33 protein-coding genes and 1 pseudogene (2 of these 34 running past the window's edge) are annotated in these 57,671 nt (G+C 67.6%); 19 read left to right on the top strand and 15 right to left on the bottom strand.

Going from position 1 to position 57,671, the window contains the following annotated elements; all coding sequences use genetic code 11:
* The 5 genes from M2351_RS26275 to M2351_RS26295 form a co-directional block, all read left to right on the top strand.
* Nucleotides 1-72, top strand: the end of a protein-coding gene (locus M2351_RS26275) for a DoxX family protein (RefSeq protein ID WP_264659001.1). 354 nt of this gene lie to the left of the window's left edge; 72 of the gene's 426 nt are visible here — the last part of the coding sequence; its start codon lies off the left edge, out of view; it ends in the stop codon at nucleotides 70-72.
* A 218-nt stretch (nucleotides 73-290) separates the two neighbouring features.
* Nucleotides 291-911 (top strand): NADPH-dependent FMN reductase, encoded by a 621-nt coding sequence (locus M2351_RS26280; RefSeq protein ID WP_264659002.1) that lies wholly within the window; start codon nucleotides 291-293, stop codon nucleotides 909-911.
* Between the two features lie 72 nt (nucleotides 912-983).
* A complete protein-coding gene (locus tag M2351_RS26285; RefSeq protein ID WP_264659003.1) occupies nucleotides 984-1,898 on the top strand; it encodes a pirin family protein in 915 nt (304 codons plus the stop codon).
* A gap of 110 nt (nucleotides 1,899-2,008) precedes the next feature.
* On the top strand, nucleotides 2,009-2,623 hold the full coding sequence (locus M2351_RS26290) for an NADPH-dependent F420 reductase (protein WP_264659004.1): 615 nt from the start codon (nucleotides 2,009-2,011) through the stop codon (nucleotides 2,621-2,623).
* Between the two features lie 173 nt (nucleotides 2,624-2,796).
* On the top strand, nucleotides 2,797-3,888 hold the full coding sequence (locus M2351_RS26295; RefSeq protein WP_264659005.1) for an alkene reductase: 1,092 nt from the start codon (nucleotides 2,797-2,799) through the stop codon (nucleotides 3,886-3,888).
* A gap of 54 nt (nucleotides 3,889-3,942) precedes the next feature.
* Here M2351_RS26295 and M2351_RS26300 read toward each other — a convergent pair whose 3' ends face one another.
* A complete protein-coding gene (locus tag M2351_RS26300) occupies nucleotides 3,943-4,479 on the bottom strand; it encodes a hypothetical protein (RefSeq protein ID WP_264659006.1) in 537 nt (178 codons plus the stop codon).
* Nucleotides 4,480-4,561: 82 nt separating this feature from the next.
* Here M2351_RS26300 and M2351_RS26305 point away from each other — a divergent pair, with 82 nt between their 5' ends.
* A complete protein-coding gene (locus M2351_RS26305) occupies nucleotides 4,562-5,254 on the top strand; it encodes an IS5 family transposase (RefSeq protein ID WP_264659007.1) in 693 nt (230 codons plus the stop codon).
* 61 nt (nucleotides 5,255-5,315) lie between these two features.
* On the opposite strand, the gene M2351_RS26310 is transcribed toward M2351_RS26305, so the two are convergent.
* The 3 genes from M2351_RS26310 to M2351_RS26320 all read right to left on the bottom strand — a co-directional run bounded on the left by M2351_RS26310 (nucleotide 5,316) and on the right by M2351_RS26320 (nucleotide 11,157).
* A complete protein-coding gene (locus M2351_RS26310; protein WP_264659008.1) occupies nucleotides 5,316-5,942 on the bottom strand; it encodes a LysE family translocator in 627 nt (208 codons plus the stop codon).
* Nucleotides 5,943-6,009: 67 nt separating this feature from the next.
* Nucleotides 6,010-6,792: a helix-turn-helix domain-containing protein gene (locus M2351_RS26315; RefSeq protein ID WP_264659009.1), complete on the bottom strand. Its 783-nt coding sequence runs from the start codon at nucleotides 6,790-6,792 to the stop codon at nucleotides 6,010-6,012.
* Nucleotides 6,793-6,897: 105 nt separating this feature from the next.
* The gene (locus tag M2351_RS26320; RefSeq protein WP_264659010.1) at nucleotides 6,898-11,157 is read right to left on the bottom strand and encodes a DEAD/DEAH box helicase; all 4,260 of its coding nucleotides are present in this window, start codon (nucleotides 11,155-11,157) and stop codon (nucleotides 6,898-6,900) included.
* 494 nt (nucleotides 11,158-11,651) lie between these two features.
* Between M2351_RS26320 and M2351_RS26325 the strand changes: the two genes are divergently transcribed.
* The gene (locus M2351_RS26325) at nucleotides 11,652-11,858 is read left to right on the top strand and encodes a hypothetical protein (RefSeq protein ID WP_264659011.1); all 207 of its coding nucleotides are present in this window, start codon (nucleotides 11,652-11,654) and stop codon (nucleotides 11,856-11,858) included.
* A gap of 16 nt (nucleotides 11,859-11,874) precedes the next feature.
* Nucleotides 11,875-12,315 (top strand): hypothetical protein, encoded by a 441-nt coding sequence (locus M2351_RS26330; protein WP_264659012.1) that lies wholly within the window; start codon nucleotides 11,875-11,877, stop codon nucleotides 12,313-12,315.
* A 924-nt stretch (nucleotides 12,316-13,239) separates the two neighbouring features.
* Here the strand turns inward: M2351_RS26330 and M2351_RS26335 are convergent.
* Nucleotides 13,240-13,530, bottom strand: a complete 291-nt coding sequence (locus tag M2351_RS26335; RefSeq protein WP_264659013.1) for a hypothetical protein — start codon at nucleotides 13,528-13,530, stop codon at nucleotides 13,240-13,242.
* Between the two features lie 863 nt (nucleotides 13,531-14,393).
* Here M2351_RS26335 and M2351_RS26340 point away from each other — a divergent pair.
* Together M2351_RS26340 and M2351_RS26345 are read left to right on the top strand one after the other, a co-directional pair.
* Complete coding sequence (locus M2351_RS26340; protein WP_264659014.1) at nucleotides 14,394-14,945, top strand: hypothetical protein; 552 nt, start codon at nucleotides 14,394-14,396, stop codon at nucleotides 14,943-14,945.
* 134 nt (nucleotides 14,946-15,079) lie between these two features.
* Nucleotides 15,080-15,694, top strand: a complete 615-nt coding sequence (locus tag M2351_RS26345) for a thermonuclease family protein (RefSeq protein WP_264659015.1) — start codon at nucleotides 15,080-15,082, stop codon at nucleotides 15,692-15,694.
* A gap of 294 nt (nucleotides 15,695-15,988) precedes the next feature.
* Here M2351_RS26345 and M2351_RS26350 read toward each other — a convergent pair whose 3' ends face one another.
* The 8 genes and pseudogenes from M2351_RS26350 to M2351_RS26385 all read right to left on the bottom strand — a co-directional run bounded on the left by M2351_RS26350 (nucleotide 15,989) and on the right by M2351_RS26385 (nucleotide 26,756).
* Nucleotides 15,989-17,923, bottom strand: a complete 1,935-nt coding sequence (locus M2351_RS26350) for a hypothetical protein (RefSeq protein WP_264659016.1) — start codon at nucleotides 17,921-17,923, stop codon at nucleotides 15,989-15,991.
* Between the two features lie 866 nt (nucleotides 17,924-18,789).
* A pseudogene (locus M2351_RS26355) lies at nucleotides 18,790-19,019 on the bottom strand (transposase); the annotation flags it as partial.
* 14 nt (nucleotides 19,020-19,033) lie between these two features.
* Entirely contained in the window at nucleotides 19,034-19,249 is a 216-nt protein-coding gene (locus M2351_RS26360; protein WP_264659017.1) for a hypothetical protein, read from the bottom strand.
* Nucleotides 19,250-19,675: 426 nt separating this feature from the next.
* The gene (locus M2351_RS26365) at nucleotides 19,676-20,734 is read right to left on the bottom strand and encodes an IS110 family RNA-guided transposase (RefSeq protein WP_264659018.1); all 1,059 of its coding nucleotides are present in this window, start codon (nucleotides 20,732-20,734) and stop codon (nucleotides 19,676-19,678) included.
* Nucleotides 20,735-20,923: 189 nt separating this feature from the next.
* Nucleotides 20,924-22,318: a hypothetical protein gene (locus M2351_RS26370; RefSeq protein WP_264659019.1), complete on the bottom strand. Its 1,395-nt coding sequence runs from the start codon at nucleotides 22,316-22,318 to the stop codon at nucleotides 20,924-20,926.
* Nucleotides 22,315-22,740 carry a hypothetical protein gene (locus M2351_RS26375; protein WP_264659020.1) on the bottom strand — a complete coding sequence of 142 codons (426 nt, stop codon included), beginning with the start codon at nucleotides 22,738-22,740 and terminating at the stop codon, nucleotides 22,315-22,317. Before M2351_RS26375 ends, M2351_RS26370 begins: the two co-directional genes overlap by 4 nt.
* The gene (locus M2351_RS26380; protein ID WP_264659021.1) at nucleotides 22,737-25,241 is read right to left on the bottom strand and encodes a hypothetical protein; all 2,505 of its coding nucleotides are present in this window, start codon (nucleotides 25,239-25,241) and stop codon (nucleotides 22,737-22,739) included. Before M2351_RS26380 ends, M2351_RS26375 begins: the two co-directional genes overlap by 4 nt.
* 1,194 nt (nucleotides 25,242-26,435) lie before the next feature.
* A complete protein-coding gene (locus tag M2351_RS26385) occupies nucleotides 26,436-26,756 on the bottom strand; it encodes a transposase (RefSeq protein WP_264659109.1) in 321 nt (106 codons plus the stop codon).
* 204 nt (nucleotides 26,757-26,960) lie between these two features.
* Here M2351_RS26385 and M2351_RS26390 point away from each other — a divergent pair, with 204 nt between their 5' ends.
* The 4 genes from M2351_RS26390 to M2351_RS26405 all read left to right on the top strand — a co-directional run bounded on the left by M2351_RS26390 (nucleotide 26,961) and on the right by M2351_RS26405 (nucleotide 29,931).
* Nucleotides 26,961-27,419, top strand: a complete 459-nt coding sequence (locus tag M2351_RS26390) for a hypothetical protein (protein ID WP_264659022.1) — start codon at nucleotides 26,961-26,963, stop codon at nucleotides 27,417-27,419.
* Nucleotides 27,420-27,680: 261 nt separating this feature from the next.
* Nucleotides 27,681-28,409 carry a zinc metallopeptidase gene (locus M2351_RS26395; protein ID WP_264659023.1) on the top strand — a complete coding sequence of 243 codons (729 nt, stop codon included), beginning with the start codon at nucleotides 27,681-27,683 and terminating at the stop codon, nucleotides 28,407-28,409.
* A 369-nt stretch (nucleotides 28,410-28,778) separates the two neighbouring features.
* Nucleotides 28,779-29,390, top strand: a complete 612-nt coding sequence (locus M2351_RS26400) for a ribbon-helix-helix domain-containing protein (RefSeq protein ID WP_264659024.1) — start codon at nucleotides 28,779-28,781, stop codon at nucleotides 29,388-29,390.
* Between the two features lie 13 nt (nucleotides 29,391-29,403).
* Nucleotides 29,404-29,931: a YgjV family protein gene (locus tag M2351_RS26405; protein WP_264659025.1), complete on the top strand. Its 528-nt coding sequence runs from the start codon at nucleotides 29,404-29,406 to the stop codon at nucleotides 29,929-29,931.
* Here the strand turns inward: M2351_RS26405 and M2351_RS26410 are convergent.
* The gene (locus M2351_RS26410) at nucleotides 29,913-31,145 is read right to left on the bottom strand and encodes a LysR substrate-binding domain-containing protein (protein WP_264659026.1); all 1,233 of its coding nucleotides are present in this window, start codon (nucleotides 31,143-31,145) and stop codon (nucleotides 29,913-29,915) included. The genes M2351_RS26405 and M2351_RS26410 overlap by 19 nt on opposite strands.
* Before the next feature lie 903 nt (nucleotides 31,146-32,048).
* On the opposite strand from M2351_RS26410, the gene M2351_RS26415 reads away from it, so the two are divergent.
* From M2351_RS26415 to M2351_RS26430, 4 genes are all read left to right on the top strand, one after another.
* Nucleotides 32,049-40,583: an LPD1 domain-containing protein gene (locus M2351_RS26415; RefSeq protein WP_264659027.1), complete on the top strand. Its 8,535-nt coding sequence runs from the start codon at nucleotides 32,049-32,051 to the stop codon at nucleotides 40,581-40,583.
* A gap of 663 nt (nucleotides 40,584-41,246) precedes the next feature.
* Nucleotides 41,247-42,065, top strand: a complete 819-nt coding sequence (locus M2351_RS26420; RefSeq protein WP_264659028.1) for a hypothetical protein — start codon at nucleotides 41,247-41,249, stop codon at nucleotides 42,063-42,065.
* Nucleotides 42,066-42,396: 331 nt separating this feature from the next.
* Complete coding sequence (locus tag M2351_RS26425; protein ID WP_264659029.1) at nucleotides 42,397-43,401, top strand: helix-turn-helix transcriptional regulator; 1,005 nt, start codon at nucleotides 42,397-42,399, stop codon at nucleotides 43,399-43,401.
* A gap of 101 nt (nucleotides 43,402-43,502) precedes the next feature.
* On the top strand, nucleotides 43,503-43,862 hold the full coding sequence (locus M2351_RS26430) for a hypothetical protein (protein ID WP_264659030.1): 360 nt from the start codon (nucleotides 43,503-43,505) through the stop codon (nucleotides 43,860-43,862).
* Nucleotides 43,863-44,097: 235 nt separating this feature from the next.
* On the opposite strand, the gene M2351_RS26435 is transcribed toward M2351_RS26430, so the two are convergent.
* Complete coding sequence (locus M2351_RS26435; protein ID WP_264659031.1) at nucleotides 44,098-44,520, bottom strand: hypothetical protein; 423 nt, start codon at nucleotides 44,518-44,520, stop codon at nucleotides 44,098-44,100.
* 623 nt (nucleotides 44,521-45,143) lie between these two features.
* Here M2351_RS26435 and M2351_RS26440 point away from each other — a divergent pair.
* On the top strand, nucleotides 45,144-57,671 hold the 5' portion of the coding sequence (locus M2351_RS26440) for a DEAD/DEAH box helicase family protein (protein ID WP_264659032.1). Its footprint extends 8,109 nt past the window's final position; 12,528 of the gene's 20,637 nt are visible here — the first part of the coding sequence; its start codon is at nucleotides 45,144-45,146; its stop codon lies off the right edge, out of view.

A 57,671-nucleotide genomic window follows, 5' to 3' on the forward strand; every position in this document is an offset into this window, starting at 1 on the left:
GGCGCATTCAGCCTGGACGAATATCTGAGCAATCGTCGCGCATATTCGGACCGGGTCGCCACCGCGCAATAACCGGTCCCCTCGCAACTGGCGCTTCAAGCCGGGCACACGGTTCCGTGTGCCCGGCTTTGCTGCATTTTTAGGCCTGCACAGCCGCCAAGTGTTCCTGAAAGTGCGACCCCGCAGAACGATCTGGCTGTCTAGTGATACCCCCGGGCCTGCGCCAAATTGGCTTCAGCAAGAACGAGATTGCCCCCGACATTCTCCCCAAACGAGCGAAGGAAAACCCGATGTCGACCGTCACCGCCAAGCCCAAGATCGCCCTCATTATCGGTTCAACGCGCGCAGCGCGCTTTGCCGACGTTCCCGCGCAGTGGATGCTCAAGCAGGCCCAGGCCCGCGATGACATGGAAGTCGAGCTGCTCGACCTGCGCGATTTCAACCTGCCCTTCTTCGACGAGGTTGCGTCGAGCGCCTGGGTGCCGAGCCAGAGCCCGGAAGCAGTTCGCTGGCAGCAGACGCTCGCTGGCTTCGACGGCTTCATCTTCGTCGTCGCCGAATACAACCACTCGCTCACCGCTTCGCTCAAGAATGCGCTGGATCATGCCTACAAAGAGTGGAGCCACAAGCCCTTCACGGCGATCGGCTATGGCGGTGTCGGCGCGGCCCGCGCCATCGAGCATTTGCGCCTGATCGGCATCGAGATGCACATGGTCTCGACCCATGCGGCCGTGCATATCGGCGGCAGCGACTTCTTCACGATCTTCCCGGCCGTCGTCAATCAGCCGATCGAGACAATCGAACAGAATTTGCTCCCATCCGCGACCACCGCACTCGACGAACTGGTCTGGTGGGCCAAGGCCACCATGGCCGCCCGCGCCGAGACGGCCGCCCGTACCGAAGCCGCCTGACCGCGCAATCCCGATCCCAACCGCAACATCATGACGGGGTGGCTGGCAACGGCTCCTCGAAGGAGAAAGCTCGTGTCCACCATCGACGTCACCCGCGATAGCAAAAGCAGCACCACCGCCACCACCGCCGGCCGCGATGTCATCTACCGCACCCGTGGTCGCGGTCATGGCGAGGTGTTCCGGCTCATGAGCCCCAGCGACCTGGGTGAACAGCTCAAGCCGTTCGTGTTCCTCGACAGCTTCGGCGGCGTGATGAGCGAATTTGCCGCCGCAGGCGGCATGCACCCTCATTCCGGCATCGGCACCGTCACCGTCTTCACCCGAGGCGACGTGCATTTCGACGATCCCGAGGCGGGCTCAGGCTATATCGGCTACGGCGGCGTTGAATGGATGCGCGCTGGTGGCGGTGTCTGGCACGGCAAGGAACTGTCTTCCGGCAAGTCCGAGCGCATCCATGGCTTCCAGCTCTGGTTGGCGCTGCCGGCCGAACTGGAGCTTGCTCCGGTCGACAGCCAGTATGTCGAGGCCTCCGACATGCACCAGGTCGGCCCTGCCTACGTCATCGTCGGGACGCATGGCGGCGTCACCAGCCCGGTCAGGGCTCCGGCCGGCGTGAACTATCTCCTCGTGACGCTCGCACCCGGTCAGCGCTGGGATTACACGCCCCCTGCCGGACATACTGTCGGTTGGCTTGCCCTCTCGAAGGGCAGCCTGTCCGGTCCTGCCAACGCCTCGAACGGCGAACTGCTCATCTTCTCGGAAGATGATGGCACGATCGCCCTTCAGGGCGGCCCCGAAGGGGCGACGTTCGTCCTCGGCTCGGCCATCCCGCATCCGCACGACCTGCACCTTGGCTACTATTCGGTCCACGCCACCGCGGAAGGGCTGGTGACGGGCGAGCGCAACATCGCGGCGCTTAAGGAGCAGCTTTTCTCGCTCGGGAATCGCCAGCGCGCGTCTGGTTCGACCCCGATCTATCGGGGCTGACCCCGACCTTGCGCCTGTAGCTAGGCTTCCCCCGTCCTAGCCACAACCGCAGCCAGGGTCCGTTTCGGTCCTGGCTGCCCCCTTCTTCCGAATGAATTTGGAGACCATACATGCCTTCCATAGGAATCATCGGCACCGGAATGATCGGCGGTGCCATCGCCCAGCGTCTCGGTGCCAAAGGTATCGCCGCGACCGTCGCTAACAGCCGCGGCCCGGCAACTCTCTCTGATCTCGTCGCCAAGGCGGGACCATCGATCACGGCGGGCACCCGCGAGGAAGCGGCCGCTAAGGACATCGTGTTCGTATCGGTGAACTGGCCCAAGCTGCAGGGCGCGCTCGCCGGGCTCGACTGGAACGGCCGTATCCTGATCGACACCAACAACAACATGCAAAAGCCGCCGCTGCCGCCGATCGATATCGCCGGGCGCGCTTCCACATCAATCGTTCAGGAATGGGCGCCTGGAGCGCGCGTGGTGAAGGCGTTCAACCATCATTTTTTCATGAATCTGGAGAAGTCCCCCGACGCCGATGGCGGGCGGCGCGTCCTCTTCTACGCCGGCGACGACGAGGCGGCGAAAGCCGAGGTTGCGAAGCTGATCGATCAGCTCGGCTTCTTCGGGCTCGACCTGGGCGATGTTGAACATGGCAGCCGCCTGTTCCAGTCCCCCGGCGGTCCGCTTATCGCCCATGATCTCGTGAAGATCGACAGCCCTCTACCATTCTGAAGAAGCTCGCGCAGACGGCCAGGCCATCTTCGCGAGCTTTTGGCCTTCGGGTCGCACCCAGCGCCGGTGTGCCGTGACCGTACTGCGGCACGGCACACCCAGATCCTCCCCTCCCATGGAGGAGGAGCAGAGGCTTCGGTTCGCACACGACAACAGCATGATGGAACTACTCTATGACCGATATCCATTCACCTTTTACGCTCGGGAGGATCGAGCTTCAGAACCGTTTTGTGATGGCGCCGATGACCCGTGCGCGCGCAAACGACGACGGTACGCCGGGACCGCTCGCTGCGGAATATTATGGCCAGCGCGCCAGCGTCGGCCTCATCATCACCGAAGGAACGCAGCCGTCTGACGACGGGCAGGGCTATCCCATGACCCCCGGCATATACACCGATGCCCATGTCGCCGGCTGGCGCGAGGTGAACGACTCCATTCACGCGCAGGGCGGCCATGTCTTCTATCAGCTCATGCACGCGGGGCGCATGTCGCATCCCGACAACACGCCGCATCACCGGCAGGGCGTCGCCCCCTCCGCGATCGCGCCGGGCGAACAAATCTACACGCTGGACGGCATGAAGGATATTCCCGTCCCCCGCGCTCTGACGACCGATGAGGTGGAGGCGACGGTCAAGGACTATGCCTATGCCGCTCGGCGCGCGATCGAGTCCGGCGCCGATGGCGTCGAGATCCACGGCGTCGCCTATCTCGTTCACCAGTTCCTCGCGATCAGCTCCAACAAGCGCACCGATCGCTATGGCGGTTCGATCGAGAACCGCGCCCGCTTCGCGATCGCGGTCGCGCAGGCGATTATCGCCGAGATCGGTGCTGACCGGACCGGCATCAGGCTCTCGCCCGGCTTTACCGGCATGGGCCTGGACGTCGGCCCGGAGGGACCGGACCTGTTCCGCTACCTTGTCGCCGAGCTGGACAAGCTCGGCCTCGCCTACATCCACATCGTCCATTACGGCGAGGACAACATCCTGCACGACTTCCGCAGGATCTGGCACCAAGCGATCATCCTCAACCGGCCTGCGCGCCCCCGCGAGGACATCGGCAAGGACATCGCTTCAGGGCTCGCCGACCTTGAGTCCTATGGTGCGCACGTGCTTGCCAATCCGGACTTCATCGAACGGGTCGTCTTGCATGCGCCGCTCAACACGGCCGACCATAGGGTCTTTTTCGGAAACCAGCCCGAGGGTGCCGCCGCAGGATATACCGACTTCCCGACGCTGAAGGCCAGCCGGAAAGGAGTTCAGGCATGATCTGGTTTCAGGCGGTGGTCCGCTTCGCCATTCATCCCGGCAAGGGCGAGGAGTTTAGGCGCATCGCCGAGGACATGGTCCGGCTGACACGCGAGAGGAAGCACTCTTCAGGGTCAGATACTTGTCGTCGAGGACGGTCCGGACGATGGTCTCGGCTTCCGACAGCAGCCTGGGACCGCGCCCCGAATCGTCGCGCAGCAGGTCGCGGACCAGACGGCGCCGGCCGTATTTGCGCAGGTGGTTGCGGATCGTCTGAGGCGTCCGTTTGAGACGGGCGGCAAGATCATTGATAGCGGCAGCACGTGCCTCGCTCTTCAGAGAGGTGCTGTCCAGAATGCGGTCGAGCTGTGTGGCCAAGCGCTCGGCCTCGGACCAGCGTGGGTCATCGGGTGGATCGTCGGATCGCCGTCCCATACCCCAGACGCCCTCCCGCGAAAGCGTTTCGTTCAGACGCGTGCCGTCGCTCAGCAGAGCGATGCGGGCGCGTGGCACCAGCTTCTGCGGGGTGTTGCCGCTGCGGACGAGATCCTCCAGTCGACGCCGGTCGGCGGGAGCGAGTTTCAGGTCAATGGCCCAGCGAGAGACATCCATGCCCCTCAGCGTGCCGCCATCCCTTGTAGAACGTAATCCCCTGTTCGACTCGCTCCACTAGGTTCAACTTTTGCTTCGTCGATTGCAGAGCGACTATCTGCGCACCATCCGGACACTGCGCTTCTTGGTGCGCGAGGGCATCCAGTGGCGCGAGCTGCGGGCGACGGATGGGCGTGCCTCCGGCTCCACCCTCCGTCGCCGCCTGGACGACTGGCACGCGACGGGGGTGCTGCGTCGCGTCCACGCCGTCCTGGTCCGCATGGCGCGCTCCAGCCCCGAGGCCGGAGCTTGGGACGTTGCGGTGGACAGCTGCTCGGTCCGAGCCAAGCGGGGTGGCGAGCTGACCGGCCCGAACCCGACCGACCGCGGCAAGCCGGGCACCAAGTCCCATCTGGCCGTCGCGACAGACGGCTTGCCGTTAGCCGTCATTCCCTCGGCAGCGAACGTCCACGACACCAAGCTCTTCCCGGAACTGCTTCGTCTGGCTCAGGTCGTCTGTGCCAAAGCCGGCAAGGTTTATGCGGACGCGGGCTACGACAGCGCCGATAACCGTTGGCTCTGCCTGCGCGACGGCATCCGGCCGTACATCCGAAAGATCGGCGAGCCCCACGGCTCGGGGCTCGGGAGGGTCCGGTGCGTGGTCGAACACGGCTGCTCCTGGATCTTGGCCAACAAGAGATTGGATCGGCGGCAAGACAGGCTCGGGCGAATCGTCCTCGCCTTGCTCACCGCCGCGGCCATCTTCGTCGTCGCGCAGCGGCTCGTCGCGGCTTGAGCGGCCTGCCCCCGTGAGGCCTCGCCGTCAGTGGCCCGATCCGTCCCGAGCCCCTCGGAGCTCACGCGCTTGCGATCCGCCAGACCACGAGCGCCGAGAAGAAGGCCAGCCCGAGGGCGCAACCCAGGTTGATCAGCCTCCAGGTGGTCGGACCGAGATGCCGGCGCGTCCAGGCGATCAGCCCCGCGCACAGGAAGCACCACAACAAGGACGAGGCCATGAACCCGGCCAGGAACACCGTGAAGGCTTCCCAACCGGGGCGGTCCACGCCGAGCGCCGTGATCGTGCCGCCCAGGGCCGCCCAGTAGGTGACGTTCATCGGGTTCGAAAGCGAGAGGGCCGCACCCGACACGAGCGCCGAGCGATCGAGCCGGCTACCCGCGCGCTCATCGAAGGCCGGCATGGGCCCGAGTCCGTCGGCGATGGCTTGCCAAGCCATCCAGGCGAGGAGCGCCGCGCCCGCCAAGGCGAGCGGGACCTCCACGTGGGAAAGGGTGAACAGCGCCGCGGCCCCGAGCAGCCCGAGCACGGCCCAAGTGAAGTCCCCGACCAGCGAGCCGACCTGGACCGCGAGCGCCGAACCGAACCCGCCCCGCAGGCCGCGTCGCAGGCTCTCCGCGAAGATCGAGCCTGGCGCGGCGTTGAAGGCGAGGCCGAGGACGAAGGCGGAGGCGAACAGCTCGATCACGGCGGGGCTCCCTTGCGGTGGTCCGCCATGATGGATCGACGGTGCAGGTCCCGTCTTGAACGTGGTTTCACCCGACGCCCTTGGCCCACACCCCCGGCGGCACGCCGTACATGGCTTTGAACCTGCGCGTCAGGTGGGCTTGGTCGGCGAAGCCCAGTTCCGCTGCCACGCCGGACAGGCGCTCCCCACGCGAGACCGCCTCGCGCGCCGTCTTCAGCCGCTCCACCATCAGCCAAGCGAAGGGAGGCAGGCCACGGGACCGCGTGAAGGCGCGCACCAGTTGGACGGGCGTGAGACCCACGTCGGTCGCGAGGTCATCCAGGCACGGCGGGGCCGCCATCTCGTCGCGCAGCCGCTCGGCCACGCGGCGTACCTCCGGCTCCGCCCGCTCCGCCCTTTCCGGCGGCTTGCTCCCAGCGGCGTCCAGGAGCTCGGCGACGAGATCGATCGCCCCCTCCAGGACCTCCGCGTCACCGACCACCCGGTCGAGAGCCCGCAGGCCGAGGGAACGTAACCGTCGGGCAAGTCCCTCGTTCCACAATATGGGCCTCTCGAACACCACCTCCGACGGCAGGCCCGCCAGCCGCACCATGGCGGACGGGTCGAGGTAGACGCTCGTGAACGACCATGACGCGTCGCCCGCACTGGAGGCTTGCACCTGCCCGGGATTGTAGAGGGTGACCTCCGCGGTCGCGGCCTCATGGGTCCGCCGGTCCAGCCAGATGCGCTCGCGCCCGGAGAAGTTCGCGCCGATGACGAACTCGTCGTGGGCGTGCTTCGCGAAGGAGCGGCCGGTGCAGTCGAGGAACGCGATCTCGAGGCCCGGGAAGGAGCGGCGTCGGAAGGTCATCACGGCATTCTCACCTAAGGTGGGGGTGAAAGGCCATGGCTGACGCGCTGTCGCCCCATGATGCTCGTCATGCGAGCCCCGCGTTCTGATTTTGGAAACCGTGCCTTAAACTGGCCGCTCCAGCACCTCCGCCAGCAGCGATTGCCCGAGCGGCGCCGGCACATCCCCTTCCTTGCGCATGCCTTTGTTCCACGTCGCTGCAACCGTCTGCCGGTCAGCGCCCATTCGCCTCGCCATAGCCGCGACCAATTCCACCGCCGGCACCTCGCCGAAGACCGCCAGGGCCGCGACCTCTTCCCAGGTTGCAGGGGCCTGTCGCCGGGTCAGCAACCGCTGTGCCAGCCCGCGGCTGCCGACCACAATGAACGGCGCGAGCACGACCGCACCGTCGTCCAACATCCTCGGAAGATCCCGGATTGCCTCGCCGAGTGGCCGAGGCACCCGTGTCCGTTCCTCTTCCCAAGCCGCCCAGTAAGCGCCCAGTCGGTCGCGCCACCCTTCCCCTACGACCTGTCGTAGCGCCTCCACGGCCTGTTCGCCATCGATCCCCAGAGCCTCGATTATTGACAACGCTTCGCGCCCTGTTAGCGGCACCGGTCCGCGCCCCACCCCAGGGCCGCGGCCCGCCCCCTCAGCGTCTACGCTGCCTTTATCACCGCTCGACACCGTCTCCGTGGTGTCCACCCGTGTGTGGGTCGATGCCTCAATGGCGTTGAATGATGATATCCCTGTACCGTCGACCTCGCTCGCTGCCGGCCCCACATTCTGCGCCTCGATCTCCGCCTTTGCCTCCGTCGAAGGCGCGACTTCCTCGATTCCTACCCCACCCTTTCCGGCAATCTTCCGCCGGGCCGCTCTGGCCCGGTGCGTCAGCGCTCGCACCGACGGGGTCTCCACGCCGCCACCGCGGGCCGCCTCATACGGCGCTATCGGGCGGTCACTCCTTTCCGCTGCCCCGCCGCTCACGTCGGCCGCCCCGAACAGGTAATCCAAGTCCCGTCCATCCAAGGGGCCGATGGCGCCCGCATCTCCAACGACCGCCGCCGCCAGCGAGCCCTTTCGCGCCTGCAGATCGAGGATTCGCTCCTCGACCGTGTCCGTGGCGATGAGTTTGTAGACGAAGACCGGCTTGTCCTGCCCGATGCGATAGGCGCGGTCCGTTGCCTGGCTCTCCACGGCGGGATTCCACCACGGATCGTAGTGGATGACGGTGTCCGCCGCGGTCAGGTTCAACCCACGCCCGCCGGCTTTGAGGCTGAGCAGGAACACGGGCACCTCGCCGGCTTGGAACCGCCGCACCGGCGTCTCCCGATCCTGCGTCTTGCCCGTCAGCTCCACGTACCGCACCCCTTCCGCCGCAAGCCTCGGCTTGATCAGGTCGAGCATGGAGGTGAACTGCGAGAACAGCAGAATGCGCCGCCCTTCCGGCACCATCTCCACCACCATGTCGATCAGTGCGTCCAACTTGGCACTCTGCACGTCCGTCCGCTCCGTCGCAGCGTCCTGGCGGCCCGTGCCGCCCCCGTCCGCCGCGGCCGTGTCCGGCGTTGCCGCTGTGCCCGCCACGGCGGTGGCGGCGCCGTGATCCTGTTCAACGGCCGGCTCATCCAAAGCCGCCCGGTCATCGCCGCCCTCGCTGTCGGCCACTCCCATGCGTGCCAAGCGCGGATCGCAGCACACCTGCCGCAACCGGAGCAGCGCATCCAGGACCGTGATCGCGCTCCGGGCCAGTCCCTTCGTCTCGACTGCGGCGCGCACCTGCTTATGGACTGACATGCGAATGGTCTCGTAGAGGTCGCGTTGTCCCTGCCCAAGCTCGACCCGCACCGCCACCTCGGTTTTGGGCGGCAACTCTGTGGCCACCTGTTCCTTCGTCCGGCGCAGCATGTACGGCCCGATCCGGCGCTTGAGCAACGCCATCCGATGCCCGTCCTGGCGTCGCTCGATCGGACCACGGTAGAGCCGCCCGAACGCCGCCCGGTCGTCCAGAAACCCGGGCATGAGGAAAGCGAACTGGCTCCACAACTCCTCCAGATTGTTCTCCACCGGCGTTCCGGTGAGGCACACCCGATGCCGCGCCCGCAAACTCCGCATCGCTTGCGCCGCTTGGCTGTCCGGATTTTTGATCGCCTGCGCCTCGTCCAGAATGATCGCGTGCCACGCGACCGGCTTGAGGAGCGCCACCTCCCGCGCCGCAACCCCGTACGTCGTCACCACGACGTCCACGTCCTCCAGCGCCAGCCGCGGGCTTCGCAACACCCCGTGCCGCACGACGACGCGCAGGTCGGGCGTGAACCGCTTGGCCTCATCCAGCCAGTTCGGCACCAGCGAGGTCGGCACGACGACCAGGACCGGGGTCGTCAAACGCTTTTCCTGCTTCTCCACCGCCACATGCACCAGCGTTTGGATCGTCTTTCCCAACCCCATATCGTCGGCCAGCACGCCGCCCTCGCCTCGCTCGCGCAGCGCCTGAAGCCACTCCAACCCCTCACGCTGGTACCGGCGCAAGTCCCCCAGGAACGCCGCCGGCACCGCGACCGTCCGGCTCGGCCTCACCGCTCCGGTCGCGTCCCGCGCCGACTCCAGGCTTGTCGCCAGAAGCGCCGCGGCATCGCGGCTCGCCGTGTCGGTGTCGACCATGTCGGCGATGTCGACCATGGCGTCCACAAAGCGGGCCGGCACACGGACCGTGTCCCGCCGCCGCACGGCGCCGTCCAGCATGTAATCCAGCGCGGACAGCATGGCCTCGACCCGCGCGACCGGCAACGCCAGCACGTCCCCGTGCCCGGTGTCGAGCGCGATCCGCACATGGTTGTCCACGACGACCGCAGCCTCCAACCCTCCGGCCTCGATCAACGAAACGAGGATCGGCAGCAGGGACACGTACCGCCCCCCCACCTTCACGCCGACGCCGAGATCAAACCATTCGCTCGACCCGTTGGGCATGCGCACGGTCAAATCGGCCGTGATCACCAGGCCGCCCCGACCGCCGCGGCCGCGGCCCGACCGACCACCGCCCTGCGCTGCGACGCCCTCCGGCCCAACCGCCGCAAGCCACCACGGCTTGACGACGGCGTCCTCGCCCGACTCACCGCGCGGGCCATAGCCGCTGCCGTGACCGCGCCCCACCGCCGCTTTGGCGAACGCCGGTCCGCCGACCCGCACGCGCTCGGCTTCAACCCGCGCGGCAAAGAACCAGCCGACCCGCTTCGCCAGGGCATCGATCAGCGCATCGGCCATCGGCCCGACCACCGGCGCCTCCCCGGACAGCCACGCGCTCCAGCGACCCTCAACGGCGTCGCGAAACTCCTCCGGCACCGTCCGGCACAGGTCGGCCAGCACCTCGCGGCCGTCCATGTGGAGGGCGCGCAGACACGCCGCCACCTCCCGCGTCGACCGCGGCCCGCGCCCCTCCACGAGCATGCGCACCACCAGCTGGTCCGCTTCGGTCACATCCAGCGTCACCACGGGCTCGGTCAGCCGCGGCTTTGCCGGTTCCGGCGCAGCCTCCGCCTTAACCGCCGGGGCATCCTCATCGTGCCGGGACTTCCCCCGGCCGGGCGCCGATCCGCTGCCAGTTCGGCTGCCACCAGCCCCAACCTCGTACGCAACCGCCGGCGCGACCATCCCCACGCCCCCGGCCATCGCCGCGAACACAAACGTCCGCTCGACGACGACGGCGCCCTCCGCGCGAACGACGACCTCCGCGTCTCCGATCCGCCCCGCCGCGGCCACCGAGGTGCCTCGTCCGTCGAGAATGCTGGTGCCACTGGGGCCACACAGATCCGGCCACACCGCGTCGATCTCGCGCCGCGCCGCGGCATGCCGCCCCCGCGCGCTCGACATCGGCACCAGGGGCACAACGACGGGCAGGACCATCGCGGGGGGCTGCAGCCTCCGCAGCGTGGCCGGCGCGAACTCGGCCAGCAGCGCCCACAGCAGGGAACCGCCCCGCTCCGCCTCAACGCCATCGTCCGCCCACGCCTCGACCACCGCCGCCGGGATCGCCGCCCCGCCGTCGTTGAGCAGCACCCCGACCTCGCGTCCCACGGTCGCCGCCGACCACCCGAGCCCTCCCAACGCTACCCGCACTTGGTCCGCCGTCATTCCCGCCCGATAGGACGGCGACACGATGCGCCCCTCCACCACGACCCGCGCCCGGACCGTGGCCGCCGTCTCGCCATCCGCCTCACCACCGTCTCCGGCAGCCGAACTCTCCGCATCGCAGAGGAGTCGCACCGCCGCTGTGCCGATCCGACCACGTTCCGAGGTCCAGCTGCCCAACACGTCCCGAGGCCCCCGCCCGACACCGAGCCGCTCAAGCGCGTCCAGCACATTTGCCGGAACGTTGTCCACCGTCACCATCCCCGTCCCCACTCGCCCGCCAAGGCCTTGCATCAGCATACATGGCCCGCACGCCAGGCCAGCGTAAGAGGCAATCGCGTTCTGATGGCCTGTGTCCGCCTATACAGGGCCTGTCATCGCCAAGCAAGGCGCGCTTTCGGCCGACCCACCGCCCCTTCGGGCGCAGACTTTTCCAGCGTCGCGGCGATACTGTACGCCCTAACCCCGTCACACCATCTTGTGTGACGGTCGCCGTCCTCCGCTTTTACTTGAGCGCGGACCTGCGTCCGACCGTTCGTCCTTTGGTTGTTTCCCAGAAGTCTCCTTGGGGCGACGCTCGTCCCCGCCGGACAAAAGCGGCAGCCGGGGCGGTCGGCGTGTCGTGCCCACTCCATTCCCGCGACGGCACCGTCCAAGCTATGCGACGACATCATGCGGCCCGGCGCCCTCGCCCCTGCCCTCATCACGGCGCTGTGTTACCCTGTCGCTCCACATCTCTCCGAGGGTCTCCCGTCATGAAACCACCCACGCCGCACGCGCTCCTGGCCGACCCAGCCGCCTCCGACTGGCTGAAGGCTGCGTTGCGAAGCGCGTTGACCCGCGACCCGGTCGACGCCGCCAACGACGCGGCCGTCCTCTCCCGCGTTCTCAACGAGCATGCCAGCCAAAGCCTGGCCGATCTCGCGGCACACACGCCCCCTGGTTTGTTGCAACCCCACTGACCCAGGCCGCCCCGCCATGCCCCTCCACTCCCGACGCCCCACCACGCCGGCCCTCGCCGGCTGGCGCGCGATCGTCCGCCACCCCGCCTTCCGCCTCGGCGTGCTCGACGCCTTGTCCGGCCGCCCCTTCGATGCCGACAACCTCCTCACCCGCCTCGCCCGACCGCAGGCGCCGGCCGATGCCCAAACCCGCCGCCGAAAAATCGAAGGGATTTTCACCGCCGGCGCCATCCAGCTGGCCCAAACCCGCTACGAGGAGGGCCGTATGGCTGTCTTGGAGCACGGCCTGGCTTGTCAGTCGTGGACGAACCCCACCCGTCCCCCCGCCTCCGTCCGCGCCTTCGTCGCCCGCCTCGCCGCCATCGACAGCGCCGCCAGGGCCCGCCGTCAGCACCAAGCCGTCTCCGCCACCGATCGCCACGCCCGCCCTCCCGTCTGGCCGACCCTGCCGCTGTAACCACCCCACCGCCGCACCGGGCTTATCATGCCGCACACGACCGCGATCACGGATTCCCAAGAAGCCGCCCGTCTTCTCGTCGCCGCCCACGGTCCGACACCCCTCTCCGCCGTCACACGTTTGCGCCTCATGCCCGCGCCGCGTCCGGCCCACCCCCAGCAAGCTGGAGACTGTTTGTCGTCGGTGGTGCGCCTCGGGTCCGTTCCGCACGGCGGGGGCGCCGGCACGCAGCGCACCGCTCCAACGGCGCCCCGTTCGCCGATACTTCCCCGCATTCCGTTTTTATCGTAGAGTTCCGCCACCCCCCGCCGCCCCATGCCCGGATCGCCTTTCCATGTCCTCCCGCCTGTCCCCTACCTCGCGCCGTGACACCTGGGACTACTTCCGCATCAATCCGGACGCCGTCGCGCTGTCGAACGCGCAGGCTCAGGAGCTCTGCCGCCTGGACGACGACGTCAAGCGCCACCTGTTCAGCCATTTCCCGGAGTTCCTGCGCTGTCTCCTGCCCGAGGACCGGGACACCGTCATGGCAAGCATCGGCCGGTTCGACACCGCCGACCGCATCCCCGACCGCCGCACTCCGGCCTCGGTGGCCCGCCCCGACCTTGCCGACTTGGCGAGCCCGCCGCTGTCGGACGATGACGCGGCTGCCGTCCTCGTTGAAACCCTGGCCGTCGTTGAAGAAGCGGGCGAGACTTTGCGCCGCAAGCTGCGCACAGCGCTGACCAACCGTGACCGCGACGAACTGCATAAGCTCATGTCGTCCAACATTTGGTCGCGCTGGTTCCTCTCGCACGTCATCGCCCCGTTCCTCGACGACTACGCCATCATCCTCGACGGCATGGGCATCGATCCGGAGCAGATCCGGCGTCAGGCCGCCAGTCACCACGCGGCGCGGGCGTTTGACGCCCCGTCCCCCTCGCCTCAACCTCGACCGGCCCCGGCAAACGGCGACGCCGCTGCCGCCGTGTCCTCCAGCCCGCTGCCCGCGGCGTCGCCGCGCACCAGCGGCTTGCCCACCGCGCTTGGGACCTTCGCGGCCACGCCAGCGGCCCCGGACTCCCGCCCGCAGCCCTCCCCATCCACCACCGGCTCGGCCGCCCCCGCCGCACCGATCGTGGCGGCCGCCCCCTCCCTGCCGACCTCCACGACGCCGCCGGCGCCCCGTCGTCCCTTTTCGACCACCGTGACCATGGGCCAGGCTGTGGTCGCCATGGACGTGATCGATCGCGTTGCGGATGCCGTTCCCCACCCCAAAGCCATGAAGACCGCGGAGCTGGTTACCAGTTACGGCACGCTCCTTCAACTGACCGATGCCATCGAGGCTCGGCTTCGCGCGGATCTCCCCGACGTCCCCTTCGGCGTCCTTGGCGATCCTGCCAACGCGAGCCTTCTGCCGGTCATCACGCACCCTCTCGGCAAGTCCTACGCGCGCGCGCTCGCCAACCGCGTCACCATCGCCACCACCCTTCTCGACCGCCCGGACATCGCCCCGCACCTGGCCACGGGCCTTCGCGATCTGCACGCCCGCCTGACCGCCGACTCCGGTCGCACAATCCCTATCCTCACCCCTACGCCCGCCACCGCCGCCGCGCCCGCCCATGCCGCGTCCCCGCTCGAGGTCACACCGTCGCCTCAACCCGACACCGTTGCGCAACCGCCCTCGCCTCCGAACCCTCCCGCAACGCCGTCCGCAGCCATCGCCACGGTTCGGGCGACGGCGACCAATCCCGCCCCACCCTCGCCACCGGCTTCCAGCGTCGCGGCCGTTTCGGAAGCCGCGCCCCCCGTCGGCACTCCCCGCCGCTCACCCAGGTCCCGCGGTTTTGCATCCCCACACGCCGGTCGCCGCCGCCGCGCCCACACCACCCACTCCCTTTCCGCCGCCCACCCCCATCCTGATCCCCACGACCTCGCCTGGCACCGCCTTCCCCGACCCCCCACCGCCGTTCCCGGGCGCTCCGCGCCACCCGCTCGGCCCGCCGCTCGCCGCGCCTCCTCCCTCCTTGACCGCCGGCCCGCTCTCGCCGACCGCGGCGCCGCGCAAAGCCTCCGGTCGCGCCACCCCCCTGGCCTCCATGCCGCCTTCGACGGCCGCCCCAACCCGCCGCCTTGTCCTGCCCTCGCTGCGCGTCTTCCTCGTTCCGGCGGCCGCGGCGATCGACCTCATCGTCACTTGCCTCCGCACCCGCCGCAAAGCTGCCGAGATCAAGCGCGCCGCTCGTCGCCCGTGCCCACCCCCTCTAGCCACGCAGCCAAACTCCACCGCCGTCGGCTCGCTCCTGCGCGTCGTCGTCTACACCACCTTTTTCATCGCCATCGGCACGGCTGGCATTTTTGGCTGGCGCGTCTACCAGGCCCCACCCTCGTGGCTGCTGGCGGCCCCGCCCCAGACCCGCTACGTCGTCCCAGCCTACAAGGCGCTGGTTCCGGTCTACCTCACACCGGAAGATGCACGCCTGTCCAAGATCGACCCTGGGCGGACGCCGACCATCAACCCCGGTGCCCGGTATCCCGTCACCGCAAGCCAGGGCGATGTCCTGCAGATCGCCATCACCGACACCAAGGGCCGGGCCACGACCGGCTGGGTCAGCGCTGACCTCATGCGCGACGCTCCGTCGCCCTTCTGACCCCAGACAGAGGCGCCGCAGGAGCACCCACCCCCAGCACCCCGCATCGCCCCGAATTCCCGAATCCTCGCCTCTGCGCATCCGGCGGCCCAACCGCCCTGTGTTTCCGCACCGCACCAACACTGGAGCGAACCATGTCCCGCCGTTTCCTCACCGCCGCAAGCACCACCCCGCTTGCCGCCATTCTTCTGACCGTCGCCACGGTCGTCGCCCCCGCCCTGGCCCTCGACCGCGCCCCGCCCGAGTGGAGGATCGGCGCCACCGTCACCGGCGCCGTGATCCAGGTGATCGATGGTGACACCCTGCGCGTCCGCAGCGGAGGCGGGTTGGCCGACGTCCGCCTGCACGCACTCGACGCCCCGGAGGCGAATCAGACCTGTGCGCGCCCGACCGGCGTTTCCTTCCAATGCGGCGCCGAAGCCACCGCCCAGATGGTCGACATTCTGCACGCCACCGCAGCCGCCTGCCCGTCCGGCCACATGCATGGTACCTGTCTCGCGGGGTCCGGCGTGCCGATCTCGTGTGAGGTCCTGGACCTGGACCGCCGCTGGGGTCGCCCGGTCGCCCGTTGCTTCCTCGGCCCGACCGACGTCGCCCGGGAGTTGGTGGTCCGCGGCTACGCCCGCGCCTCCTACGCCCAAGACTATGTCCTCCTTGCCGCCGCCGCCCGCTTCCAAAAGCGCGGCCTTTGGTCCGGCACCTGGATTGACCCGGCTGCCGTGCGCCACGGCCGCAGCGTGGCACCTTGAGTTCAACATCGGCCTTGGCACCTCCTCTCCGTGTCTTGCCTCGCTGAACCCGCTGAACGACGTCTTCGCCGAGCTCAAGCGCGGCTGACCGTTTTTCGCCGGCGAGGGGTTGCTCGGCTTCTCGCCGTTTTCCTTGCCGCGATGCCAACCACGGCGCCTCTTCCTCCCTCCCGCCACTGCTTCCGGTCCAACGGCCCCACACCCGGTGCAGCGGAACCGCAGCGTCTTCGGCCTTCAGTTGGCGCCCTGCTTCTGGATCATCGGCCCTGGCTCCGGTTCGGCCGACCACCCGATCTACTTCTGTGTCAGGCCGGACAGGCCAGCAACAATGAAGGACCCGATCGCGATCCCAATGAAGTTATAGCAATAGAAAACATATCTGACGCACGATATCTGTCTGGCTCTTTCTTCCTTCCAATCATCGAGCTGGACGATCGGTAGAAGCTGATCCAAGCTGTAAAATATCCTAGATGGACCACCACACGGAGGTTGTTTAAAGTACCACAAGATTATGGCACCAATTACAGCCAGCACCGCGACCCAACCCAGTGAACGGAAATAGCGCAGACCAATGCCGTAGCCGATGCTCCATTTGAGCAAACTTAGCCCCCACCACCGTAGATTAGGTTCCCTCCAGCGTGAATGATAGGTTTCCTTGCGTGCTCGTTCGCGACCTGCGTAAAGCACCCAATTCGCCTTGTCCGGCTCGCCAGCTGCTCGGAGAGCGTTGGCTAATTGCACGTATGACTGAGGAGCATAAGTGCTGTCTCGCGCAAGCCAGTTTGTAAACCAGTTCGATGAGCGGTTGAGTATTGCTGAGCCGGCATCCCTGTCGGTACTGCCCAGCCGTCCGTAAGAAAATCCGCCAAGTTTCAGTTTACCTTGCGCCGGCCAAGTATCGGGAGTATTCCCAATGGCCGAACAGACGCTATTACCGCGGTCTAACAGGGCTCCAGCGCTGGTATTGGACAAAACGAGTTCAGCATCGTCTGACCAGATGAGCGGTGATTGAGTAGAAGAGCCCAGTAAAATTTCGCTCCCTATGCGCCCGCCCGCGATGTTTAGGCCACTCAGGCTCGCACCAGAGAGGTCAAGGCTTCCTCCAATGTTTATGCCATTAGCTGGAATTGGATCTTTTACTGCTGCATTCCGGATGGACATATTCTTGCCAACCTGCATTCCCTTTGCATCTAAGATTCCCTTAATCTGGGCGCCGTTTAGATGAAATTCGCCTTTGATGACGGAAGCCTGCAAGTTTACCGATTCGAAAGTCGCAGATGGGTCCTCGCGGACGGAGGATTTGATGGATCTCATAAACAGGCTTTCTCCGAGCCGGAGGCCCATCATATTCAATTGACCATCTATTACAGCGTCGTCTAAGAAAATATTATCTTTAATTTCCGCTCCTTTGATGCTAACATCTTTGAAGGTTGACCTGTAACTTCCTTCAGACTGCATCCAAACACTTTTGCCAGCATGTAGTCCATCCAGTGTAAGACTGCCCGTGACTCCGGCTCCGGTCATAAACACGTTTTCGCCGATCTTTGCGCCATTGAGAGCAATTTTATTGAACACGGAGCGTTTGGTTTGCGTGGCCTTCATGTCTAAACTTCTTCCCACGCTAATTCCTTCCATGCTCAATATTCCCGTTACCAAGGCGCCTTGCAAAAAGAGGTTGCCGGTGATGTCGGCGCCATCGAGGCATATGTGCGTGAAGGCTGCCCGATGCGATTTTGTAGAGTTCAAGAAGAGACTTCTTGCCACTCGTAGGCCGGTCATGTCCAAAGTATCTTTTATAAAAATCCCATCCAGCAACAGATCGTTGCCGAACGCGGCCCCGCGAAGATTTACGCTCTCCAAAACGGCCGAATTCCTGAGAGACAGCCGCCTTTCGCTCTGTAGTCCTTCAAAGTCGATCGGCCCAGTGAAGCGGCACGCATCTAGCCACAGTGGAGCCTCCAGGCGGCCGTATGTCACTTTAAGCGGCCCATCAATAAGTGCCCCCACGATCCGTACACCCCTTGCCGAACAAAGCAACATGTTCGATTTGTGCGTCAGAAGTTCTATGATAAAGCCGGACTTGAGTTTTCTCCGTGCACCCCATAGCTGCGGACGCCGCGGATCAAGTTCTCCAACTTCGGCGTCAAAATCTTTAAGGTCTGCAATTTCACCATTCGCAATTCTGTCTATTACCCAATTTTCCAGCACCTTGCATATATCGCGTTCCATGCTCTTCATTCCTCCTTGATTGTATGGTGATGTGGCCTATGGATTCGAGCGTTCCCCAGTTGCCCAGGGGCAAGTTGCCGTGGTGCAGGTGCATCTTAGTTTGGCTCAGAGGGAACCTTGAGAGTATGGAGACTCTCTTGGTCCGTCCAAGGGCGCCCAGATTCGTCGTCATTCCGTTTTCAGCGTGGAGATTGAGTCGTTCAGTAAGAACTCTGACCGGGTTGTGAACTCCTCCATGCTCCGGTATATCGAGTTGGCTCAGCATTCTGACCTCGTTTAGTGGAACGACGTCAGGGTTCATGCGTATTATCTAGTGAATGGTCTCGTCTAATCCATCTTTGTTCTCCGTAATGTTCCTGGCTGGAAAGGTTAAATAATGTATCCGACGACAGACTACGTCACAAAGCCCGGCGCCGAAAGCCTCGTAACAATCCTTATAATTATAGCATGTGATTACCGTAAGCACAGCATACGGAGACATAATATACTCGAACTTCAATCGTCCTTTAGAGAGGTTATAAATGTATTTATCACCCTATCTCGAACGAAGCACAGAGAAGTGGAAAGGCCACATGGTAGAGGTTGCGCGATAATAAAGGAATACGTCATTTCGGCGCATATTACAAATACAGTGGTTTGGAAAGAGGAGACGTTGTCCCAGTGATTGCTTCCGTAATGCCCGAGTTCGCGACCACTGGGCACACGTGAGCGGCCCTGAAGGTACGTGGGGCAAAAGCCGCTATGGGGCGAGCGACGAGGGTGGTGCACCATCGTTGCGCTGACACCGATGGAGACGCCCGATAGCCAAGCCGTACGACCTGTCCAAGCCCCTCGTTGCTCTGGAGCATGATAGCACGCTGGTGTGCGCGCACGCGCGTGAGCAGCACGATGGCCGCCTCATCGCGCAGGGTGCGCAGCCGGGTATCACCGCGTCATGAGATGTGCCCGTCGTAATCGACTTCACCGGATTGGTATCGCCGGGGGTGAGGCCGAGTCACGCCCCAACATCACGGGATCTCTGGAAGGCCTCCGGGGTTTCCATGGCCGCCACGAAGGAGGCGGCGACGATCGGGCCAACGCCGGGCACCGTCGTCAGCCAAGGCCGGGCGTTCAGGTCGTTGCTGAGCGCATTCTGACGAGGCCGGGCAAGTACGGGGCCTCCGCTCCGGCCACGCCGAGACGGTGGCCGAGAAAGTCCCAGAAGGAGACGCCGAGCTTGGCGCAGGTCAGCAGCAGGCCGGCGAAGGCATCCCGACCGTCACGCCCCGGATCGGACTGGGTGCCGCCGGAGACCTTGCCCCTGCCAGACCGGCATCCATGCACCATCTATGGACGCTCCCCGCCCTTGCAAGAGCGACGTTCTCCGTTCCGGCCTCTGACTTGGTTGCAGCCATCTATTCGGCCTGTTGTTGCAGCAAAGCTGCTGGCCCGGATGAAATCCGCGGATCGGCTTCCATTCAAAGTGACGAGCGGATCTGCTCAGTGTTGCACACGGATTTGGCCGATCCCGGTCTGACCAGTCATTGCCATCCCATCGTTCATCGCCGTCGCAAGCCGAGGGAGAGCTTCTTCACCGTGCCCACGCCCAAGAGGGCACAGAACCTCATGTTAATCTCTTCCTCTTTGTTCGACCCAGAAGACCTCCTCTTCGTCCCGACCTGCCGCCCCCCGGACGCCGCGCGCAGCACAGGGCAAGGTCGGCCCAGCGGGCCGCCGCGCCAGCGGCTTGACCTTGCCCGCGCGAGCACGGCGTCACACTGGCGCCAACGGGACGCATGGTCCTTCTCCTCCCGGGGCCGCCACGGCCGGACCTGGGCGCCGATAGGTTTCACCGCGGACCATCACGGCCCAGGCGATGCGCGCCGTCTTGTTGGCCAGGGCCACCGTCACGACGTTCATCGGCCGGCGCTGTAGCAGGCCGGCGAGCCACGGCGAGGTCGTGCGCCACCAGCGGACGACCGCACGAGCGCCGTGCACGAGCAGTTGGCGCACGTAGCCATCGCCGGCTTTGGTGATATGGCCGAGCCGCTCGGTGTTGCCGCTGGAGTGCTGCAGGGGCACCAGCCCCAGCCACGCCGCCAGATGCCGCCCGGAGGTGAAGGTCTTCGCGTCCCCAACGGTCGCCACCAAAGCGGTCGCGACCATCGGGCCAATCCCCGGGATCGTCATGAGGCGACGGCACACCTCATCGCCCTTGGCTTGCTCGGCCAACTGCGTCTCCAGCTCGCCGATCCGGCGCTCGGCATCGCGCAGGTGATCGACCAAGCTCTGCAGCACCGTCTTGGCCAGAGTGGGGATCCGCTCGTCGCCGGGATCGGCCAGCCGTGCGGTCAGTTCGGCCACCTTGTGGGCGCCTTGCGGGGCGATGATGCCGAACTCGGCCAGATGCCCACGCAGCGCGTTGATCAGCTGCGTCCTCTGGCGCACCAGCAGAGCCCGCACACGGTGGAGGACCAACGTGCTTTGCTGCTCCGGCGTCTTGATCGCAACAAAGCGCATGCTCGGCCGCTGGACGGCTTCGCAGATCGCTTCGGCATCGGCGCGGTCGTTCTTGTGGCGCTTGACGTAGGGTTTCACGTACTGCGGCGGCATCAATCGCACAGTGTGGCCCAGCTGGGCGAGCTCCCGAGCCCAAAAATGCGCACTGGCGCAGGCCTCCAGGCCGACCAGACAGGGCGGCAGAGTCGCGAAGAACGCCCGCACCCCGTCGCGGCGCAGGCGCTTGGTCAGCACCGTCTTGCCCTGCGCGTCTACGCCGTGAACCTGGAACACCAACTTCGCCACATCCAAGCCGATGATCGTCGCACGCATCGCACCGTCTCCGTGATGAGAGGGACTTCCCCCATCAGATGGCGTCACCACGCCAGAAACGGGGAGCGTCCATCCCATTCACGCTGGGTCTATGCGCCAAAGCCATCCCAAGGGTCAAAGTTCAACACACCGACCACCTGACCATGGTCCGGATCATCTTCGAGGCCACCGACACTCGGCTTCCACCCCTCACTTCTGGACAGACAATTCCCCAATTAACGCTTCACCAATCTCGCATCCGGCTCCGACGCAGAGCCCGGCCAGTTCAGGAGTCACCTTGAATTGGCGGGTGCCGACATAAGTGATCGTGACGGAGGCGGCAATTTTGGAGGCCGCTTCCACTATAGCGGGAACAGAAGCAGACGAGGCTGCTCGAACTGCCGCAAGCGAAACGAGTTGACCTGATGCTGCCGCCGCCTCAGGTCCAGTGATAACTGCTGCAGCCCCAGCCGAACCTGCAGCAGCACCGACAGCCGCGCCGATCGCAACCCCAAGCCCCACCGCAGCAACAGCTGCGGCCGTGGCAAGGATTAGGAGCCCGCAATATATCACTAACTTTTTGGCTTCTTCATCTTGTTGTTCGGAAAAATATAGCAGATCTCGCCGCCTTTGAATTGCAAGCACTAGAACCGACTCCACATCTGCTGCAGTTACCTCTGCGATCCGGCGGGCCATCGCCTTGCGAGGCCTCCGTTGCTTGCTCCGCAGTGTCATATTGTACGCAATTATCCCCGGAAGTTCACTCTTGACGATAGGTGTGATGAGAAATTCAGTTCCGTCCGGGATCGTTATTTCAAATGGTAGTATCACTCGTTGATCCAGCATCGCGGGGTCGCCAGCGTCCATACGCGGCAGTGGCCTTTCTGAACGGTAGTGCGCCATCACCCGCGCCATCTCGTAATTGTCTAAGTACCCCCAAAGCTGAAGCAAATTGGCTGAGGAGAGTGACGCCGGCTTTACTTCCCAGAATTCGCGCTGATCAATATCGATGATGTCGCAGCGCTGACCTGCGAGACAATAGTTAAGGCCGCCATATACACTTTGAATGTCATTCAAGGCGAGCCTAGACAATAACTCGTCAGTTCCATCTTGGAAGAACACACGGCCGTCGCAGGCGACCGCGGAGGTCCGATTATTATCCAAGTAACATTCCAGGTATCTCTCCCCGATTATTTTATGAACCATGCGGCCGACCTCAAATGCAAGCCGGCTTATGGGATCGCGCTTCCGGTCACGGCAAAGCTGTGGAACTCCGATCGCATATAGAAGGGTAGATGACAGCGACAAGTAATTGGCGTCCGCAGCCCGTGCGTAAAGCCAGCGGACCCCCCAATCCTTGATGCTGCGATCCCTTGCTTGCGCATTATTTGAAGGCTTGCGATAGTTCCCCGTATAAAGCCGGTGACTAGGTGGGTAGTGGACGCGGTCGGGAGGCGGTTTTATTTCTTTTAACCACGTGTCGGCGAGACGATGAAACGCGAGCCGGTAGTCACGCTCGTTCTCGAATGGTTCCATGGTAGAGATCGGCAGCGGAGGTGGTCGGCGGCAGTTGTACGGGCGTGGTGGCTTGATCGTCTTGGTCACGGCCGCCCTCCTTCCTCCTTGTTGTCCGGGATCACACCGAACTTCTCCATAGCCAGCAGCGCAGTGCGAGCATCTATTTCGTCTTCTTGGTCAGACATAGGAGTGACCTTTCTTTTGGGTCTGAAGGCCGCACCATTGAGCATGTTAGCGAGAGCGAGCGGCCCTCTCGCCGCAAGCTGATTGACGTCATCCACGGCCAAAGCAGATGCCAACCATGCCTCGACGCTCGTGCCAGAGCCTGTCGCTTCGTACAGGGCATCTAGGCCAGCAGTGAGCAGTTCGCTCAGCTGCCTGGATGGCTCAATCCCGCCCGACGTCGGTTCTAGTGATCCGGGAATGCGGCTCATCAGCAGGGCTTGATCGACAATCTCCTGAAGTAGTCGTGTCGACGATGTTTCTGGCGGTTGTAGTTTATCGCTCATGTTTCGGGCTCCGCAAACAGAGGTATACTTGGATTCAACTCGCTCGTCGGCTGCAGGCGGATGAGCTGAGTGGGGAGCCGCACAGGATCCAGGGGCCTCTTCTGCGGGGCCACCTGACCCGTACCGAGGCTTTCGGCGATTTCCTCGGCGATGCCGAGGTAGGCAGGATCCCCTACAGTTGGAACCTGGCCACCATTCCAGATAACACCGGTAGCCAAGTAGAGACAGATAGCTGCTTCGAAGCCAGGCCGTACGGGCACTGAGACCCGGGTAGCTCCAGCCGAGAGGAAAGCTGCCCATTGCGGATCATTCTCTCTACGACGAATGCTGTCGGCCCACTGAGTGGTATCTGCCCAATAATATGGATAATGCACCCATGTCATGTCTGGCCACTCGAATGACTGCTCAAAAAACTGAATGTCATCCCGTTCTTTGGCCACTATCCCAAGATCGAGGGTGGGTCGATCGTGGTCGGGTCGCGTGACCGCCCTGCCTGCGAACTTCCCCTTATCCTGAGAGTCGCCGAGTAGCATGTGGATCACCGAGCGGCGAAGCTCTCGACGCTCTACGACCCGGTTCTCTTCCGGGCTGGTGCCTCGCAGGGGCGAGGATGCCGCGTCACCACGGGCGAGCGAATCGGCGCGTGCCTTTCGCGCCATCCAATCCTGATGTGTAACATCCCAAGCGCTCAACACTTTATCATATACCTCGAGCTTCCACCTGTTCAGTTCATCGACTGTGCGATCACAGTGCACGCGCACCGACGCGGACATATCGATCAGGCCACGGCCCAGCATCACGACAGAGATGGTGGAATCTTGCTCCGCGCTGATATTGCCGGACAAGAACTTGTTTAATTGGTCTGGGTCGTTATTTACCTGTGGCTGAGCACTTTCGCCAACGCCAACCATCCACACGTGTTCAGGCGTCCCCTTATCCCCCCACGTTACGCACTGTGCTGCCCAACTCACTGCGCGGTAACCGGACGGAACCTTCAGCGTCTTGCTGTCTTGGAACACGAAAAGATCGGATCGAGTCGCCGGCTGGAAGCTCACCGAAATGTCGACGCTTGTTTGGGGAGGCGCTTTGACGCCGCGGGCACCATACAGACCGACGAGTTGGAGATAGTTGTTCTCGTTGATGTGCTCTGGGCTCAGATCCTCTGCGGCATTCGCCGGATTGTTGGGCTTGGACGGCTCAGGATCGTCCTCCGCATGCGTCATGCTGGCGATCGCCCACTGAAATATCGCCGCCGGTTCAGGCACGATGAACTCCAACATCACGCGCTTTCCGTAATTCTCCATCCACGCTTCTTGGACCTGCTCCACGTACCGGTAAATACCTACGATGTGCTCCGTGTTAGGGCCGGAGTTGTCAAAACCGTGGAGATTCGTCTCTTCCGTCTCAAGCAGGTGTCGGACAGTACGGGTTTCCCGAATTCGATCCATGACCCGTTGCTTGGCCTGCTGCGTGACGGAGTTCGCAATGCTCGCGGCTGCGTGGGTTACAGACTCGTTGCTATCGTGCCGCGCCAAGCGGGCGTCTGTTTCAATACTAACCGTAGGTCCATAGGATGCACTCGCCTTGAGTCCAGCCTCAATGTCGGTGCTGGAGCTAAGCGCCTGAACCGCTTCCTGCTGCATCTCAACGTTGGACGCCGTGGTCAGGTCCTTGAGGGTTTCTTGGGACCGTTCGGTCTCACGGGTAGTGGTCTCTTCGTTCTCCTCTCGTATCCGATGGGTGCGCTCGCGCTTTTCGCTCGCCATCACGTTCTCGATGTGCGCGATGGGACCAGGAACATAGCGCGCCGATCCCAGACACACTTTAGTGAGATCTGCTATGGCGGGCGGGCGAGCCAGCGGGTTCTGGTTTGTTGGCGTCGCCTCCAAGGGCAGCTGAACTGTTGCATAATGCAAAAACCGCTGGACATCCAAAGCGCTTAAAGGCGCCGGAGCGCGCGAAATAGTCTCAACCAGGGCCATGAGACGGCAAGCGCGGAGCATTGCCGTCGCAAGAACAAGATTGCGCGTCGACTCGGCACCACTAGGAAAAAGAGCGTTGATGAGGCTCCGATGTACCGATTCCTTCAACTTGCCCCATTCCTCAGCTGCCACTATAGCGTCAATGTTAAGGCCTGTTTTTTTCTTAAACCACTCGCTCACTTCGGGAGATTCCCATGCTTCATTTCTTCCAGCAATCTCAAGATCAAACTCGCCTAGCAGGACCTGCTTCTCGTCATCTTCCGCAATTATTCTAACGGCTAGTGCAGAGAGATGGCCACTCACAGCGTCGCCCGATAAAAGCACGTTGCCGTCCGCGTGCCCTTCGCCATCGACAGCTTCTCCGCCATCAACATCGATATTTCTTCTGCCGGCAACTTTAATAACACGCGAATCCTCTAGGAAGAGCTTGGGCGCGCGAACGGCGGCGAGCTTGAAGAGCTCTACGTCACCATTCGCGTCTTGCGCAGTTTCAGTCTTAGTTTCAGTGGTGTCGGTCATGACTCCTCCGTATGATAAAATTGGCCCATTAGAAGGGGGGCGCACAGAAGTATCGTGTAAAGACCTTGCTGTAGTCGCAAAGCCAATGACTTTCTCAAGAAAACCAAATAAACAGTTCCAAAGAAAAGCTCTGACATCAAGGTCGCGGAAGTTAAAAGGTGATCTCAACGCCGTTCCCAATTACCTCCTGTGCGGCAACTCAGGGATTAGTCGTCATGAATCACGATAATTGTAATCTATCGTCTGTAGACAATTACGTTAGACCAAGGCGACCGGCGCATCAGCCAGTATGGTCAGCCGGAATGTGGCGGGGAAAAACCTGCTTATTTCCGGTATTTGCGCCGAAACACGAACTGGACGATTAGCCATTTAATTAATGTGTTGTTCCAACGTGATTAAAGACAAGACAATGCTAGCTAACGTGTGTCAAGCAAGCTCAACGACGCACCCGTCTTATTGGGGGGTGAACATCCCGACGACGATAGCATGGGCTGCATCAAGACCACTGTACACACTTCAAAATGCCGGATCTACCTTCACGCAATGCCACTCGTGCCTATTTAATCAGAATGAGTGACTTATCCCTCTACCTCAGGCATTCTGGGGGTCAGCAAGTTGCTCAGGAGGGCGTCGAGGCCGCATCCCCGAGCAATCACCTTTTGCGGGCTTCAAAGCATTCTGTGCGAAAGTCATTGGAGAAAACAGGGTGAACTCATAGTTTGTGAGTAATCACTTGTATGGAATGTGAGAGGCAAGTCGGTCATTGTCGTCTCGTTATTTCTGTTTGGGGCGGTGACCGGGTCAAGCGCGCGTCCGGTCGGCGCTTCAGCGCAGCGTGGTGCGGCGCGCCTGTGAGGCGGACAACGCCCCGCTCCATGCTGCCGTGCGCCTCGAAAGCCATGGCTTTGGAAGTTGCCCCGCGGCGAGCGGTCTTGCGGCCGTCGCTCCAAGAGGAGCCCGCCATCGGCCGCGGACAGCGCGCCACATCCTTGCATCTGGTGGGCCCCAAGGGTCCGAACCATCGTACGGCCATGCGCATCAAGCGGCCAAGCTTCGGGGCGGCGGACGCAGTCTCACGGTCGGTACAGGGGCCATGCAATTACGCGGGGCCCCGCCACCTCGGATCGGCGTCGGCACCCAGCTACGGTTGCCCGCGCGGGTGCTGAAGCGGTGTGTTCCGGGCGGGATCGATGCTCATGAGGCGCCCCGTAAGGCCATGCCCTCGGGCGGCGCGCCAGTGGTCGCGAATTGCCAGAGCACAATCAGTAACTTGCCGGCGAGCGCGACGATCATGGACTTGCGGGTGCCGCGGGCGGTCTCGGTGCTTCGCCAGTACCAGCGCGCCAGGGCGTTGTCTTTCTGAAAGAGCAGGAGCGCCAAGCCAGCGGGAATAATGCCTCGGCGGCCCCGGGCGTTGCCGGCGCGGGCGAGCCCCCGGTCGCGGCATTTGGACCCGCTCTCGTCGGGCGATCCGGTGAGACCCGCGGAACGCGCCACCGCTCGTCCGTCGGAAATGGGGCTTTATTGTCGAAACCGGACGGTCGCGGCGCCCCGCCACCCTATTTCGCTCGGGGTGTTCGCAGAACGCATAGCGCCCCGGCCTGTCAGCCACCGGTGCGTTACGACGGCGTGTTATGGTGGCGCCAGTCACAACCAGCCTCCTTTTGGTGGTAGGGTGCGCAGCGCCAAGGACGGTTGGTCGGCATCAAAGGAAATACGATGATTGTAACGCGTCACGACAACACCTCAACAACGGCCAATCTGGCGTCGCTTCTCACCGCCGCCGTTGATCGGAACGTCGCATCGGTCCGACTGTTTGCCTCGCCCACCGCGATGACACCCGACGCTTCGCCCGCCGACGGTCCCGCGACCAACTTTCCGTTGCTTGCCGCGATGGTGACGTTTGCCAACGGCGACGTCACCGTGTTTGACGGCCTCTTCCTTACTGCCCAACGGCGTGCCCGTTACGCGGAAGTTCGAGACCTTCTTGACGCTCTCCAGGACACCGGCAAGGCGTCTTTCGCCGACGAGCGTGCTCCGTTCACCGCGGCTCGATCGCCCGAGGCCGCGTGTCGGACACTTTTCTCGCTCGGTCCCGTTCAAGCGCTGACCAGCGCATCAAGGGCCCAGTATTTCACCTATCTCAGCACTCTGCCCGAAGCCGCATTCGAACAATAGCGCGGCACCGCGGCGCTCCTCAGGCCACGAGGAGCGCTCAGCGCGCCGGCCAGTCTGCCAAAAAGGACGGAATCCCCCATGACCATCGTGAAGACGCTTCATGGCTGGTGGGTGCTCTGGCGCCAAACCGATGAGCCGCTGCGGACGGTCCTTCGTTGGCGTCCCAAACGCTGAAATCGAACGATAGCACGGCACAGTGGCGCTTCTCACGCCGTGAGGAGCGCCTCGCCCGCCGGTCGCGCTTCCCAACAAGGAACAATCATGCTCACCGGACCTATGACTGACACAAACGTTGCGGCTTGGCTTTGGCTGGCGCTGTCCTGCCTTTTGCTTCTCGCTGCCCGGCTGGTTTTGGCACGCCGGGTGTTGCGACCCGACGACTATGCTGGCAATCGGCCTTTCACGCCGGTCGAATTCGCCGAAATGACCATTGCCCGCTACCGATTGTCGACGCGAGTGGCTGTTGGAGGGCGCCGGAACAAGTTTGATCCGAAAACCGACACGGTTCATTTGACACAGGATGTTGCCAATCGGCGAGACGGTCGCGCCTACGCGACTGTCAGCCATGAGGTCGGGCATGCCATCCGCTATCATGATTGCCGTCCCCTTACGGTGCTGTATGCAAAGCTCGGCTTATGGGCGCCCGCGGCGGCGTTAACCGTGGCGGCACTCGCGCTTGCCGCAAGGGTCTTTGATGTAGAGGCGTTCGTTTACCTTTCGAAATGGACGGGCGCGGCCGCACTCGAGGCGGCTGCATCGTCCGTAACTCTCGGTATCAGCACCGCCGCGGCCACGGCCCTGTTCGCCATTGTCGCGTCCGATGAATGGCGCACCTCATTCCCCCTGGCCCTCACCTTGATGGAGCAGGCCGGCGTCTTCAGCGAGGATGACATTGCCATCGGCCGATCCAGCCTGACGGCGGCGGCGGCAACCTACCTTCTGCCATTTGCCATTCTTCCGGCCTTTGTCATCGCACTGTGGCCGCTCTAGAGCGAAAGGATGTGGACCTTGCGGCTTCCCGCGGAACTCCTTCTGCGATCCAAGGCGGTGGAGACGGGCACCGTCAGCGTGATCGGCGCGTTTCTCGCCAACGAAGGCTGGGACGTGTAGGAGGGGCTGCCCATCGCCGCGGCCCGGCGCAGCCGGACCGCGCCACCGACGCCGGATCACGCCTTCGTTCACGTGGCCTGGCGTCCCCGCGTCCGTTTCGTGTTCGCTTCCCGTATTCGTGTTGGCGTTTTCCGTTTTCTTGGCGTTCCCCCGAGCCGCGCGATGCCCTACGGTTGCGTCGTACCGCGTGATTGTGCCCGCCCAGACCCCGTCAAGACTTCCAGACCAAAAGGCCTGCCGAAGATGACCATGCTTCAGTCGATCGACGTCCGCCCCTCTGCGCCAGACGTTAAGCCGTATACCGAGCGGCATGACGGTCTGCGAGTCCCCGTTCCCTCGCGCCGCCTTGCGCCGACGCCGCGCAAGCTGCGGGTCATCGGGCGCGACGTGTCGGTTCGCATGGAGCAACATCGGTGGGATGATTTCGAGCACATCAGTGCGGCCATCAAAGCGTCCCCGAGTGAACTTGCCCGTCGGATTGTGGCGCGCACCGCCGGCGTCTATGGTCCGACGGCCGCGATCCGCGAATTCATCCTGCGCTATTGGCGCTCGGCCGCGGAGATGCCCCATGTGGACGCCGAGGCGCGGGTCCGGGCGGTGCTGTGGCACCTCGGGGCACCGCCGCAGGACCAGATGGACGGGGTGATCATCCGCCTGCAGGACACCCTCGCCCCGCACCTCACGCCGGGCCGGGTCGAGATGATCGCGGCGCAGTCACGCGTCGATCTTGGCGCGTTCGCGGCCCAGGTTCGCGCGGCGTGGGGTGGTGACGCGCCGTGGCAGAGCGGGCAGGATGGCATCGCGGGACGCGTTCTGGAGGCGCTTGTCCCGTTCGCGGCGGCCGATTCCCGTGCCGGCTGACCTACTCCCGGCGATGCCCGCCGCAGACCTCGCCGGTGCGGTTGCCTTCAGCCTGGTCGCGCTCTGGCCCCTGCTGAAGGGCCGCCGGGCCATGCTGCTCGGACAAGCGGCAAGCGCCGTCGCGTTCGGTGTGCATTACCTGCTGCTGAAGGCGCACACCGGCGCGGCGATGACGGCGCTGTCTCTGATCCAGGGCCTGTCGGCGCTGCCCTCCGGCCGGTCGCGGGTGCGGACTGTTGTGTTCGCGGCCACCGTGCCGGCCATGCTTGGGCTGGTTGGCCTGACCTGGCACGGCTGGTCCTCGGTGTGCGCGGCCGCCGGCTTGCTGCTGGCCACCGCCGGGCGGTGGCAGGGGACCGCCTTGGGCCTGCGGTTGGGCTTTTTCGCGTCCGGCATCGCCTGGATTTGCCACGACGTCATCACCGGCAGCCAGTACGGCCTGGCCGCCGACCTGTTCTGCATGGCGGCGCTGATCATCGGCGCGCTGCGCGAACACCGGCAGCGTCGCCAGCCAGCGGCCGTTCAGCGCAAGCCGGCCTGACTCATGATTTCGATGCATTCCTGAATGACGGCCCGATACCGGGCGATGTGCCGCAGGTGCTCGTGGTAAACGAGCCAGAAGGGCGCGGTGGCGGTGCACGGGAGATCGATCAGGACGAGCGTGTCGTGCTGGTCGAGAACACCGCTGGGCTGGAGAGAAATGCCATGCCCCGCCACCGTGGCCGCCAAAAGGGACATGGACAGGTCGGTTTCCAAACGCACGCGCGGCGAGCCCCGGCAGATGCGGCCCCAGCGCGCGAAATCGGGGTCGTCGCTGTGCTCCGTGTAGTAGGTGTGGGTGAGCAACCAGTGCTCGCTCGCCAACTCCTCCCAACGCTGCGGCACGCCGTGCCGGGCGAGGTAGCCGCGTGACGCCACCGGACGGAAGTCGATCCGCCCGAGGGGCAGGCGGATGAGCGCCTTGGCCTGCGGCTCGCTGTAGCCGATCCAGAGATCGGCCTCGCCGTTGGCGAGGTCGGGCTGATGGGGGCGGTATTGCAGCTGCACGGCGAGGCCGGGGAACCGCTCGTACAGGCGCTCTAGGCGGGGCGTGACCCAGAACGCACCCAAGCCGTCCGTGGTGGCGATGCGGACCAGACCTTCGGGCCGGTGATTGAGGCCGATGAGGCTGCGGTTGGCGTCGGCAACCGCGGCCTCCATGACCAGAGCGGCGGTGCGCAGCGCCTCCCCGGCCGGAGTCAAGTGGATGGTCCCGCGCGACCGTGTGCTGAGGCCGAGGCCGAGCGCGTGCTCAAGGCTGTACAGGTGCCGCCGCGCCGTTTCGAAGCTCATGCCGGCGTCGCCCGCCGCCTTCACGAAGGTGCCGGTGCGGCCGTAGGCCAGGAAGACCCGCACCCCATCCCACTGCCCATTGAGCGTCGGGGCGGGCTTGTGGGGCAGACGCTCGCCGGTGCGAAGCGCCGTCACGGCCTGAAGGGCGGTCGCGGCGGCCGCGTCCATCGCCTCCGCGGCCGTCAGCAGCGCGCGGCCGGCCGGGGTCAGCTTCAGGCCGACGGACGACCGGGTGAACAACTGGGTGCCCAGGGCGGATTCCAGCGCGCCGATCTGACGGTGCACCGACGACAGCGGCTCTCCCAGCGCCTTGGCGCCGTGCAGAAGCGCGCCCTCCCGGGCCACGGCCAGGAAGACCCGCATCAAATCCCAATGGCGATCGAGCGGTGATGCGGGCGCGGCGGTGTGGCTGGGCGGAAGCATGGTTCAGGTTTAGGTGGATTGGTGTCAGCGATCAAGCATTCCGCGTCCCGCCCCATCGGCCGCGGCCATTTGTTGTTGGCCACCGCGCGCCGTGCAAACCATTGAGCACCCACACGAGGAGCCCCACCGTCGCCCCAAGCGGCCTCGGGGCTCACTCCGGGTAGGCCCGCCATCACATCTTGGCAAACCCGTCGGCTCCGTAGTAGTCTGACCGCCGGAATGAAGGGAGAGTCCCAATGGGCTGGCGGCCATCGCGCGGCAACCCCGCGCAGATGAGTTTTCTTGAGCAACTTCTCGCCGCCCCGCCGCTCCAATCACCCCCATCCATTTCCGACACCACCAGTGCCCGCCCCCAACCGGCCGCACCCCAGGAGTCTCCCCGTGCCGCAGCTGCCTCTGGACCCGATGCAAACGACCGCCGCCGAGGTCGCCACCTTGGAGCGCCGACGGGGCCGGGAACTCCCCCCCTCGTCACCGCTCCTGACGACGCTTCTGGGCTCCCCGCCCGGGACGCCGCTCCTGTCGCCCCTCCCACCGCTGCACCAGCCGCCCCCGGCCCCGACGCCTTCCCCGGCGCCGAACACTGGCAGCCCGGTGACCGCGCCCGCGTCATCGCCGCCCTGAACGCCGCTCCGCCCGCCGCCCGGTCCTACATCCACACCCGCAAACTGCCACTCCTCCCGATCGACGCCGCCGCGCTCGACACCCTCCCGCGCCCGCACCGCCGCGCCATCCAGGCCGACGGCGTCCTCCCCTACCTGAAGCAGGGCATCCACCTGCTGCCCGGCCGCGACCCCCGACCCCACCGCCTTTCTGCACGCCATCGCCTGGACCGCCCATTTCCACGCCCCCGCGACCGCCGACAGCGCCGCCCTCTCCCGCGCCGCCGCCCTCGGGCAACGCATGCTCGCGGCCACCGCTCCCGACCAGTCCGACCCCGTCGCCGTGGCGGCGCGCCCGCTTCTCCGCCGCCTGAACCGCGACCCGTCACACCTGCTTGACCTCCTGTCCCCGCCGCCACCCGAGGTCACGGCCCTCGCCGCCACGGTCCTGCCCGGCATCGACCCCGACGCCGCGCTCCTCTACACGGCCATTGCCCAGGCCTACGCCGCCGGCCGCCCCTCCGTCCCCTTTCCGGACCTCGCCGCCACGGTCACTGCCTCGCTCGCCACCCACGATCCCGACTGGGCCGCCACCCACTTCATCGCCGCGACCGCCGCCGCCGAACAGCAAACCCGCGCCGACGCCCACCCTTCCGCCTCCATCGCCGCGCCCGCCGGACTGGGCAACGCCGAGCCGCCAACCCCTCCGGCCTCCCCGCTCCGCTTCACCGTCATTGAGACGAAGCACCCCATCAGGCGCATGGACCTGTGGGTTGTCCAGCCCACTGTCCGCGTCGACAGCACCCTGTTCGCCGCCATGATGGACAACGCCAAGTCCCATCGCGGCTGGTATTCCAGCGACAAAGGCAAGGGCGCCGTCCCCGGCTTCCAGTTCCGCTCCGCCGCCGCCGCCCAAGCCTTCATCGCCACCTTCGGCCACCCCCCCGCCTCATCGCTGAAGCTCGACCCGCCCCGCCGCGCTATGCGAAGCGACTCGCCCGCCACCGAGCCGCCCGCATCCCGCCCGCCCACAGCCACCTTGGCCATTCCCAGCGGGGCCGAAAGCACCGCCGACCGCGCAGCGGTCCCCTCCTCCGCGCCACGCGCGGAGGAGGGCCATGCCACCGCGCAAGCCGCCGCGCCGGAGCAACCAGCCCCCCTCACCCCACCCGCCACCCGCCCCGAGCCCACCCACCCCTCATCCCCCTCCCCGTCGTCCCCCATGCTCCTGGACGCCGGCACGAAGATCGGCGGCGCCCGCAAGGATCTCTGGGCGCAGCGCGGCGGACTGACGCTCTCGGATCTCGACGGCATGACCGCGGCCGAGGAGTCCAAATTCGTCACCAAGGAGCAGGTGTGGCCGCGCCCCGACTACGGCGCCCTGATCGCCGCCGGCGAGGACCCCATCGTGGTCCGCCTCAAGAAGACCCTCTACGACGGCCTGGCCACCAAGCCCCGCCACGACACCCCGGACGGTCGCCGCGACTACCTCCGCATGATCGCCGCCGTCCGCGCCGCCGTGGACGGCGCCCGATCGACCGGCGACCTGCAGGGTGTCCGCACCCGCGTCCAGTCCGCCGTCGGTTTCAACGCCAACGCCTCGATCATCGGCCGCGCCGCCCCCTCCGCCGCGCAAGCGGAAGCCCGCCGGGTCTACTTCTCCGCCCTCAAGTCCAGCGACAAGCCCCTGTTCATCACCGCGACGGAGATCCGCAAGGCCCAACAGGACGTAGCGTCCGGCTGGCCCGCGCCCGAACCCTGGCAGCGCCTCTTCGACGTCCACACCGACCACCGCGGCGGCCTCTTCGTCACGAACAAGGGCCAACGCGCCATCGTCGCCGACGACTTCGCCGACCGCGAGGCCGCCATCGCCTGGTGCACAGCACACGCCGAAACCCTTGCCGCCAACACCGCCGCCCGGACAGACGCCAACCCCACGCCGACCACCCCGCACCGTCCCCACCTCGACGGCATTCTCCGCACCGGCCCCGACCGCCGTCAGGGCCGCGACATCACCTCGGAGGACTTCCGCACGGAGTTTGGCTTCCGCGGCGTCGAGTTCGGCAACTGGGTCGCATCCGACGAGCGACAGAAGGCCGTCAACCACGCCTTTGACGCCCTGCACGACCTCGCCGACATCCTCAACGTCAGCCCCAAGGCCCTGAGCCTGGGCGGCTCCCTCGCCGTCGCGTTCGGCGCCCGCGGCAACGGGGCTTTCGCCGCCCACTACGAGCCCTCCCGCCGCGTCGTCAATCTGACGAAGATCCGCGGCGCCGGAGCCCTCGCCCACGAATGGGCGCACGCGCTCGACCATCATTTTGGCGAACTGGACAACGACGCCGCCAATACCGGGGCGTCCGTCTACGTCTCCTCGCGCACGAACGACACCGCCTACGGCAAGGCGACGACGCGCATCGACCGCACGACCGGCAAGCCAGCCGTCACCCCCTGGCGCCCGAATCTCCGCCCGGAGGTCGCCGCCGCCTGGGCCACCGTCCTGAACAGCCTCTTCACCCGCCCGCAAACCCTCGATGAGGCGATCGCCCGCCGCGAGGAGAGCATCGCCGCCATGGAGGCCCGCGTCGCCAAGTACCGCGCCGACATCGCCAAGGTTGAAGCCTCCGCCGCCCTGCGCGTGAACAACGCCACGTTCCTGCGCTCCGCCAAGGATTACATCCAAGCCGCCGAATCCCGCGAACTCCCCGACCTGCGCGCCAGCCTCGACCGCCTTCGGAGCGGCGCCGACACCACACCCAACCGCCCGGTCGCCACCGACTATGCCACGGAAGCCGGTAAGCTCTCCGGCAAGTCGGGCGACTACTGGACCCGCCCGACCGAGATGCTGGCCCGCGCGCTGGAGAGCTACGTCTTCGACCGCATCCAGGCCCGCGGCGACTCCAGCCCGTACCTCGTCCAGGGCGTCGAGTCCGACCGCTTTGCCAGCCCGGCCTACAAGGGCAACCCCTACCCCACCGGCCCCGAGCGCACCGCCATCAACGCCGCCCTCGACACCCTCTTCGCCACCATGCGGGAACGCACCAACGACCAGGGCCTGCCCACGCTCTACGACGTCGCCTACCACGGCAGCCCGCACGACTTCGACCGCTTCAGCCTTGACCACCTCGGCACCGGCGAAGGCGTGCAGGCCTTCGGGCATGGCCTGTACTTCGCCAGCAGCCAGACGGTCGCGGAATGGTACCGCGACCGTCTGGCCGGGACGAGCTGGCGCGTCGGCAACCGTGTCGCCAGCATCGGCGACCTCCCCAAGGTTGTCGAAGAGGAGCTTGGCCCGGAGGCTGCCGCCGTCGCGGATCACGTCCAGTACCTGTTGACCAGCGGCTACGGCGTGGACGACGTGTTGCGCAACGCCGCGCACCGGCAGGACGGCGACGCCATTCGTCTGGTCGCCACCACCATCGAGCGCTTGGGCGAAGTGGACCAGGGAAAGGTGCTGGTTTTCCCCGGCGGCCGGATGCGCCACACGTTAACGACGGACGAGTCTCTCGGAGCCGCCAAGGCCGGCACGGACATCGCGTTCCACATGCGCACGCTGGGCGTGGGCATCGACGACGCCCGTCACATTGCCCTGGAGGAACTTCGGCAGGCCAATATCCATCGCGCCTCGTACCGCACACGCCAGGAGGACCGCCTTGCCAGGGCGCTGGACGGCGACGACGAGGACGCTCTCTTTCGCGCGCGGATGGACCTCCACAACAGCGAGTGGCTGGACCGCGAATACATGGCCGCCGAAGCCATTCTCGCGAGCGACGACACCATCCTGATCGACAACACGCAGCGCCGTGGACGCCTGTATCAGGTTGACCTCAGCCCGGCCGAGGACGAATACCTCGTGTGGGACAAGTCCCTGTCGGAGCAGTCCGAGACGGTGAAAGCGGCGCTCGCCGCTTGCCCGGAATGGACGGCGGTTCCGCCGGAGTGGACGCGTGACTCCGACCCCGGTTCCATCCTGTATCTTCGTCTGGCCTTGCACCTTGGCGGCGGAACGGTGCAGGACCACGCCGCCGCCAGCAAGGCGCTCCACGCCGCCGGCATCCCGGGCATCAAGTACCTCGACGGAACGTCCCGCTCGCAGGGCGACGGCTCGCACAACTACGTGATCTTCGACGCCACCCTCGTCACGATCACCGCCAAGCACGACGCCATCGCCACCGTCACCCCGGCCCCCCTCACCCCCTCGGCATCGTCCGCGGCGCTGCCGCCGACGCCCGCCGCTCCCCCATCGGCCCCCATCCCCCGCGACCTCGCTGCCTTGGACCTCTCGTCCCTCCCCACCGGCCGCCAGCTGCGCATCGGCACCCTGCGCATTGCCCGTCTCGCCGACGATGTGGTCGCCGTCTCCGACACCGCCCCGGCCGCCCTGGAGCGCCGCCAGGACTGGATGGCCTACTTGCAGCCCCTGTCCGACGCCATCACCCCCACCGCCCCGATCGGCCTGCACGACGCCCTCTACATCGTCGACCCCACGACGTCGCGCTTGACCGCCGGCCTGAACGGCGCCCTCTACCCGGCGCCCACCACGGAGGAAGGCTTCGCCATCGCGATCAGCCTGTCCGCCAACCATCCGGTTCCCACACTGCTGCACGAGCAGTATCATTACCTCTCCGCCACCAACCGCCTTACTCCCGAGGAAGCCCATGCCATCACAAGCGACCCCGCCGTCGAACCCGTCCTCCGGCACATCGACGCCACCTTCCCGACCCTCCCTGGCCCGACACGCGCTGAAGAGCTTGCCGCCTGGACCTTTGCAGGGTCCGCTGCCGTCGCTTCTGCGGTCAGCGCCCACGCCCGTACCACCCCCCTCGCTGGACAGCGGCCCGCGCGACCCGCAGACGGGCCGCCTGATCCTCTCCGACCCGGAACCGATCGACCCAACCGCGATGACGTGGCTCGGGCCCAAGCCCCGTACCGCATAAGCACCGCGCGTCTGGGCCTCAGCCTCTCCACCGAATCGGTTTTCGAAAGCATCGTCGCCGGCGCCATCGGCCGCCGCCCCGCCGCCCATCGCCCGCCGCCCACCCACCGCCGCCACCTCTGGGACGGCCAGCCCATCGACGACACCAGCGTTGCCGCCATCGAGCAGGACGTCCTCGACCGTTTCGGCCGCCCCGGCTTCGCCGCGCTGTCCCTCGTCCTCGACACCGACCTCGCCACCGCCCGCCTCTCCCTCCAATCCTCCACCAGCCCCGACCCCCGCGCCACCGCGGCCCTCGACCACCTCGCCCACCACCTCACAACCCCCTCGGCGAGCCTCCCTCGCACGTCTCGGGAGGCCTCCTCGCCATGGGAGGATTCGCCTCCCATGCCCACGGCACCGTCTCGGAGCGCCACCGAGCGCCGCGCGGCCCCGCGCGCCGCAGGCGCGCTCGTCGATCCCATGCCCGACACCCTGCCCGAGACCGCCTTTCACGGCAGCCCGCACACCTTCGACAAGTTCTCGTTGTCGGCCATCGGCAGCGGCGAAGGGGGCCAACTCTTCGGCCACGGCCTCTACTTTGCCGGCAACGAGGCCGTTGCGCGCCACTACCGCCAGGCATTGTCCGGCCAGATGATGCTCGACGGGGAACCGCTGACCGCCCTAGCGAGCGTGGACGACATGGCCGCGTTCGCCATCCTGCAGCGCGTCCAACGCGGCCAAGGGTTTGACGACGCCAAGCGCAACGCCGCCGCCGAAGTCCGCCAGATCGTCGCTGACGCGATTGCCTCCCTCGCCACCATGCGCGACCTCCTCGGTGTTCGTCAGGAGGGGTGGGGCGACCTCGTTGTCACGGACGAGGAGCTTTCCGCACGGGAGCGCCAGTTTGCCGCCACCAAAGCGGACCTCGACGCACGGTTGGCCGCCATCGAAGCCATGACGGCGGATCGCGTCTCTCTCAACGCCGGCCGCCTCTACACGGTCGACCTCACGCCGCCGGAGGACGCCTACCTCCTCCACGACCAGCCCCTCCACGCCCAGTCCCGCCACGTCCGCGACGCCCTGATCGCCGCCAACCTGATGGCCGCCCCGCCGGAACTCCGCGTGGTGGAGCGCCAACGTGGCCGCGGCACCATGACCTGGACCGACTTCACCCCGGCCTGGGTCGATCCGGCAACGGACCGCGTGGAGAGTTTCTATTCCGGCTTCGAGGACCGCGCAGACGCCGAAGCCCGCATCGACGAACTCCGCGCCCACCACCCCGACCTCCGCGACTGGAGTCGTTACCGCACCACCGGCGCCGCGTTCTATACCGACCTCTGCCGCCACCTCGGCTCCCCCGAGGCCGCCAGCACGGCCCTCCGCGCCGCCGGCATCCCCGGCATCAAGTACCTGGACGGCACCAGCCGCGCCAACGGCGAAGGCTCCTACAACTACGTCCTCTTCGACGACAGCCTCGTCACCATCACCGCCATGCAGGAAGCCCCCGCCCCCACGCCGGCCGCCCCCGCCACGGCCCGCCTGCCCCTCACCGCCCTCCAACTCCCCGCCGACCTCCCCGTGGGTCGCACCGCTGACGTCGGCACGCTGAAGTTGACACGCGTGGAGGCCTCGGTCGTCGCCGTGATCGACACCGATCCCGCCGCCGTGGCGCGCCGCGCCGCCTGGGCCGACCGCCTGAAGCCGCTCCGCGACGACCTGGCGCCCACGGCCCCCTTGCTTCTGGTCGATGGCATCCTCACCATCGACCCCACGACGCAGCGCGTGCTCAGCCTTTGGAACGGCGCGCTGCTCACCGCCTACCAGACGGACGGCACCCCGCAGCACCCCATCCTCGTGGACGTGAACGGCCCTCATCCCTCGGCCACCCTCGCCCACGAGGCCTTCCACCACAACACCAGGACCGGACGCATCACCCATGCCGAATACACCGCTCTCACCGCCGACCCCGCCGTCGCCGCCCTCCGCGCCGGCCTCGACAGCCACCCAACTTACGGGCGCATGTCAACTCCTGCACGGGCAGAGGAAGCTGCCGCCTGGGGCTTTGCGGGATCATCTCACGTCGCTCGACGCATCGGCGCCCTCCCCGCAGCCGCCGACGCTCGACCCGACCAGCACGCAGGCAACGCTGCTGCCGGACGCCGCCCCGACCGGCCTGGACTTCCTGTAAGCGTCCACGCCGAGGCTCCCTACACCATCGACAGCACCAGCGCCGCCTTCACCCCGGCCACGGCCACCCTCTTCCGCAAGCTCGTCTCCGGCGAGATCGGCCGCCGCCTGCCCAGCGCAGACCCAAGCTGGGAACAGGACCTCCCCGCCTTCCTGACCATGGCCCGCCCCACGCCGGCCGCCCCCCTCAGGACCACCATGACCGCCATGGCCGAAGCCCCCCTCGCCCAACCCGTTCAGCCCTCCACCCCATCCCCCTCGGCCTCCACCCGGCCACGCGCAGCGCCAGCCGCCCCCGCGGCGGCCCCGACCCCAAGCCCGTCCCCCATTCCCGACAACACTCTCCCGTTCCCCCGCTCCGAGGCTCCCGTGTCCGACACCAACAGCAAGAAGCCCTCCACGGCAGCCCCTTCCCAGCCGTCTTTACGCGCCGTCGCACCCACCCCGACGACACCGCCCACCGTGCCGCCAACCTTGGCCGCCACCATCGAGGCCGCCGTCTCCGACCCCGACCCGGTCCGCGCCGGCTGGTTGGCCGGTGAAGCCGCTCGCTGGGCCGCCAACCTCATGGACCGCGCCGGCGACGCCTTGCTCCAGCCGCCCCCACCGGCCCTCGACACCCTCCGCCAGGGCCTCGCCGACACACGAACCGCCTTCCACGACGCCCGAAACGCCCTCGCCGCCACGCTCGGCACGGCCTTCCTTTCTCCCGACGCCGCCGCCGCCCGCCTGCGCACCGCGCTGAGCGCGGCCGGCGGCGGCGCTCAGGGCGACATCCTCGCCCGTCTCCAGGCGGACCCCACCGAACTCGGCGTTCTGCGCGGTGGCAAACTGTTCGGCCGCGAGACCCGCGCCGCCGCGCTCGCCGCCATCGCCGCTCTGCCGGAGCGCGTCCGCGCGGCAAGCGCCACGCGCAGCGCGGTCCGCGACGCCGAAGCCGCCGTCGAGGCGCGGGAAGCGGCGCTCGCCGACCCGACCGTCGCCGCTCGGCACGCCGCCGCCGCGACTCTCCAGGACGCCGCCCAGATCCCGGCCGCCGCCCGGCTGCCTGCGGCGCCCCCGCCGAGCATCGCCGCCCTGGGCCTGCCGCCCACCTCGGCCGCCACGAGCCAAACCGCCACCGACGCTCGCCCGTCCGACGGCCCCCGACCGGAAACCCTTTGCCATCGCCTCCTGTGGCTGGCCGCGGAGCGTTTCGACCGCGTGGCGGCGTTGGACTGGAAGCGGCACCTCGCCGCCATCACGCACCCGACCCCGGGCAACCCGCCGAGCGTCCCGCGCGACGCCGTGGACGCCGCCCGCGCCTGGCAGGGGCGTAACGAGCGCCGCGCCGCCCTCGACGCCGCCGTGTCCGCCGCCGTGTCGGCCGCCCGCCCCGGCCCGGCTTGGCTCTTCACGTATCACCGCGCGACCCACCTCGCGACCACCCTGTTCGCCGTGGCTCAGACGGCGGATGCCGCCAGCGACCCCCTCACGACGACGCACGCCCATCAGATCGCCACCGCCGCCGACGCCGTACGCCCCCTCTGCGCCGCCCAGACGCTGCTCGCCGTCCGCAACGACCCCGAACTCCACCGTGGCCTGCTCGCCACCAACCAGTACCCCACCCTGCACACCGTCGCCCAGAACGCCCAACCCGCCGCTCTGGAGCAGCTCGGCACGAGACCGCCCCAGTCCGACGCCGCCGACGCCACGAACGATCACGACCTCGACATGGGGCACGGTATGGGGTGACCGCGTGGGCGCCCGCGTCCGCACCGCGTGTCCGCCACCGGGGCTGCGGAGCACGGCCTTAGGGCCGCGCGTCCGTCATCAGGACGGCGCGCGCTGTCGAGGGCCGTTGCGCAGGGCCACCCAGGTTCCCTGCGCGAGGCGCTTTGGCCGATCCCGACCTCGGCTTTTCGGCCGCATCCGGGTTGGCCGCGCCGACCCCGCGCCCCGAGCGGGCCACCGGCGCCGGCGAACCGGTCGATCCCACCGTCGGCCTCCACCCTTTGAGACGGCGGGCCATCGCGGCGAACCGGGCCCCGTGGTCTGAAGGCACGGCACACATCGCTCCAGCCCCGCTTCGCCAAGGACGCCACGGCCGGGCGATGCCAGCGAAGGCGATCCCCACGTCTTCCGTTCCCGTCTGACGCCGTCCGATCGGAGCGTCGCGACGGTCGCGCGGCCGGCGCCCGGCTCGCCGAGGCAGCGGGCCACACGGCAAGCGCCGGCGCTTTCGCCGTGATCCGCCCCAGCTCGGTCCGAAAGCCCCGGCGCTTTGCGGGCCTCCCAACCACCGCGCAACACGGCGCTATACCGCCGGTGCATGATGACCCATTCCAGGCGCCATAGACCCGCCAACCGCAAATCAATACCGTTTGGCGATCGTCGCCACCCAAAGGGTCCCCCGTCATGCTTCGTCACGGACACCTTGCCGTCCTCCACGCCGCCTTGGTCCTGAGCGCCGGTCTCGTCGCCACGCTTGCCACGTCGGCCCACGCCACCGAGACCGCTGCGGCCGCGACGGAGATCGCAAGCCACCCGCCGCGAAGCGCGGGCCGCTTGGCCGGCGCCTGGGACCACCTCGCCCGGCACCGGGCCGCCGGCGACCACGACCGCGCCGCTGCCAACGTGTGGCTCGAGGCGCAGCCGATCGCCCGCATCACCCCCCTTGAGCCAGCGCCGTGCGGTTCTACGGCCACCGTCGCCGCCGCGGGGGTGGCGGATGGCGCCGCCCGCCACGCCCGCGACGCGCGCCCGCACCCCATCACCACGACCATCCACGTCATCACGGTCCAGGCCGCGGACGTCGCGGCGGTCTTCACGGCTCTCAACAACGGCCAGACCGCCACGCCGGAAACCACCCTGGGCGCGCTGAGGACGGTTGCGCCGGCGGGCATCGTGACGCGCCTGGACCCGTTCGGGTCCACGCTCGTCCAGACCACCGCCACCCTCACCGGCACGTCGGGCGAGACGGCCAGCGGAGACGATCAGGCGCCGGGGCATGACCTCCTCGCCACCGGTACCCCAGCCCTGACCAACGATGGGCGCCTCGGCGTCGCCGACGACGTCCGGTTCACCACCGACGACACCGACGCCGCACGGGACCGGACCGGCCGCGCCATCACCCGCTACGCCACCAGCCTCTCCGTCGCCCCCAACGACACGGTCGTCGCCCTCGCCTTCAACACGGGCCCCGCGACCATCCTCCTCCTGCCGCCGACCTTGTGATCCGCCCCCCCGCCCTGCCGACGGTGGACGGCGCCAGCCACGCCTTCCGCACCCCATCCCCACGCCGTTGCCGGATCCGCATTTGAATAAAATACTAGCTTTTAACGATGCCCGATGGGCGCGACGTCTGGAAGAACTCGTTGTGCTTTGCCGGGCCGGCCTCGCCTGGACTGCAACAATTACAAATGGCCATACACCTGTATGGCGTTGCTATACTTGCCAAGAGCCACGTTTGCGCTTCCGTTTCTAGTCCATTTGATGTAGGTATCGCTTCGAATTCCGATGGAACCTCGTTTGTGATTTGCGCCCAGGGAGTAATGCTTTGTTAACCATGCCCGCCATTGTCCCTGCCGCGATGCGCGATCTGGTCCATCTGTCGAACGCGTTCCACGGGGATCTCGTCATTTCCGGGCCGGACGACGTGGTCGCCTACGCCGCCCCGCTGGTCCCGCACGGGTCCGCGTTCTGCGCCTTCCTGGGCGCAATGACCTACTCTGATCTTTACTGGGGAGCCATCGCGCATGGCCTGCTGCGGTCGACCGACCTGCGCGTGGCGCCGGACGATTGGTTCCAGCTGGCGCTTGGCGTCCGTCGCACCGTTGACGTCCTCGATGTTCAGACGCCGTCCCGGACGACGCGGATCCTGTGTCAGCGCCGGCGGCTTCCCAATGGCTGGACGGTCCACCTGCGCCTCGCCCTCGACGCCGTTCGCGCGGCCGGGGCTGCGCCACTGTCCGTGTTCGATGCGATTGACCGGTCGCGCGAAACCGCCCGCCTTGCGGCGGCGCTGAACCACCTGCCGGTCGGCGTGCTGTTCACCGACCGGCGCGGCCGTGTGCGCTGGATGAACGACACGGCCTCCACCTTGCTCGCGGACGGCACCAGCGTCAGCGCGCCGGCGCAGCGTCTGCAGTTTGCCGACCGGGCGGTGGGGACCACGTTCTTCGCCGCCGTTGACGGCGTTCTGTCCGGCGGCGCCCCCGCCTATGTCGCGGTGCCGCACCGTGATCAGCACCGCCTCCTGTCCGTGACCGCCGCGCCGTATCCCGGCGAAGCGATGGTCCTCTTCGCGCCGGACGATCCCACCGACGCTCAGCTCGATGAGGCGCTCGCGGCCCTCGGCCTGACGCGCACGGAGCGCCGGATCGCCGCGTCGGTGGGACGCGGCGAGACCCCGAAGTCGATCAGCGCCACCACGGGACAGGCCGTCAACACGATCCGCTGCCACCTCGCCAACACGTACCGCAAGCTCGGCTTGAACATGGGCGTGACCAGCCAGCGTGACCTCGCGCGTCTTGTCGGACAGGTGACATCGATCGCCGGGATTTGCCGGTAACGGCCCAACTGAAGCGGGACCCCCTCATGCACATACGCCGCGTGCCCCGGTCGGCCGGGCCTCTCGCCTCCGTGAACGCGCTCGCTCCAGAGGTGCGGACCATGACCAACTCCTTCGACGACGACGACGCCCTCCTCATGAGCACCCCCCCTGACCGCTCGGCCAAGGCTGGCCGCCCGCCGATTCCGCAAGGCACCGCGATGTTCGACCTGTCCCACGCGATTCCGGTTGACCCGGAGGAAACGTACCAGGAAGGCGACATCTTCGTGTATCCGGATGGCGTCCGCTTCTGGCGGATTGAAGAGGTTTATGACGACGGGGCCTGCAGCGGCCCGATGGTCGCCGCCGACTTCCCGTTCGTCGGGGAGGGCTGGCAGGTCCTCATGCCCGAGGACATGTGGGCCGAGCAACTCCGTCTCGTCGCCGGACCCTCCCTTCCACCGACCGGACCGGCCAATTGAGGCGTCCGCGCGACCTCCACCGCGCCACCGCATCGCCCCACAGGAGCTCCGGGACCGTCGTACCGCCGACCAGGCCTTGCCGTGTCGGCGCCGCCGACGGCAGCCGTGGCGTCCGTGGGGTACGCGCACCGTGCGTGCTTTGCCACTCATCCGGGAGCACCGTCCAGGCCGCCCTTGGTGCGCCCGATGGCCGGACGTCCTGCGTGTTCGGAGAAACGTCCGCCATGGTGACGCTCTATTGGCGGCGCGACAGCATCCGCTCCATCACGGCGTTGACCAACTCGTCGACTTTGGCCAGCCGGCACCCGTAAAGCTGACAGCTTCGCAGCGACCGGCACGCGTCCGGACAGATCGCCGCCACCGCACCTCTGGGCACGTACGGCTTGCCGTACACCTCAGCCAGCAGCGAATCGACGCGCGCCGGGTCATACCCCCACTCCACGAGGATCACGCGAGCCGCAGCGATCACAGGCAACGGCAGCGTCAGCGGCAACCCCGGGCGGTTGAAGCGCCGCAACACCCCAAGCATCGCGTCACCCCCCGCGCTCCCCACCACACGGCCATCCCCAGCCGCCCCGTCCTCCTTTGCTCGGAGGTATGCGTCGACCAGCTGCCATGCCGTCGCCGCCATTCTGGACACATTGTCCGTGCCACCCATGCTCGCTCCCACCAGACGCCGACCCCAGACCGCTCTTCTTCTGCCTTAACCGTCGGTTCGCCCTCTTGGCCACCGCTTGCCGGAGCAAGCACGCCGCATCACCGACACCACCATCCCAACCAGTCACTCCTCTGCATCCATTTCCGGACCCTGTCCAGCGCCATCGTCGCCGGCCCTGACCGCCGCCGGCCCCCGGCCCTGACCGGCGGCTTCGTCTCGGGCCGTGTCTTGATCACCGCCCCCTCGACGTCGTCCGGCCTTATCCTTCGGCGACCGGGAAGCGCCGGGGACTCCGCGTCGGGCATTTTGCCAAGGATAAGAAGAGCGCCGCAATCGTGATGGTCGCGACACGCATTCCCAGGCCCCGATCTTATGCATGCTCCCGTCCGCCACGCGTCGCGTTCTGAGTCGACCGGCGCCTCGGCGCCGACACGACGCCGTTTTCGTTTGCGGTCTCTTTAAGAGCGCTGTCTCCCGCTTTAAGAGCGCTGTCGTCCGATCAACGGCCCGTGACGTTCCGCCACACCGTCGCCCACGCCAACCCTCCGCTTGCTCGTCCCCGCCACTCATTTTATACTGAAGGCTCCGGTGCCCTCTGCGGCGCCCCAGCAAGGATTCGCCGCATGGCCGCCCAGACGATGCCGCCCGCCGACCGCCGCCTCTTCGACGACGCCTTGGCCGAGGTCGCCCGTCTGGTCAACCGCACAACCGGCAACCGCGCCCGGGTCCTGGCCGCCAACCAACTGTTCGACGAGACCGGGTCCTACCGCCCCGGCGCCTACGGCGGCACGCTCGGCCAGGACATCATCGCCGTCAGCCTCTACGACGCCACCGGCACCCCCCGCCCGACCCGCGACCTCCTCAAGGACACCCGCCACGAGGTCATTCACTTCCTCCGCGACCATGGTCTCATCGACCCGGCCGCCTGGACCGCTTTCGCCGCCAACGCCGCGCACTGGCGCCGGCGCTACGGCATCGACGCCCTGTACCAGGACGCCAACCTCACCGACGCCCAACTCGACGAGGAAGCCACCGCCACGGCCTACGCCGAATGGGCCGCCGAACGCCTGGACGCTCCCAACCCGCCGACCCGCCGCGGCTTCACCCTGATGCATCGCTTCTTCGGCGCCGTCCGCGACACCATCCAGCAGCCCTTCACCACCCTCCGCTCCCCGCTCGCCCGATCGGGCGCCGCGGAGGCCGCGGCGGCGGCCAGACGCCCCCTTGACGCCGCCCGCGCTTGGTTCGCCCGCATCGAGCAGGGCCTTGCCGCCGCCCGCGCCGTCCCCTCCAGCGCCGCCGCATCCGCCACCCCCGCCGGCACGATCATCCGCACCGACGCCGCCGTCACCGTTGCGGGTGCCCTGCACGCCCGCGACAAGCACGACCGTCGCACCCTGTCCCTGTTCGGCCTTGACCCCGACCCGGCCCCCGTTCCTCTCGTCGACGCCCCGCCCACGCCGTTGTTTGTGGAGCCCGCATCGCGCCCTGCCACCGCCGCCCTTGATTCCGGCCACGCCTCCGTCGAAGATGCCCACCACGCTTCCCAACCCGCCTCCTTCCCCAGCCAGGACACCCGCGATGCCGCCGACCAGCCCGCCGACCGCCTCCAGCACGCCGCCGACCACCGCGCCGAAGGCCACGCCCCCGGCCAACCCGCAGGATCTCACCGCCTCGACGCTCCAGCTGCTGGCGTCGAAGGTCCAGGAAGCGAAAGCGCTCAACCCGGACCCGACGCAGCCGCTGCGGATGGACTCGCCGCTCGCCGACCTGGTGATCAGCAACCGGACGTAACGCCCGCCACGGCCGCTCAAGCCTCCAGCGCCCCCACCGCGGCCATGTCCGGCGGAGCCGACGGCTCCGCCGCTCGCGACCGGGACGCGGCCGTCCTCACGCCGCTCATTTCCGTCCCCGGCCTGGACACCTTCCCGGAGGCCCACCACGCCGCCGTGCGCGCCGCGGTCGCCGGCCTTCCGCCCGAGGCTCGGCGTTTGCTCATCGTCACGCAAACGCCCATCGGTTGGCTCGCCGACGACGTGATCGCCACGCTGCCGGACGACGAGCGCGCGCGCCTGTCCGCCGCCCCCGTGCAGGCTTTGGACGGCGCGCGCATCATTGTCACGGACGTTACCGCTCTCACCCCCGATGCCCTCGCCGCCGCCCTGATCCCCATCGCGGCCCCGCACCTGCCGACCGATCTCTTCGACCAGGCGGCCGCCCGCGCCGCCCGCCAGGGCGAAGCCATCGCGCACGCCATCGAGGCCGCGCTCACCGGCGCTCTGTCTCCGCTGACCGCCCTCTCGGCCGACACCCTCGCCGCCGCCGCCGCGGCCGCCGCCACGATCACCGCCACGCACCGGAGCGCCAGCGACGCCGCTGCCGGCCGCGACGCTCCGGCCGACGCCGCCCTGAGCCCCGCCACGCAATTCCTCCACATCCGCCAGCACCTCGCCCAGCCCGACGACGCCCTGCTGGCCGCCGCGTCCAAGGTCTTTCCCGACCTTGCCCCGGCGCACGTCATCCTCTCGCTCCACGCCCACGCCGCCGCCCAGAACTTTCGCAGCCTGGGCTGGCTGCCCGCGCGCGACGCCTTGCTCGCCGCCCACGCCCTGCAGTCGCCCCCGTTCGCCGCCGCCATCTTCGCCGCCGCGGCGGACGCCGCCGACTTTGCCGCCAACACCGCCGCCGACCGCGCCCTGCTCGACGACGCGCGCACGGCGCTGCGTGCCGCCCGCGCCGCGCTGACCACACGGGAGGTGCCGGCGACCGTTCCGGCGGTGATCCACGCCACCGCGGAAGCCGGCCACGACGCCATCCTGACCCTCCAGGAGCACCTGTTCGGCGCCCGCGTGGCCCCCGAGGACCTCGACAGCGCCCGCACCGCCGCGCGCGCCCTCCTGGCCCTCGCCGCCGAGACCGCCGCGTATCCCACGCGGGCCGCCGCCAGCCCCGTCGGCGATCAGCCCCAAGCGTCCACCGCGGCCACGGACGGCGCCGCCGATCCGGCCGCTTCGGACAGCGCGGCCCCGTCGCGCGCCGCCCCGCCCGCCGCTCTGCGCTTGGACGATCTGCGCGCCGGCCTGCGCCGCGACTTCCCGCGCCTTGTTGTTGATTTCGAAGGCGCCGGCCATGCGGCGACGACGCGCCAGTACCGCATCCTCCGCTTCAGCCTGCCAGAGGCCCTCCGCAATCAGGGACACGGCACGCGCGCGATGGCCCGCATCATCGACTTTGCCGACGCCAACGGCTTTCTGCTGACGGTGCCAAACCTGCTTGGCGATGCCAACGGCAACATGCCGGCTGGACAGCGGTTCCTCCGGCGGTTCGGCTTTGAGATCAACCTCGGCGAGACCCAGCGCCCGGACCTGGTCGGCAAGGACTACGTGACCGACGCCTTTTACCGCGACCCCGACCCCTCCCGCCGCCGCATCCTCCCCCCCGGCCTCGACGCCGCGACCCTGACGCCCGGCGGCAAGGAAACCCTCAGCCTCCTGTCTCTGCTCGGCGTGACCGGCGACGACGTCCGCGACATGCCATCCGGCGAGCGCATGCACCGCATCGTGACCGCGCTGAGCGCCATCGATCGCATCACGGTCCTGACCACGCCGGCCCGCTCCGACGCCCCACCCGCGACCGTCTCCGCCGCCATTCCCGCCGGTTACGCGCTGAGCCTGGTGCGCAGTGGCCAGTACGTCCTGCGCCACCACACGCCCGGCACGGACGAAAGCCGCGCCGTTACCCGCACCGTTCGCCATCTCGGGCCCGACCGCGACGCCGCGCTGCTCCGTGCCCGCGTCTACCTCGTCGGCCTGAACCGCTCCATCCCGCCGACGCTGCACGTCCTGCCGGACGAGTCCGCCGCCCCGGACCGGAACCCGATCACCCCCTCCCAGTCCACCCCATCTCACTCCGGTGACACCGAATCCTCCGCCGACCACGCCGGTGTCTCCTCGTCCGCGCAAGGCGTGGACGAGGCCTCAGCGTCCCCGCCGGCCGGTGGGAAAACAACCGACCCCGACCCCGACGTCGCGATCCGCACCGTCGCGTCCCCCGCCACCGCCCTTACCGCGGACCGCAGCACCTGGGAAGGCGCCATCTGGGCCGCCGCGAACGACCGCTGGAACGCCGGCCACTCGGTCGTCTACGGCACCAGCCTGCGCACGACGGTCATTGCCCCCAAAAACCGGGACGCTCTTCGCTTTCACGATGGTCGCATTCAGGCCTATGAGGGCCGCCGCCAGGGCCGCGAGCACTGGATCGACCTCGGCCCCTACGGTCAGAGCATCGACAGTCTCGCCCACGGCCTCGGCCTCCCCACCAGCTTCGACCGCAGCGCCGCCCGGGCCGCCGCCATGCCGCAGGCGGACACCCGCGACGACACCCAGGACCGCCTCACGCCGACCCAGATCGAGTTCGGCATTGCCACCACTCTCGACCGTGTCGACCTCGAAGGCCCCGCCCTCATCGCCAGTCTGACGCGAGATGACATCGCCCGCATCCTTCGCGACGAAGACCCGGCTTACGTCTCCGATGTCGAAGCCTACCTCCGTGCCACACACCCCGACCTCTTCGGCACGCAGTCCCTCGAACAGACCACCACCTCCGAGCCCATGTCGTCATGGCTCATCCGCGCCATGGCCCTCGACGTCGACACCGGCGCCCTGTTCGACGCCCTCGGCGAGCACGACATCCCGGCTGGCGCCTTCGTCTACCACTCCCCCGCGGCCCCGGTCCCGGCGTCCCTTGCCGTCGCAACGCCCAACGTCCAGTCCGCGGGGAACTTCGCCTGGTCCTCCACCCCGATCCCCAACGCCACCCTCCACACACTGGGACTCCTGCCAGCCGCCGTCGACACAGCCGCTGCGGTCATGCGTGTCCACTACGACGCCGAGCACGGCAGCGAGCGCGGCTACGTCCTGCAGATGCCCACCGGCGACAGCCGCCTCCGCGGCGCCACCGTCGCCCGCTCGTCCCGGCATCCGGGCCAGTGGCAGGTGACGTGGTTCGACCGCAACGGATTCAGCGGCGACACCACGCGCGCCACCCCGCAGGAGGCCTTCCTCGAAGCCTTCCGCGAAGGTTATCGCATCCCCGCGCCGACCCTGCTGCGCGACCTGATGCAGACTTCCGAATTCCACGCCGGCAACGCCGCGACCGACGAGATCGCCCGCATCAACGCCGCCACCCACGCCGGCACGCGCGGGACCCCGTTCGCGCCGGCCGCGCCTGCGCCCGGCGCCCCCGCGCCCGACCTCGATCTCCTGCGTGATGCCGGCTTCACGGACAGCGAAATCGCGTCCGCCCGCGAAGGCCGCCTCAATCCGCGCATGATCGAGCAGGCCGCTCAGGGCTACGTGTTCTGGGGCGATTGGACCGTCACCACGCCCGACGTGCTGGCCAACGCGCTCCGCATGTATGAGGACGACCTGAAGCCGATCGCGGGCCGGCGCGAACGCCTCGCCGCCGTCGCCGACCGCAACGGGGTCCTGTCCGCCGGCGAGGTGTCCCGGATCATGGGCTATGGCGACACGCCCGGCATGACGGTTGCCCAGATCGCCGCCGACATTGACCGCCAGGAGCAGACCGCCCGCGCCGCGATCGCCCGTTTCGAGCGCCAGCACGCCCGCGCCATCGCGTCCGGCCTCGTGCCGACCCCCGCCGATCCCACCGCGAGCGCCGCCACCACCCAGACCGAACAAGACCTCCAGCCCACTCCGGTTTCTCCCACCGAGCGAAGCGAGGCCCCCCGCGCCACCAGCGCGGCCACGGCCACCAAGCCCGCCGCCAAGCAACAGACGCCCACCCCCGCCACCGGAGCCCACGACACTCTCAACGCCGCGCCTTTCCTCGACCCCACCACCGTCGCCCTGCTCCGCCTCGCCAGTGTCGCAGACGTCGACATCCAGCTCATGACGCCGGACGAGCGTCAGCAGCGGATCGACGCCGCGACGGCCGCCGCCGACGGCGTCCAGGTCCGCGATGTCCACGCCCCGGGCGACCGCTTCTGGTACTATCTCTCGAAGGGCGAGCAAGCCGTCCGCTACACGCTGCGCTACCACGCGACCACCCCCGGCCGCGACGACGACCGCCACGTCCGCACCTTCGGCGAAGACTTCGACGACGCCGTCCAGAAGGCGCGTATCTACCTCGCCGCGCACACCCCCGCCGGCCAGCCGATCCCGGCCCTCCACACCGCCGAACCCGACCGGCGCCCCATCGGCGCGCGCGACGAGATGGACGCCCCCGCCGCCACGGACGACCGCTCCCGCTCGGCCACCCTGCTGCGCGACCTCTCCAGCGCCCCCGAAACCGCCGCCCTCCGCACCGCCCGCCAATCCGGCCCCCAATCCACGACCACAGCCACGGCCTCGGCCTACGACCGCAACGCCCCGTCCACCGTCGCGACGCCGCTCTCCGCCTATGGCCTCAAGGTCAAGCCCCTGGAGACCCGCGCCGGCAAGCCCTACTGGTTCGTCACGGGCCGTATCGACGAACACCAGGCCCTCCTCGACCGCTTGGGCGCTGCCAGCCCCTTCAAGCTCAAGAACGCCTGGGGCCGCAGCTTCTTCGACGCCGACCCCACCGACCGCATCCTCGCCGCCTTTGCCGCCGCCAACGACCCGAGCAAGGCCCCCACGGACCCACTGGACGCCGCCGGCCTGATCCTTGAAAAGCGCACCAGCCGAAGCACCGGCAAGGACTTCTGGACCGTCCGCGGCGACCTCACGACGAACGCCACCCTGCTCGACCGCCTGGGCGCCGCCGCCCCCTCGACCTTCAGCGGCACCGCCACCCGCGCCTTCTTCAAGGGCGACCCCACGGAAGCCCTGCGCGCCGCCCTGTCCGGCGCCTCGCTGCCCGCCCAGGACGACACGGCCAACCGGCCAAGCATCGACACCCCGCGCGCCCAGCGTCTGATCGCCTCGAACCGCCTGCACGTCGACGCCGACCCAAAGGGCAATGGCTTCGTCGTCACGGGCAAGACGTACGACCACCGTAGCATTCTCAACGACATCGGAGGAACCTGGGATGGAAGCATCAAAGGATACCGTTTCGCCGCCGACCCGACCGGCCACCTCGGCGCGGCTCTTGCCGACCTTGACGCCCGAGGAAGCGTTGCAGCGCTTGATGGAGGAGACGCCGGACGCGGCATTGACGCTGAGGAAGCTCGAGTCCTCCTCGAACTCCGCGAGCGAGAGCGAGGACGACCCGACGAGCGTCAGCTTGACCGACCTGCTGCCGAATCTGTCAGTGACACCACCCGCGCCCTGATCGAGCGCGGCCTGCAGTTCGGCATTCCCGCCCCCGTCGCCCGCGACCAGATCGAGGACATCGCCCTCATCCACCGCGCCTACGAGCGCCAGAACCCGCTCTTCATCCTCGCCAACGCCGCCGGCACCGGAAAGACCTTCGTCCTCGGTGGCGCGATCCGCGAACTGCGCGAAGCCGGCCAGGAGCGCTTCGTCTACTTGACGCTGAACACGGACCTGATCGAGCAGATCAAGCGCGACCTCGCCCCTTACGGCCTGGACGGCGTCTCCTTCCACACCTACGCCGAACTCAGCAACGCCAAGTCCGCCCCCATCGACGTCCACGACACCGTCGTGCTCGCCGACGAGGCCCACAACCTGAAGAACGTGGCAGCATCCCGCGGCCAGAAGGGCCAGGACCTCCTCCGCGCGGCCCGCATGACCATCGCCGCCTCGGCCACCCCGTTCGAGAACCCCATCGAAGCCCGCTACCTCGCCGCCACCGGCGTGTTCGACAGCGTGGGGGGCTTCGAGACCTGGGCCAAGATGTACGGCGCCGCCCAGAAGTCGCGCACCTTCATCAACGCCCGCACCGGCCGCGAGCAGACGGAAACCATCGCCTACTGGCCGTCCAACGCCAGCAAGGCCGACGGCAAGGCCGCCCGCGACTGGTTCATGGCGCGCGGCATCATGACCCAGCGCGCCATGCAGATCGACCCCGCCCTGGTCGACGTGCGGTTCAACCGTTTCGCCGTCTCCCAGGAGTACGTCGACCTCTACAATCAGGTCAACGCCGCCTACGACGACGCCCTGGATTCGTATCGCGACCGTGACGGCAACGTCGTTGCCGCCGGCCGCGCCGCCGATATGCTCCGCCACCGCGAGAACACGCTGAAGCGCATCCTGGAAGCCGCCAAGCTCCCCGGCGCCATCGAGCAGGCCCGCACCCACCTCGCCGACGGCAAGCGCGTCGCCCTCTTCACGGAAACCAAGTCCGATCGCGAACTCGGCCGTTGGCGCATGCTCGACGCCAAGCCCACGGAGCGGACCTACTCCGCCGACGAAGTCGTCGCCATGATGCAGGAGTGGCGCCAGGAAGCGGCCATGGCCCGGATCTACGGCGACGGCGATGTCCCGCCCCCACCCTTCGCCGAGTTCATCGAAGACCTCGCCGTCGCGTTCGACAACCGCACCATCCGCTTCGACCTCCCCAGCCCGGCCGACGAAATCGTCGCCGCCTTCGGCAAGGACGCGGTCGCCGTCTACACCGGCGCCGTCTCCGCCGGTCAGGCGACGAAGGCCAAGGAGGCCTTCCGCGCCGGCGAGAAAAAGCTGATGGTGCTGACCATGGCCAAGGGCGGCACCGGCCTGTCCCTGCACGACACCGACGGCGATAAGCCGACGGTCCAGCTGAACCTCACGCTCCCCTGGACGGCCACCGCGGTCGAACAGGTCTCCGCCCGCTGCGCCCGCTACGGCCTCCAGTCCAAGGCCGTCGTCGGCTGGCTGTTCGCAAGCAACATTCCGTGGGAAGCCGAAAAGCTGGCGCCCAAGGTCGGCCGCCGCATGGCCGAGATGGGCGCGCTCGTGAAAGGCGTGGACGTCCGCGCCGCCGACGCCCTCACCACGGACTTCGATTTCGAAGGAACCCTCGACGTGCGCGACCTCGACCCGCCCGCGGCCCTGCAGCCGGCCGCTGTCCCAACCGTCTTCTCCACCCACCAGCCCATCCCGTACCCGCCGCCGCCGCCGCGCCTGCCCGCTCCCGGCGAAACTCTCACCGTCGACGGCTGGTCCTGGCAATCGCTTCTGCCGGGCATCGTCCACGGCTGGCCCACCGACGACTCGTCACTCGCCCGCCGCGACGCCCTGGAAGCCGCTCTCGCCCCGCACGCCGCTCGCGTGCTGCCGCAGGAAGCCGCCAACGGCGACATCCTGGTCACGGGCGCCATCTATCTCCGAGCCCGCACCCCCGACGGGCAGGACGCCTTCACCGCCGCCGACGGCCTCACGATTCCAATGCGCGACGCCGAGGGCCACGTAAAACACATACCGCTCGTCGCGATGACTGCGGACGATCCTGTCGACATCCTCTATCATGAGGCTGGCCACGTACATCTGCGCGAAGGACGCTTTGATGACCACGAACTCGCCGTCTTCACAGACCCCGCCCACGACGCCCTCTTCAACGACCTCGCCGCCCGCTACGACCTCGACCGCTACCCACCCTCAAATTCTCCTGGACGACTCCTTGAGGAACTTGCCTGTCACCTGGCCGGCGACTGGGCCTCGTCCCGCGCCGCCGCCGAACCCGACCGCGACGGTGACCAGCGCTCCGGCGACGCGCCCGCTCTTCGGCCCCGGCTCGGGACGGTCGTTCGGCTCCCCGAGGACCTGATCCAGGTCCTCAATTCCCTGATCGACGGCACCATCGGCTCCCGCGCGGCCTCCGCCGAGACACGCGCCGCGTCCCTGCTCGACATGGGCCTGTCGGGTCTCAACGATCCCCGCCTCTTTACCCCGTCCGACCGTCTGACGGCCGGCGGCCTCGCTCCCACCTCCAGCCTCTACGCCCCCCTCACCCCGCCGGCCGCCCGCCGCCCGTCCCGCGACACCAAGACGCTCGACCTCTTCGCCTGGGCCGCGCCCACCCCGCAACCCACCCCGTCTCAGACCACCTCGGCCCCCTCCAGCGTCGACGGCACCGCCGACCGCGTCGCGGTCCCCTCCGCCACGCACAGCGCGGAGGAGGCCCCGGCCACCACCCCTGCCGCCGTGGGTCAGGCCCCCGCCCAAGCCGACACGCCCGCCACCCCGCAGCTGGCCGCCGAACCCGCGCCGCCGGAGCCCGTCACTCCGACCGACCTCCGCTGGCTTGCCTCTGCCCTCACCCGCCCAGACGTGACCGCAGACCCGTCCCTCAACGCCGGCCACCTCTACCTGTCTGTCTACCGCCCCGTCGGCTTCGGCCTCCCGGTCCGCGGCCTGCCGTTCGACACCGCGGCCCTGCTGCCCACCACCGACGCCGCCCGCGTCCTCCTGACGGAAGCCCCGCTCCCGGTCTCCACGCTGAGCCGCCTCGAACTGGCCCCCGTCTCTCCGGCCGCCCGCCTCGCCGCCCTGCGCGCCGCCTACGCCTCGGAGTTCGCCACCGCCGCCACGCCGGCCGCCACGCACGACCGCTTCGAACTGACGCCCCGCGATCCCGATGGCTATGGAGGTGGCGCGATGGTCGCCCCGGCCACCGCCGACACATCACCCGTCGACGCTCGCTTCATCCTTGTCGAGTTTGATGGCTACGGCATCAAGACCCAGTCCAACCACGCCACCCAGGACGAGGCGCTTCTCGCCGCTATCGCGCGCGGTTACGTTACCCCAACGCCCGGCCACTACGCCGAAATGGCCGCTTTGGGCAGTTTCGACCACGCGCCCACTCCCGACGACACCCCCGCCACGAACGAGACGGAGGTCGCCCAACCCACCTCGGTCTCCCCCGCCGAGCAGAGCGAGGCTCCCCGGGCCATCGGCGCGGCCACAGCGACCACTGCGGCAGCCGTGACACACGCCCCCACCCCTCGCTTCACCGACGCCACCTACGCCGCCGCCCGCCGTGACGTGACCGCGATGCGTTGGCTCGCCCTCAAGGTCGAAGCCGCCGTGCTGGCCACCGGCGCCCGGGGTCGCGCCGCGCTCGTCGTCAGCAACGCCACGCCGAAAGACCTGCTCGACCGCCAGATCATGGCGGCCTACGGCGTGGACGCCGCTGACGCCCGCACCGCCTCCAACCGCGCCTTCGAGGTCGAGGACCAGCACCTCGACCCGGCCGATCGCACCGTCTGGCGCAGCCAGCCCAGCCCGACGCTGGCCGATTACCCGATCCTCACCGACGCCCTGCGCACCGCCCTCGCCGACGTCGGCTACGCCGTGAACACCGACCTCTCCGTCACCCCCATCGCCGCTCCGCAGCAGGACGCCGCGGCCACCCCGCCCGGCACCGACCGCGACTTCGCCTTCACCACGTGGATCCGCACCGCCGCCGCCGACGTGGCCTCGCTGCGCCGCATCGACGTTGACCGCGTGATGGGCTACGCGCACGACGCCGGCGCCCTCGACGCCTTCGCCGTCTGGCTGAGGACCGCCCGCCCGGACCTTGCGCAGGAGATCGCGGACGTCCAGGCCGACCGCACCACCACCGCTGAGACCATCCCCTCCCCGGCCGGGGCCGCCGCCCCCGACCGAACCCCCGACTTCCTCGCGTCCTTCCCGCCACCGGTTCGGACCCCCGACCGTCAACCGCCTTACCTCGGTGACCCAGCCGACACCGCGGAGCAGGCGGCCCTCCACGACGCCATCGCCCTGGATCTGAGCGCCCGCCTCACCGCCTTGGACGGGCTCGCCGACGCCGCGACCGCCGGCATCGATCCCCGCACCGGCCGCCGCCCCCGCGGGCCGGACGAGGCGGCGGACACCGCCCGCTACGTCAACGCCGCGCGCGCCGGCGAGACCGTTGCCATCCGCGACACCCTCGCCGAATACGCCGCGCAGTTCGGCCACGACGCCGCGGCCCGGTTCGAAGCCCACATCCGCGACGCCCACGCCCGCCGCCAGTCCGAAGCCGCCGCCCAGCGCGCCCAGGCTGACATGCCCCTCTTCGCCGCCTCCACGACGGCCCCTCAGACCGATCGCGTCGACCACCTCCTCGCCGATCTGGCCGCGTTGGAGGATACCCAGCCAGATTTCTTCGCCAACGGGACCCTCTCTATGTCCCGCGCGCAGGAGACGCGCATCGGCTATCCGGAAGGCGCGCCGGCCGACATCGACCTGGACGCCATCGAGGCGGCCACGCCCGGCAACGGCTGGGGCACGACCGCCATCCGCCTCGTCACCGCGTTGGCCGACCGCCACGGCGCGTCTCTCTTCGTCCAGGCCCACGCCATGCTCCCCGACGACCATGGAGACGAGGACGAACTGGTCGGCTATGACGAGTCCTCACAGAGCCGCCTGATTGGCTGGTATGAGCGCCAAGGCTTCACCATCGTCCACGACGGTGGCGACACGACGGATATGCGTCGCTCTGCCGCCTCACCCACGCACGAACAGGCGGCATGGCTCGACGCGGCGCTCCGCGGTGTTCCGCTCCAGGGGACTTATCCTGCGTCTGCGATCCGCGCCAATCTCAACGACGACGGCATTCACGTTGCCCCGCGTGGCAGCGTTCTGACGCCGTCTCCGCTCGACACGGAAACGCAAGATGACTTGATGAATGGCGGGTGCTTCCCGTTGGCTCTTGCCATTCATGACGCCACCGGCCTGTCGCTTGTCGGCGTTCGGGCGTACAGCAATCCGATGTCTTCGCTGATCGACCATGTGGCCGTCGCCTTGCCCGATGGCACCTATCTGGACGCCCGCGGCATTCTGACCCGCGAGGGCTTGCTCGACACCATGGTCGGCGAGGCATTCGTCATCGAAGACATCGCGCGTGACGACGTCGAGCGCCTGTCGAACGAGAACAGCCGTTCTTTCGTCGCATCGGCCTCAATCGCTGCCGCGACCCTCCTGCCGCTGGTCGACCACGTCCAGCCAGCCCACCCCACCCCGGCCACCCCCGCCGAGCGCAGCGCGGCCCCCCGCGCCACCGGCGCGGCCCCAGCTCCCGCTTTTGCCGCCGGAGCGGAGGTCCCAGCACAACCCGCCACCCCCACTGCCTTCACCATCACCTCACAATCCGACCTCGCCCCCACCGGCCAACGCGCCAAAGTCGACGCCAACCTCACCGCGCTCCGCCTCCTGAACACCCTCACCGCCGAAGCCCGCCCGGCCACCGCGGATGAGCAGCGCACGCTTGCCCGCTACAGCGGCTGGGGCCACAGCCCGCAGATCTTCGACGACGCCAAAGCCGGC

The organism is Azospirillum canadense, from assembly GCF_025961225.1.
Classification (GTDB): domain Bacteria; phylum Pseudomonadota; class Alphaproteobacteria; order Azospirillales; family Azospirillaceae; genus Azospirillum; species Azospirillum canadense.

What these genes read in the sequence shown, in the direction of transcription:
- M2351_RS26365 (WP_264659018.1), bottom strand. Translation starts at nt 20,734, where the DNA reads ATGCGTGCGACGATCATCGGCTTGGATGTGGCGAAGTTGGTGTTCCAG.
- M2351_RS26320 (WP_264659010.1), bottom strand. Translation starts at nt 11,157, where the DNA reads ATGGTGACGGTGGACAACGTTCCGGCAAATGTGCTGGACGCGCTTGAG.
- M2351_RS26300 (WP_264659006.1), bottom strand. Translation starts at nt 4,479, where the DNA reads ATGGATGTCTCTCGCTGGGCCATTGACCTGAAACTCGCTCCCGCCGAC.
- M2351_RS26395 (WP_264659023.1), top strand. Translation starts at nt 27,681, where the DNA reads ATGCTCACCGGACCTATGACTGACACAAACGTTGCGGCTTGGCTTTGG.
- M2351_RS26410 (WP_264659026.1), bottom strand. Translation starts at nt 31,145, where the DNA reads ATGCTTCCGCCCAGCCACACCGCCGCGCCCGCATCACCGCTCGATCGC.
- M2351_RS26390 (WP_264659022.1), top strand. Translation starts at nt 26,961, where the DNA reads ATGATTGTAACGCGTCACGACAACACCTCAACAACGGCCAATCTGGCG.
- M2351_RS26295 (WP_264659005.1), top strand. Translation starts at nt 2,797, where the DNA reads ATGACCGATATCCATTCACCTTTTACGCTCGGGAGGATCGAGCTTCAG.
- M2351_RS26345 (WP_264659015.1), top strand. Translation starts at nt 15,080, where the DNA reads ATGTCCCGCCGTTTCCTCACCGCCGCAAGCACCACCCCGCTTGCCGCC.
- M2351_RS26400 (WP_264659024.1), top strand. Translation starts at nt 28,779, where the DNA reads ATGCTTCAGTCGATCGACGTCCGCCCCTCTGCGCCAGACGTTAAGCCG.
- M2351_RS26380 (WP_264659021.1), bottom strand. Translation starts at nt 25,241, where the DNA reads ATGACCGACACCACTGAAACTAAGACTGAAACTGCGCAAGACGCGAAT.
- M2351_RS26325 (WP_264659011.1), top strand. Translation starts at nt 11,652, where the DNA reads ATGAAACCACCCACGCCGCACGCGCTCCTGGCCGACCCAGCCGCCTCC.
- M2351_RS26360 (WP_264659017.1), bottom strand. Translation starts at nt 19,249, where the DNA reads ATGGTGCATGGATGCCGGTCTGGCAGGGGCAAGGTCTCCGGCGGCACC.
- M2351_RS26280 (WP_264659002.1), top strand. Translation starts at nt 291, where the DNA reads ATGTCGACCGTCACCGCCAAGCCCAAGATCGCCCTCATTATCGGTTCA.
- M2351_RS26415 (WP_264659027.1), top strand. Translation starts at nt 32,049, where the DNA reads ATGCTCGCGGCCACCGCTCCCGACCAGTCCGACCCCGTCGCCGTGGCG.
- M2351_RS26435 (WP_264659031.1), bottom strand. Translation starts at nt 44,520, where the DNA reads ATGGGTGGCACGGACAATGTGTCCAGAATGGCGGCGACGGCATGGCAG.
- M2351_RS26335 (WP_264659013.1), bottom strand. Translation starts at nt 13,530, where the DNA reads ATGGCGACCACAGCCTGGCCCATGGTCACGGTGGTCGAAAAGGGACGA.
- M2351_RS26430 (WP_264659030.1), top strand. Translation starts at nt 43,503, where the DNA reads ATGACCAACTCCTTCGACGACGACGACGCCCTCCTCATGAGCACCCCC.
- M2351_RS26340 (WP_264659014.1), top strand. Translation starts at nt 14,394, where the DNA reads ATGCCGCCTTCGACGGCCGCCCCAACCCGCCGCCTTGTCCTGCCCTCG.
- M2351_RS26290 (WP_264659004.1), top strand. Translation starts at nt 2,009, where the DNA reads ATGCCTTCCATAGGAATCATCGGCACCGGAATGATCGGCGGTGCCATC.
- M2351_RS26350 (WP_264659016.1), bottom strand. Translation starts at nt 17,923, where the DNA reads ATGGAACGCGATATATGCAAGGTGCTGGAAAATTGGGTAATAGACAGA.
- M2351_RS26330 (WP_264659012.1), top strand. Translation starts at nt 11,875, where the DNA reads ATGCCCCTCCACTCCCGACGCCCCACCACGCCGGCCCTCGCCGGCTGG.
- M2351_RS26420 (WP_264659028.1), top strand. Translation starts at nt 41,247, where the DNA reads ATGCTTCGTCACGGACACCTTGCCGTCCTCCACGCCGCCTTGGTCCTG.
- M2351_RS26425 (WP_264659029.1), top strand. Translation starts at nt 42,397, where the DNA reads ATGCCCGCCATTGTCCCTGCCGCGATGCGCGATCTGGTCCATCTGTCG.
- M2351_RS26375 (WP_264659020.1), bottom strand. Translation starts at nt 22,740, where the DNA reads ATGAGCGATAAACTACAACCGCCAGAAACATCGTCGACACGACTACTT.
- M2351_RS26405 (WP_264659025.1), top strand. Translation starts at nt 29,404, where the DNA reads ATGCCCGCCGCAGACCTCGCCGGTGCGGTTGCCTTCAGCCTGGTCGCG.
- M2351_RS26315 (WP_264659009.1), bottom strand. Translation starts at nt 6,792, where the DNA reads ATGACCTTCCGACGCCGCTCCTTCCCGGGCCTCGAGATCGCGTTCCTC.